The organism is Streptomyces sp. NPDC054932, assembly GCF_053610205.1.
Map to the genome: position 1 here is coordinate 1 of NZ_JBSGXU010000057.1, position 42,246 is coordinate 42,246.

The 42,246-nt window shown below is 74.1% G+C and carries 37 protein-coding genes; 20 read left to right on the forward strand and 17 right to left on the reverse strand.

Going from position 1 to position 42,246, the window contains the following annotated elements; translation table 11 throughout:
* The first annotated feature begins 172 nt into the window (after positions 1-172).
* The 4 genes from ACWGE1_RS17680 (at position 173) to ACWGE1_RS17695 (ending at position 4,221) form a co-directional block, all read left to right on the forward strand.
* A complete protein-coding gene (locus ACWGE1_RS17680) occupies positions 173-940 on the forward strand; it encodes a hypothetical protein (protein WP_453421404.1) in 768 nt (255 codons plus the stop codon).
* 52 nt (positions 941-992) lie between these two features.
* On the forward strand, positions 993-1,508 hold the full coding sequence (locus ACWGE1_RS17685; RefSeq protein ID WP_453421405.1) for a protein-tyrosine phosphatase family protein: 516 nt from the start codon (positions 993-995) through the stop codon (positions 1,506-1,508).
* An 82-nt stretch (positions 1,509-1,590) separates the two neighbouring features.
* Positions 1,591-3,069, forward strand: a complete 1,479-nt coding sequence (locus tag ACWGE1_RS17690; RefSeq protein WP_453421406.1) for a cytochrome P450 — start codon at positions 1,591-1,593, stop codon at positions 3,067-3,069.
* A 186-nt stretch (positions 3,070-3,255) separates the two neighbouring features.
* Positions 3,256-4,221 carry a hypothetical protein gene (locus ACWGE1_RS17695; protein WP_453421407.1) on the forward strand — a complete coding sequence of 322 codons (966 nt, stop codon included), beginning with the start codon at positions 3,256-3,258 and terminating at the stop codon, positions 4,219-4,221.
* Here ACWGE1_RS17695 and ACWGE1_RS17700 read toward each other — a convergent pair.
* Both ACWGE1_RS17700 and ACWGE1_RS17705 read right to left on the reverse strand, forming a co-directional pair.
* The gene (locus ACWGE1_RS17700) at positions 4,207-5,604 is read right to left on the reverse strand and encodes a GntT/GntP/DsdX family permease (protein WP_453421408.1); all 1,398 of its coding nucleotides are present in this window, start codon (positions 5,602-5,604) and stop codon (positions 4,207-4,209) included. The two genes, ACWGE1_RS17695 and ACWGE1_RS17700, sit on opposite strands and share 15 nt — an antisense overlap.
* Positions 5,605-5,616: 12 nt before the next feature.
* Positions 5,617-6,138, reverse strand: coding sequence for a gluconokinase (locus ACWGE1_RS17705; protein ID WP_453421440.1), 522 nt, complete (start codon positions 6,136-6,138; stop codon positions 5,617-5,619).
* Positions 6,139-6,270: 132 nt separating this feature from the next.
* Between ACWGE1_RS17705 and ACWGE1_RS17710 the strand changes: the two genes are divergently transcribed.
* The gene (locus ACWGE1_RS17710) at positions 6,271-6,981 is read left to right on the forward strand and encodes a FadR/GntR family transcriptional regulator (protein WP_453421409.1); all 711 of its coding nucleotides are present in this window, start codon (positions 6,271-6,273) and stop codon (positions 6,979-6,981) included.
* A gap of 68 nt (positions 6,982-7,049) precedes the next feature.
* On the opposite strand, the gene ACWGE1_RS17715 is transcribed toward ACWGE1_RS17710, so the two are convergent.
* The gene (locus ACWGE1_RS17715; protein ID WP_453421410.1) at positions 7,050-7,934 is read right to left on the reverse strand and encodes a sigma-70 family RNA polymerase sigma factor; all 885 of its coding nucleotides are present in this window, start codon (positions 7,932-7,934) and stop codon (positions 7,050-7,052) included.
* Between the two features lie 133 nt (positions 7,935-8,067).
* Between ACWGE1_RS17715 and ACWGE1_RS17720 the strand changes: the two genes are divergently transcribed.
* Positions 8,068-8,415, forward strand: coding sequence for a hypothetical protein (locus tag ACWGE1_RS17720; RefSeq protein WP_453421411.1), 348 nt, complete (start codon positions 8,068-8,070; stop codon positions 8,413-8,415).
* Positions 8,416-8,458: 43 nt separating this feature from the next.
* Here ACWGE1_RS17720 and ACWGE1_RS17725 read toward each other — a convergent pair whose 3' ends face one another.
* The 4 genes from ACWGE1_RS17725 to ACWGE1_RS17740 all read right to left on the reverse strand — a co-directional run bounded on the left by ACWGE1_RS17725 (position 8,459) and on the right by ACWGE1_RS17740 (position 12,846).
* Positions 8,459-8,971, reverse strand: coding sequence for an HIT family protein (locus ACWGE1_RS17725; RefSeq protein WP_453421412.1), 513 nt, complete (start codon positions 8,969-8,971; stop codon positions 8,459-8,461).
* 38 nt (positions 8,972-9,009) lie between these two features.
* Positions 9,010-10,374, reverse strand: a complete 1,365-nt coding sequence (locus tag ACWGE1_RS17730) for a (2,3-dihydroxybenzoyl)adenylate synthase (RefSeq protein ID WP_453421413.1) — start codon at positions 10,372-10,374, stop codon at positions 9,010-9,012.
* 191 nt (positions 10,375-10,565) lie between these two features.
* A complete protein-coding gene (locus tag ACWGE1_RS17735) occupies positions 10,566-10,949 on the reverse strand; it encodes a VOC family protein (protein ID WP_453421414.1) in 384 nt (127 codons plus the stop codon).
* Positions 10,950-10,956: 7 nt separating this feature from the next.
* Positions 10,957-12,846 (reverse strand): ABC transporter ATP-binding protein, encoded by a 1,890-nt coding sequence (locus ACWGE1_RS17740; protein ID WP_453421415.1) that lies wholly within the window; start codon positions 12,844-12,846, stop codon positions 10,957-10,959.
* A gap of 139 nt (positions 12,847-12,985) precedes the next feature.
* Here ACWGE1_RS17740 and ACWGE1_RS17745 point away from each other — a divergent pair, with 139 nt between their 5' ends.
* Positions 12,986-15,091 carry an AMP-binding protein gene (locus tag ACWGE1_RS17745; RefSeq protein ID WP_453421416.1) on the forward strand — a complete coding sequence of 702 codons (2,106 nt, stop codon included), beginning with the start codon at positions 12,986-12,988 and terminating at the stop codon, positions 15,089-15,091.
* A 36-nt stretch (positions 15,092-15,127) separates the two neighbouring features.
* On the opposite strand, the gene ACWGE1_RS17750 is transcribed toward ACWGE1_RS17745, so the two are convergent.
* Complete coding sequence (locus tag ACWGE1_RS17750) at positions 15,128-16,948, reverse strand: GNAT family N-acetyltransferase (RefSeq protein ID WP_453421417.1); 1,821 nt, start codon at positions 16,946-16,948, stop codon at positions 15,128-15,130.
* A 95-nt stretch (positions 16,949-17,043) separates the two neighbouring features.
* Between ACWGE1_RS17750 and ACWGE1_RS17755 the strand changes: the two genes are divergently transcribed.
* A complete protein-coding gene (locus tag ACWGE1_RS17755) occupies positions 17,044-17,466 on the forward strand; it encodes a DUF350 domain-containing protein (protein ID WP_453421418.1) in 423 nt (140 codons plus the stop codon).
* An 83-nt stretch (positions 17,467-17,549) separates the two neighbouring features.
* On the opposite strand, the gene ACWGE1_RS17760 is transcribed toward ACWGE1_RS17755, so the two are convergent.
* The gene (locus ACWGE1_RS17760; RefSeq protein ID WP_453421419.1) at positions 17,550-18,779 is read right to left on the reverse strand and encodes an acyltransferase family protein; all 1,230 of its coding nucleotides are present in this window, start codon (positions 18,777-18,779) and stop codon (positions 17,550-17,552) included.
* The gene (locus ACWGE1_RS17765) at positions 18,776-19,093 is read right to left on the reverse strand and encodes a hypothetical protein (protein ID WP_453421420.1); all 318 of its coding nucleotides are present in this window, start codon (positions 19,091-19,093) and stop codon (positions 18,776-18,778) included. The genes ACWGE1_RS17760 and ACWGE1_RS17765 overlap by 4 nt, the downstream gene beginning before the upstream one ends.
* 285 nt (positions 19,094-19,378) lie before the next feature.
* Here ACWGE1_RS17765 and ACWGE1_RS17770 point away from each other — a divergent pair, with 285 nt between their 5' ends.
* The gene (locus tag ACWGE1_RS17770; protein WP_453421421.1) at positions 19,379-20,536 is read left to right on the forward strand and encodes a calcium-binding protein; all 1,158 of its coding nucleotides are present in this window, start codon (positions 19,379-19,381) and stop codon (positions 20,534-20,536) included.
* Positions 20,537-20,593: 57 nt separating this feature from the next.
* Here the strand turns inward: ACWGE1_RS17770 and ACWGE1_RS17775 are convergent, their stop codons facing one another.
* Together ACWGE1_RS17775 and ACWGE1_RS17780 are read right to left on the reverse strand one after the other, a co-directional pair.
* The gene (locus tag ACWGE1_RS17775; RefSeq protein ID WP_453421422.1) at positions 20,594-21,274 is read right to left on the reverse strand and encodes a response regulator; all 681 of its coding nucleotides are present in this window, start codon (positions 21,272-21,274) and stop codon (positions 20,594-20,596) included.
* Positions 21,271-22,629 (reverse strand): sensor histidine kinase, encoded by a 1,359-nt coding sequence (locus tag ACWGE1_RS17780; RefSeq protein ID WP_453421423.1) that lies wholly within the window; start codon positions 22,627-22,629, stop codon positions 21,271-21,273. The genes ACWGE1_RS17775 and ACWGE1_RS17780 overlap by 4 nt, the downstream gene beginning before the upstream one ends.
* Positions 22,630-22,869: 240 nt before the next feature.
* Between ACWGE1_RS17780 and ACWGE1_RS17785 the strand changes: the two genes are divergently transcribed.
* The 3 genes from ACWGE1_RS17785 to ACWGE1_RS17795 all read left to right on the forward strand — a co-directional run bounded on the left by ACWGE1_RS17785 (position 22,870) and on the right by ACWGE1_RS17795 (position 24,879).
* Positions 22,870-23,817: an AEC family transporter gene (locus tag ACWGE1_RS17785; RefSeq protein ID WP_453421424.1), complete on the forward strand. Its 948-nt coding sequence runs from the start codon at positions 22,870-22,872 to the stop codon at positions 23,815-23,817.
* Positions 23,814-24,356 carry an HXXEE domain-containing protein gene (locus ACWGE1_RS17790; RefSeq protein WP_453421425.1) on the forward strand — a complete coding sequence of 181 codons (543 nt, stop codon included), beginning with the start codon at positions 23,814-23,816 and terminating at the stop codon, positions 24,354-24,356. The genes ACWGE1_RS17785 and ACWGE1_RS17790 overlap by 4 nt, the downstream gene beginning before the upstream one ends.
* Before the next feature lie 91 nt (positions 24,357-24,447).
* Positions 24,448-24,879: a hypothetical protein gene (locus ACWGE1_RS17795; protein WP_453421426.1), complete on the forward strand. Its 432-nt coding sequence runs from the start codon at positions 24,448-24,450 to the stop codon at positions 24,877-24,879.
* Here ACWGE1_RS17795 and ACWGE1_RS17800 read toward each other — a convergent pair.
* Positions 24,794-25,996, reverse strand: a complete 1,203-nt coding sequence (locus ACWGE1_RS17800) for a trypsin-like serine peptidase (protein ID WP_453421427.1) — start codon at positions 25,994-25,996, stop codon at positions 24,794-24,796. The genes ACWGE1_RS17795 and ACWGE1_RS17800 overlap by 86 nt on opposite strands.
* A gap of 12 nt (positions 25,997-26,008) precedes the next feature.
* Positions 26,009-27,526 carry an FAD-binding oxidoreductase gene (locus tag ACWGE1_RS17805; RefSeq protein WP_453421428.1) on the reverse strand — a complete coding sequence of 506 codons (1,518 nt, stop codon included), beginning with the start codon at positions 27,524-27,526 and terminating at the stop codon, positions 26,009-26,011.
* A 160-nt stretch (positions 27,527-27,686) separates the two neighbouring features.
* Between ACWGE1_RS17805 and ACWGE1_RS17810 the strand changes: the two genes are divergently transcribed.
* A complete protein-coding gene (locus ACWGE1_RS17810) occupies positions 27,687-28,880 on the forward strand; it encodes a cytochrome P450 family protein (RefSeq protein WP_453421429.1) in 1,194 nt (397 codons plus the stop codon).
* Positions 28,881-28,904: 24 nt separating this feature from the next.
* On the opposite strand, the gene ACWGE1_RS17815 is transcribed toward ACWGE1_RS17810, so the two are convergent.
* A complete protein-coding gene (locus ACWGE1_RS17815; protein WP_453421430.1) occupies positions 28,905-29,558 on the reverse strand; it encodes a class I SAM-dependent DNA methyltransferase in 654 nt (217 codons plus the stop codon).
* A gap of 58 nt (positions 29,559-29,616) precedes the next feature.
* Positions 29,617-31,131 (reverse strand): IucA/IucC family protein, encoded by a 1,515-nt coding sequence (locus ACWGE1_RS17820; RefSeq protein ID WP_453421431.1) that lies wholly within the window; start codon positions 31,129-31,131, stop codon positions 29,617-29,619.
* Positions 31,132-31,239: 108 nt separating this feature from the next.
* Here ACWGE1_RS17820 and ACWGE1_RS17825 point away from each other — a divergent pair, with 108 nt between their 5' ends.
* The 4 genes from ACWGE1_RS17825 to ACWGE1_RS17840 all read left to right on the forward strand — a co-directional run bounded on the left by ACWGE1_RS17825 (position 31,240) and on the right by ACWGE1_RS17840 (position 36,971).
* Positions 31,240-32,853 carry an IucA/IucC family protein gene (locus ACWGE1_RS17825; protein ID WP_453421432.1) on the forward strand — a complete coding sequence of 538 codons (1,614 nt, stop codon included), beginning with the start codon at positions 31,240-31,242 and terminating at the stop codon, positions 32,851-32,853.
* A gap of 135 nt (positions 32,854-32,988) precedes the next feature.
* The gene (locus ACWGE1_RS17830; RefSeq protein ID WP_453421433.1) at positions 32,989-33,753 is read left to right on the forward strand and encodes a GntR family transcriptional regulator; all 765 of its coding nucleotides are present in this window, start codon (positions 32,989-32,991) and stop codon (positions 33,751-33,753) included.
* 363 nt (positions 33,754-34,116) lie between these two features.
* Positions 34,117-35,178: a quaternary amine ABC transporter ATP-binding protein gene (locus ACWGE1_RS17835; RefSeq protein ID WP_453421434.1), complete on the forward strand. Its 1,062-nt coding sequence runs from the start codon at positions 34,117-34,119 to the stop codon at positions 35,176-35,178.
* Positions 35,178-36,971, forward strand: coding sequence for an ABC transporter permease/substrate binding protein (locus ACWGE1_RS17840; protein WP_453421435.1), 1,794 nt, complete (start codon positions 35,178-35,180; stop codon positions 36,969-36,971). Before ACWGE1_RS17835 ends, ACWGE1_RS17840 begins: the two co-directional genes overlap by 1 nt.
* 84 nt (positions 36,972-37,055) lie before the next feature.
* Here ACWGE1_RS17840 and ACWGE1_RS17845 read toward each other — a convergent pair whose 3' ends face one another.
* The gene (locus ACWGE1_RS17845) at positions 37,056-39,272 is read right to left on the reverse strand and encodes an MMPL family transporter (protein WP_453421436.1); all 2,217 of its coding nucleotides are present in this window, start codon (positions 39,270-39,272) and stop codon (positions 37,056-37,058) included.
* Between the two features lie 192 nt (positions 39,273-39,464).
* Here ACWGE1_RS17845 and ACWGE1_RS17850 point away from each other — a divergent pair, with 192 nt between their 5' ends.
* The 3 genes from ACWGE1_RS17850 to ACWGE1_RS17860 all read left to right on the forward strand — a co-directional run bounded on the left by ACWGE1_RS17850 (position 39,465) and on the right by ACWGE1_RS17860 (position 41,826).
* Positions 39,465-40,796, forward strand: a complete 1,332-nt coding sequence (locus ACWGE1_RS17850) for a sensor histidine kinase (protein ID WP_453421437.1) — start codon at positions 39,465-39,467, stop codon at positions 40,794-40,796.
* Positions 40,793-41,461, forward strand: a complete 669-nt coding sequence (locus ACWGE1_RS17855; RefSeq protein WP_453421438.1) for a response regulator — start codon at positions 40,793-40,795, stop codon at positions 41,459-41,461. Before ACWGE1_RS17850 ends, ACWGE1_RS17855 begins: the two co-directional genes overlap by 4 nt.
* 143 nt (positions 41,462-41,604) lie before the next feature.
* Positions 41,605-41,826, forward strand: a complete 222-nt coding sequence (locus tag ACWGE1_RS17860) for a hypothetical protein (protein WP_453421439.1) — start codon at positions 41,605-41,607, stop codon at positions 41,824-41,826.
* The last annotated feature ends 420 nt before the right edge of the window (positions 41,827-42,246 follow it).

The window sequence follows — 42,246 nt, forward strand, 5'->3', positions numbered from 1 at the left end:
GGGACAAGATCATGTCCGGCCGGGGCAACAGGGGGGGGGGGGCCCCGGCGGGCCCCCCGCCCCCTCGCCGTGGCGGGCGTGCGCGCAGGCGCGGGGCATTCGGGTGGCGGGAGCGCGGACTCCGCCACGACCTGCCGGGAGGCCGGTGCCCGGCTCGTTAACGTGGGCGACCATGACCCCCCTGTGCGACCAGGCCACCGCAGTCCGGGCCCTCGTGGAGTCCGCCGACCCCGGGGCGGTGTGGGCCGTCGGCGGACCCGAAGGCCCACAGGCCGGTTCGGAGGCCGGTCACCCCGCGGACGCCTCCTTCGACGTCGGCGGCCTCACCGCCGTCCTCGCGCTCTGGCCGGTCATCGGCAGCCTCGTCGACGAGGGCGTGCTGCGGCTCCACACGCCGCTCGCCGCCTACGGGGACGCGGCCGCCGCGGACACCCCCGCCGGGACCACCGCCCACCAGCTGCTCACGCACCCGGGCGGGAGCGCCGCCCTCACCCGACTCGCCGAACACCTCTCCGGCAGTCCGCTCGCCGAGCTCGCGACCGTCCGGGTCTGGCACCCCCTGGGCATGACCGGAACCCGGTTCGCCGACGGCACCCTCCGCGCGCCCCTCGCCGACCTCGTCCGCTTCCTGCGCCACCTCATCGCCCCGGCGGCCCCCGCGGACCCCACCGGCCCGGCCGTGGGTGCGCAGGGCATCACCCGCGCCTGGACCGCCGAGTCGCTGCGGATCCGCACCGGCGAACTCACCCCCGCCCGCGGCCTGCTCTGGCACCCCGCCCCGCACGGGGTCTGGACCCACCACGGCGCACAGGACGACGCCCCGGCCCTGTGGCTCTCCCCCCGCCACCACCGTTGGGCGGCCCTCATCCCGACCGCCCCCGCAGGCACGCTGCGCAACACCTTCCGTGAGGCGGTGTTCGCCCCAACTCCCGTGCTGTGAAGGCATGTTGCATGAGATCCTGGCGGCCTTCGCCACCAGGAGGTCACGCCGCATGAGCAAGACCCGCCGACCCGACCGGGGCGTACCCGGACCGGTCTCGCCATGGGACGAGATCGTGCCGGGCCTGTGGATGGGGGGCCACTACTGGACCGACCCGGCGGGAGAGCTCCAGCCGGCCGTCGTGGGGGACGAGTTCGACCTCGTCATCAGCCTCTTCACCAGCACCGGCCACGGCCCCGGACCGCGCGCCGAGCACGTCGTGGCGGAGATCCCGGACTCCGAGCTCGCCCCCCACCAGCTCCACACCGTCCTCCGCCTCGCCCGCACCGCCGGACTCGCCCTCGACTCGGGCCTCGTCACCCTTGTCCGCTGCCACTCGGGCTACAACAGATCCGGGCTCGTCGTCGCCCAGTGCCTCGTCGACCGCGGCCTCGCACCCGCCGAGGCCATCGCGTCCGTGCGCCGCGGGCGTTCCCCCCGGGCCCTGAACAACGAGGCCTTCACCTCCTACCTCTGCGCGGGGCTCGACATCGCGGCGCTGCTGCTCGGGCTGGACCCCCTGGCCTAGTCGGGGCGCGGAGTCCGCAGGTGGGACGTACGGTGATGCCGTTGTCGCCGAGCGTTGTCGCTCCCGCCGCGGAGGTGCACGGATGCGTACGGTCCAAGGGGCCGCCCTCGACGGGCTCCGAGCCCGGGTACGGGCCCTCGCCGCCCGGCGGCGCCCCGAGCGGGTCGGCCGGTCACCCCGCGGTGAGGCATCGTTCGCGGACCGCCGGCCCGCCGTGCCGCGGCTCGGCGCGGAAGCCGCCGGCCGGGGTGCCTCCGTAAGGGAATGGTTCCGGCACCCGGCCCCGCCCCCCGACACCACCGGGCCGGCGGCCCTCGCCGGTCTCGGCGCCCTGCTGCGGGGCCTCGCCCGACCGCGCCCCGGCGAGGTGCGGGCCTCCGCCGCCGCCCTGCGGGCCCTGCGTGCACGCCACGGGGACGCGCCCGCCCTCGTACGCACCCGGTCCGGCCGGACCGTCCTCGTCCTCCTCGATCCGCAGGACCTGCGCCGGTTCTACGCCGAACCCGTCAGCGTCCTCGCCGCGGACCCGCCCGACAAGTGCCGGGCGCTGAGCCTCGAGGAGCCGGACGGCACCGGGTGCTCCCGCGGCGACCGCGCGGAGCGGCGCCTGATCAGCGCCGAGGTCCTGGCCGCGGGCATGCCCGTGCACCCCTCCTGCGCGTCCTTCCTGACGGTCCTCGCCGAGGAGGCCCGGCACCTGACCGCAACCGGCACTCTCGACCTCGCCCGCGCCCGGTACGCCGTGCACCGGGCCGCCCGGCGGATCGTGCTCGGCGACGCGGCCGCCGCGGACGAGGAACTCACCGGATGGCTCACCCAACTGCGCGCCGAGGCCAAGGGCCTGCGCGGCGGCCGGGTGCGCACGGCCCGCTCCGTGCACGACAGGGCCCGCGCGCGCATCGAGGAGTACGCCGCCCGCGCCGACGGCGACACCCTGGCCGGGCGGGCCGCCCTCCACGCCGACCCCACCGGGACCCTCGACCCCGTCGGCCAGGCCCGGCACTGGCTGCTGGCCATGGACGCCGTCCCGGACACACTGCTGCGCACCCTGCTCCTCCTCGGGGCACACCCGGCGGAGCAGGACCTGGCCGCGGCCGAGGCGGCCGCCGAGATCGCCGCCGGAGGCGACCGGGGCGAGCTGCCCCGGCTGCGGGCCTGCGTCCGGGAATCGCTGCGGCTGTACCCGGTGGTGCCCGACCTGATCCGCGTCACCCGCGCCGAGACCGAATGGCGGGGCGTGCGCTACCCGGCGGGCACCTCGGTGCTGCTGCCCGCCGCGTTCCACCAGCGCGACCCCGAACGGGTGCCGGCCGCGCACGTGTTCGTGCCCGGCCGGTGGAAGAACCCCGGTGCGGACCAGGACATCCGGATGGCGCCCTTCAGTCACGGCGGCGGCCGCTGCCCGGGCGACCAGCTCGGCCTGATGATCACCGCCGCGCTCTGCGCCGAGGTGCTGAGGAGCCATCGGATCGGACGCACGCGGCCGGTGCTGGACCCGGTGGGGCCGCTGCCCGCGGCCCTCGACCGGCACGGCATCCGGCTCACGCTCGTCCGCCGCTGACGCCCCGGCACCCGGCCGCGCGGCGCTCACCACCGCGGGGCCCGACGCTCCCGGCCCGTCCGTGCCCGTGCCCGTCCGGGTCCGTGCCCGACCCGGTCCGTGCCCGACTTCCCGCCCGTGCCCGACTTTCCCGCCCGTGCCCGACCTCCCGCCCTCCGGACCCCTGCCGAACCCCACGAGGATCACATGCCCGACGCCGCGACCTCCGCGTCCACCGCCCCGGACGTCGACCCGCTCGACGCCCCGTGCCGCGCCCTTGCCGAGGCCGCCGACGCGGTCGGCCAGGCCGCCCGCCACGCCTCCGGCCTGGCCTTCGGCGCCCGGCTGCCCGCGGTCGCCCTCGCCAGGGGCGGCCGGACCCGGCTCGGCTGGCGCACCCTGCTGCGTACCCTCACCGACCCGGCGGGTCTCGGCTGGGCCCCGCGGGGCCGGGGAGTGGCCCGGGCCGGCCACCTCGCCGGAGTCCTGGCGGGCCGGGAGAGCCTCGCGATCAGCATCGCCGTCTGCGGACTGAAGGCCCGGATCCGGGCCGCGAGCGCGGACCGACCCGAACTGTTCGAGGATCCCGGCGCGGCCGCTGTCCTGGGCGCCGTCGGAGCGGGCCGTCAGGCCGAGGCCGCCCGGATGTTCCGAGCCATCATGCGCGAGCGGGGCGCCGAGCACGCCTTCTCGCTGCTCGCCCCGTCCTTCGCCGACATCCTCGCCTGGAACGCCCTCACCGACACGAACCCCTTCAACGACCACGCGGGCTGGCAGGTCGCCACCGGCCGGGCCGAGACCGCAGAACCGGTCCTCGGGCTCGGCGCCGCCTTCTGGGCCTTCTGCGACCGAGGCCCGGGTCTGCCCGAACGGCCCGCGACGGGACCCGTACCCGCCCGCGGCCCGGCCCGCCGCCGGGTCACGGACCGGCCGCCGCGGCCCGCGCCCCGACCGCCGGGCGGCGGCCTTACGGGTCACGCCGCCGCCCTGCGCACGCACGCGTTCCGGATGCACGGGGTGGCCGGAGCCCCGGGGTGGCAGGGCCCGGGGGCCGATGCCCTGCGCGCCGAGGTCTCCAGACTCGCCGCCCGGTGCGCGACGGCGGCGGGCGGCCTCGCCCTCGCCGCCGCCCAGTTGGAGGACCGGCTGGAGGACCGGCTAGAGGACCAGTGACAGCAGCAGGACCAGGCCCAGGCCGACCACCGAGATGATGGTCTCCATCACCGACCAGGTCTTCAGGGTCTGACCGACGGTCATCCCGAAGTACTCCTTGACCAGCCAGAAGCCGGCGTCGTTGACGTGACTGAAGAACAGCGAGCCGGCCCCGATGGCCAGGACCAGCAGCGCGGTTCCGGTGGTGGACATGTCCGCGGCGAGCGGGGCCACCAGTCCGGCCGCCGAGATGGTGGCCACCGTCGCCGAGCCGGTGGCCAGACGGATGGCCACGGCGATCAGCCAGGCCAGCAACAGGGTGGGAACGGCCCAGTCCTTCGACACGTCCAGGATCATCTGACCCACACCCACGTCGATCAGCGTCTGCTTGAAGCCGCCGCCGGCGCCCACGATCAGCAGGATGCCCGCGATCGGGGCAAGGGACTTCTCCACCGTGGTCGAGATCCTCGCGCGGGTGAAGCCGGCCGCCCGGCCGAGTGTGAACATGCCCACCAGTACCGCCGCGAGCAGCGCGATCATCGGGGAGCCGGCGACATCGGTCACGCGCTGCACCGGGTTCGCGGGGTCGTCGACCACGATGTCGACCAGGGCCTTGACGAGCATCAGGGCCACCGGAAGCAGCACGGTGAACACCGTGGCACCGAACCGGGGGCGGTGCTCCAGCTCCGCCGAGGGGCGCGGCGCGATCGTGTGCTCCGGCGCCGGTATGTCCACCCACCGCGCGGCGTACCGGGAGAACAGCGGCCCGGCGATGATCACGGTCGGGACGGCCACGAGCACGCCCAGCCCGAGGGTGACCCCCAGGTTCGCGTGGAGCGCGTCGATGGCGACGAGGGGTCCGGGGTGCGGCGGGACCAGACCGTGCATCACCGACAGACCGGCCAGCGCCGGGATGCCGATCCGCATCAGGGAGTAGTTGCCCCGCTTGGCCACCAGCAGGACCACCGGGATCAGCAGCACGATGCCGACCTCGAAGAAGAGCGGCAGTCCGATCACCGAGGCGATCAGCACCATGGCCCACGGCATGGCCCGGCCCTTGGCCCGGGCGAGGATCGTGTCCACGATCTCGTCCGCGCCGCCCGAGTCCGCCAGCAGTTTGCCGAGGATCGCACCGAGCGCGATCAGTACGCCGACACCCGCGACCGTGGCGCCGAGTCCGGCGGTGAAGCTGGAAACGGTCTTGGCCAACGGCGCGCCCGCGAAGACCCCGAGGGCCAGCGAGCCGACCGTCAGCGCCAGGAAGGCGTGCAGTTTGAATCGGGTGATGAGCAGGACGATGACGGCTATGCCCGCGAGGACGGCCAACCCCAGCCGGGCGTTCCCGGCCGAGGTGATGGGGCCGGTGGCGGCCGCTGCCAGAGTCTCGACGCTGAGACCGGTCACGGTGGGGTTCCCTCAGTTCTCGTGTATGGGGAGTCGGCGCAGCGCGGCCAGCGCGCGCCCGGTGATGTCTTCCGGGGTCCCGGACACGTCGACGACGACGCCGAGTTCGTCGTCCTCGAGCGGCTCCAGCGCGGCGAACTGCGAATCCAGCAGGGTGGTGGGCATGAAGTGGCCCTTGCGGGCCGCCATGCGCTCCTCGATCAGCGGGCGCTCACCGGTGAGGTGCACGAACACGGCCCGGGGCGCCGCGGCGCGCAGCCGGTCACGGTAGGCGCGCTTGAGCGAGGAGGCGGCGACCACGCCGCCGCACAGGCGGGCGCGGTTGCGGATCCACTCGCCGATGGCGTCCAGCCAGGGCCACCGGTCCGCGTCGTCGAGAGGGGTGCCGGCCGACATCTTGGCGACGTTGGCCGCGGGGTGGAACGCGTCGCCCTCCGCGTACGGAATGCCGAGAGCCTCGGCGAGCAGTCGGCCCACGGTCGTCTTGCCCGTGCCGGCCACGCCCATCACCACAATGACGCGCTGGGTGCTCACGCCTACCTCGCTGTCCTCGTCGACATCGGTTCGTGCGGGCACCACTGAAGCCTATTAAGTAGTACTTATTCAAGCCCCCGACCGGAAACATCACATCTTTGGTCGGCCGGGGCGTCACCGTACGCTTACGCCATGACCACCGAAGGCAGTTCCGGGCAGGGGCTCCACACCCACGTGCTGGACACCCTCGGCCTCGCGATCACGGCGGGGGAGCACCTGCCGGGCAGCGTCCTGCGCACGGACGAGATCGCCGAACGCTTCGGCGCCTCCCGGACCGTCGTACGGGAGGTCGTCCGCGTCCTGGAGTCGATGCACCTGGTCGAGTCCCGCCGCCGGGTCGGTGTCACGGTGCGCCCCACCGACGAGTGGAACGTCTACGACCCGCGCGTGATCCGCTGGCGGCTGGCCGGCAAGGACCGTCCCCGGCAGCTGCGTTCCCTCACCGTGCTGCGCTCCGCGATCGAACCGGTCGCTGCCGGACTGGCCGCGACCCTGGCGACCCCGGAGCAGTGCGCGGAACTCACCGAGGCGGCCCTCGGCATGGTCCGCACCTCGCGCGGCCACCAGCTCGAGGGCTACCTGCGGCACGACATCGCGTTCCACCGCATCGTGCTCAACGCCTCCGGCAACGAGATGTTCGCCCGCCTCGGGGACGTCGTCGCCGAAGTCCTGACCGGCCGCACCGAACACGCGGTGATGTTCCACGATCCCGATCCCGCCGCCGTCACCCTGCACGTCCAGGTGGCCGAGGCGGTACGGGAGGGCGATGCGGCGCGCGCCGAGGCACTGACCCGCCGGATCGCGGTGGGCGCGCTGGAGGAACTGGACGTGCTCGCGCCCTGACGGCGCGGCCGCGCCGCGGCCCGCAGGGAGGCGGCCGCGGCGCGAACCGCCGCGGCCGCCTCCCTGCGTCAGACGTCGAGCGCGGCGATCTCGAGCGCGCCGAGACGCTCCGGTTCCGCCACGATGTCGATCCCGGTGATCAGGCCGTCCTCGATCGTGAAACCGAGTACCAGGAACAGCCGTCCCAGCGGGGCCATCGCCAGGCCGACCACTCCGCCGACCAGGGCCGGTGCCGTGGACCTGGCCCGCTGCATGGCGGCCATCGCGCCCGTGGCGACGGTGACGGCGCCGCGGACGACGATCGGGGCGGGGGTGGGGCCGACGGCCCGGTCGGCACGCAGCACCACGTCGGGGTGGAGCAGGCTGACGAGCGCGTCGAAGTTCCCGCCGCGGGTGGCGGCGAGGAAGGCGTCCACGACATGGCGCTGGCGGGTCAGATCGGCCTCGGGCACCAGCGGGGCCCCCTTGACCCGGCGGCGGGCGCGGCTCGCGAGCTGCCGGGTAGCCGCCGGGGACTTCTCGATCATCGGGGCGATCTCGTCGAAGGGCACGGCGAACAGGTCGTGCAGCACGAACGCGAGCCGCTCGGCCGGAGCCAGTTGGTCGAGCACCACCAGCAGCGCCAGTCCGACCGTGTCGGCCAGCACGGCCTCCTGCTCGGGGTCGACGGTGTCCTCGCGGCTGACGACGGGGTCCGTGGGATACGCGTCCATCGAGGCCTCGCGCCGGGACTCGCGCGAGCGCAGCATGTTCAGGCACACGCGCGACACGACCGTCGTCAGCCAGCCGCCGAGGTTCTCGACATCATCGACGTCGGAACGGTTGAGGCGCAGCCAGGTCTCCTGAACGGCGTCATCGGCCTCGGAGAGGGAGCCGAGCATGCGGTAGGACACCGCTCTCAGGTGAGAGCGGTGCTCTTCGAAGCGTTCTGTCGGCCATGCGCTCTCGTCCACCGGTCCCCCATGTCGATCTCCCGCAGTGGATCATCAAAATAGACCACGTGGCTACCGGATAATGGCCCCTGCACAGCAGGAGCGAGTGGAGACGTCGGGGACACGTGGTGACCCGGCAGGAGAGGGAGCCCCGATGGACGCGCAGCACTTCGAGCGGATCACCGCATTCATCGAGGCGCGGCTGACCCCGCTGTTCGACGCGGAAACGGGCAGCGAGTACGGCTTCGCCATGGACGACACCTCCCGGGCGCTGCGCGCACTGCGCAACTCCGTCCTGGAGGCCTCGGCCGTCAAGGGCCTCATCGCGCAGCGCGACTCCGCCGAGCCGGCCACGCGCCGCGTCATCGACCAGTCGGTGGAGCACAACTGGGACGTGCTGCGCGGTATCGCCCGCCAGTGGGAGGACCACGCGGACTTCCGCCACGAGTTCAAGCACCACGCGTGGGAGCTCGACCACCACCACGCCGCCGCGCAGGCCTGAGCCCGAGGCGCGTTCGGCCGCGCCGCCCCACCGCCGCGGCATCTCACCGCGGCGGCTCGAGGGCGCCGCGCGCGGCGATGGCCGCGCGCAGCCGCGCCGCCGCGGCGGCCTGCTCCCCGGGCGACGGCGCCAGGACACCGTTCTCGGTCATCAGGGCGTGGAACTGCTGCTGCTCGTAGGGAACTCCGGGCGGCAGCGCCGCGATGTGCCAGTGCAGGTGGGCGTTCCCCTGCCGGCTCCCCAGCGAGTACAGGTAGGTCCGCTCGCAGTCGTAGACGGCCTCGACGGCCAGCGCGACCTCCCGTACGACGAGCATCAGCCGGGTGTAGGCCGCCGCGTCCAGATCGCGGACGGCATGCTCGATGTGTGCCCTGGGCGCCACCAGGACCTTACCGGGGAGGGTGGGCCAGCGGTCGAGGAAGGCCACATGGTGCTCGTCCTCGAACACCGTCTCGTGCGGATGGCCGGGGTGGCCGGCGAGAAAGGCGCAGACGAAGCACGGTCCGCTGCGGGTCCGTTCGACGTACGCCCCGAGATCCATGACTTCACGGTCCATCGGCATCCGTCCATCCTCCCCCCGGGCCGGCCCGAGCGTCACGCGCCGGACGCGGCGTCCGCCAGACGACCGGTCACCACCAGGTTGCCGTCCGGGGTGCGCCGCGCGAGGTCGCCGGTGCGCAGGAAGCCGTCGGCGGTGAACGCGCGCGCGTTGTGGGCGGGCGCCCGGTAGTGGCCCCGTGGGGTGTACGGGCCGCGGGCGAGGAGTTCACCCGGCTCCCCGTCGGGTACGTCCCTGCCGTCGGCGCCGACCACACGGATCTCGTCGTCGGGCGAGAGCGGGCGGCCCTGTGTGGTGAGCACGGTCTCGTCCGGATCTCCGGGCCGGGTGAGCGTGAGCAGCCCCTCGGCCCTGCCGAATACCTGCTGCAGGCGACAGCCCAGCTCGCGGCCCACCCGTTCGGCGGTCCCGCGACGCAGGGGGGCACCGCCGATCTGCACGAGGCGAAGACTGCTCACGTCGGCCCGGACCGCGGGAAGCGCGTCGAGCCACAGTTCGGCGTCGGCGGGCGCCACTGATGTGAGGGTGACCCGCTCCCGGCCGATGACCGCAAGACTTTCGGCGGGTTCCGCGTGCTCGGCCAGTACGACGGTGCCGCCGACCGACAGGGTGCCGACGATGCCCGGGCAGCCGAGGGCGAAGTTGTCCCCTGCGGGCAGCGCGGCGAGGTACACGTCGTCCTCGGCCAGCGACACCAGGTCGGCGGCGGCCCTCGCCTGGTAGGCGTAGTCGTTGTGGGTGCGCGGCACGAGCGTGGGCTCCGCGGTGCTCCCGCCGGACAGCAGGAAGAAGGCCACCTGTTCGGCGCTCTGCGCCAGCGGCCGCTCGGGCGGGGAGTCGACGGAGGCGAGCGGGTAGTAGTGGCAGCCCGCCGCGTCGATCGTGAAGCCGCCGTACGGGGAGGACTCGCCCGGCGCCTCGAAGGTGAACACGCGCCGCAGGAAAGGCCCTCGGGCCGCGATGTCCGCCGCCATCGCCGTGAGGTCGAAACCCCGGTGGGCCGGGGGAGCGACGTGGCCGACGGCCTGGCTGACCCGCACGAGGTGGGACACCTCGGCCGCGCGGTGCGTCACCGGGCACAGGACGGGGACCGCGCCGATGCGCATCAGCGCGAACACGGTGATGACGAACTCGGGAACGTTCGGCAGCTGGACGACGACCCGTTGCCCCGGTCGCAGGCCCCGCAGCCGGAAGCCGGCGGCCATCCGGTCCACGCGCCGGTTCAGGTTCGCGTACGTGATCCGGGTGGCGCCGTGCACGAGCGCGGTCCGCGGCCCGTAGTACCGGGCCCAGCCGCGGAGCAGGTTGTCCAGCGTATTGCCGCGCCAGTGGCCGGCCGCCCAGTAGCGGTCGACGAACGCCTCGGGCCAGGGCGTACAGCCTTCGAGCAGGGATGTCATGCGCTTCCTCGGGGGCGGTCTCGCCGTGTTGACCTTGGCAAGCCAAGCCTTCAACACACCGGTGCGCAATGCGCGTTCCGGACCACGGCCGCGAAACGCCCTCGGCGGAAGATCCAATGAGAGCCCCTGACCAGGAGGAACGGCCGGGCCCGGCCGGCCAGGCCGTTCCTCCTGCGATGCCGGGGACGTGCTCAGGCGGTCCCCGCCGTCTTGCGCGGGGTGGTCTGCTGGACCGCCCAGCCGTTTCCGTCGGGGTCGGAGAAGTAGACGAAGGAGCCCCACGGCAGATCCTGGATCTCCGTCACCTCCACCCCCCGGCCGCGCAGGTCCTCGTACGCCTCCTCGATGTCGGTGACGACGACCTGCATGTTGTCCAGCGCCCCCGGGGTCATCCGGGTCAGCCCCTTGCCGATCGCGATCGAGCAGGCCGAGCCCGGCGGCGTCAGCTGGACGAATCGGATGTCCTCGCTGACGGTCACGTCGTGGTCGGCGTTGAAGCCGAGCTTCTCGTAGAAGGCCTTGGCCCGGTCGACGTCGGTGACGGGGACGGCGACGAGTTCCAGTTTGATGTCCATCACAGCATCATGCTCCCGACACCGGTGCCTCGCCGTCCGACACCGCGAACTGGGTGCGGTACAGCTCCTCGTACCGGCCGCCCGACGCCAGCAGCTCGGTGTGCGTGCCCCGTTCCACGATCCGGCCGTCCTCGACCACCAGGATCAGATCCGCCGCCTGCACGGTCGACAGCCGGTGTGCGATCACCACCGCGGTCCGGCCCGCGAGTGCCTCGCCCAGGGCCTCCTGCACCGCGGCCTCCGAGGTCGAGTCCAGGTGCGCCGTGGCCTCGTCGAGGATCACCACCCGCTGCCGGGCCAGCAGCAGCCGCGCGATGGTCAGCCGCTGCCGCTCTCCGCCCGACAGCCGGTAGCCGCGCTCCCCGACCACCGTGTCCAGCCCGTCCGGCAGCGACGCGACGAGCCCGTCCAGCCGCGAGCGCCGCAGCGCCTCCCAGATCTCCTCCTCGGAGGCATCCGGGCGGGCCAGCAGCAGATTGGCCCGGACCGACTCGTGGAAGAGGTGCCCGTCCTGGGTGACCATGCCGAGCGTGTCGCGGATCGAGTCGGCGGTGAGGTCCCGTACGTCGATCCCGCCGAGGCGGACCGCGCCCGCATCGGCGTCGTACAGCCGGGGCAGCAGCTGCGCGATGGTCGACTTGCCGGCGCCGGACGAGCCGACCAGGGCGATCATCTGGCCCGGCTCGGCACGGAAGGACACCTCGTGCAGCACCGGCGTACCGCCCCGGGCGTCGAGTGCGGCCACCTCCTCCAGGGAGGCGAGCGAGACCTTGTCGGCGGCCGGGTAGCCGAAGGAGACGCGGTCGAACTCCACCGCCACCGGGCCCGGCGGGACCCTGCGGGCGTCCGGCTTCTGCGCGATGAGCGGCTTCAGGTCGAGGATCTCGAAGACCCGCTCGAAGCTCACCATCGCGCTCATCACCTCGACGCGGGCGCCCGCGAGCGCGGTCAGCGGGGCGTACAGCCGGGTCAGGAGGAGAGCGAGGGCGACGACGGAACCGGCGTCCAGGGAACCGCGCAGGGCGTAGTACCCGCCGAGCCCGTAGACGAGGGCGAGGGCCAGGGCCGAGACCAGGGTGAGGGCCGTGATGAAGGCCGACTGGGCCATCGCCGTACGGATCCCGATGTCCCGCACCCGCGCGGCCCGGGCCGCGAACTCCGCGGACTCGTCGGCCGGCCGCCCGAACAGCTTGACCAGCGTCGCGCCGGGGGCCGAGAAACGCTCGGTCATCTGGGTGCCCATCGCGGCGTTCAGCGTGGAGGCCTCCCGCTGCATCGCCGCCATCCGCGCGCCCATCCGGCGGGCCGGCAGCACGAACACCGGCAGCAGCACCAGCGCCAGCAGGGTGATCTGCCAGGAGATGCTCAGCATCACGGTGAGGGTCAGCAGCAGGGTGACCGTGTTGGCGACCACTCCCGACAAGGTGTTGCTGAAGGCCCGCTGGGCGCCGATCACATCGTTGTTGAGGCGGCTGACCAGGGCCCCCGTCCGGGTCCGGGTGAAGAAGGCGACCGGCATCCGCTGCACGTGGTCGAAGACCGCCGTCCGCAGATCCAGGATCAGCCCCTCGCCCAGGGTGGCGGAGAGCCTGCGGGTCAGCAGTCCGAGCCCCGCCTCCGCGACCGCGATCAGCGCGATGAGCAGGGCCAGCCGGGTGACCACGGAGCTGTCACCGCCGTCCACGATGGCGGTGACGACCCGGCTGGCGAGCACCGGCGTGGCCACCGCGAGCAGCGCGGTCACCACGCTCAGCAGAAGGAACAGGGTGAGCCCGCGGCGGTGCGGGCGGGCGAAGGCTGCGATGCGGCGCAGGCCGGCCCGGGAGAACGGGCGACGGTCCTGCTCGGCGTTGATCGCGCTGTGGAGCGACATCCAGGCGGTGACTTCCATGTCCATGACCCGAACGCTAGGACCTCAATCAAACTTGAGGTCAAGGCTTCGTTCCAGGACAACCCCAGGAGTTTCCAACTCCCGCCCGGACGGAGGATTTTGCCGACCCCGGTCCGTTGTCGGCACCCAGTGGCATCATCGGTTCATGACGCAGGGATCCGAGTCCGTACGCTTCGGCAAACGAACCACCGACACCGTCCTGCAGCGCTTCGAGCAGTGGGCGCGGGACACGTCCGAGGCCCCCGCCCTCATCACGGGCGCCAGGAGCATCCCCTACGGGGAACTCGACGGCCGGGCCAACCGGCTGGCGCACCAGCTGCTCGCCCACGGCCTGCCGCCCGGCGGCCTCGTCGCCATCGGCACCACCCGGCAGGACGAACTGATCGTCGGCATCCTTGCCGTCCTGAAAGCCGGCGGGGTCTACGCCGTGGTGGACGCCGAGACGCCCCGCACCGGCCGGCAACAGCTCTCCGCGCTCCGGCCCTTCGCCCCCTTCGCGCTGCTCACCAACGAGGCGCACGGAGCCGCCCTCGACACCGGTACGGGGCTGCGCGCGATCCTGCCCGACGCCGAGGCGGCCGCCATCGCCGCCCGGCCCGGCCGCGCACCCGACTCCGCGGGGACCGGCGACGGCGCCGTCGTCGACGGCGGCTCGGTGGCCGACGGCGGCGCGGTGGCCGACGGCGGCGCGGTGGCCGACGGCGGCGCGGCCGTGCTGTTCACCGCGAGCAACGAACCGCGCGCCGTGCCCGTCGACCAGGCCCTGCTGCTCGCCGCCCACCAGGGCTGGGCCGAGCTGGCCCGGCTGTCCCCGCAGGACCGCCACCTCATCACCGCCCGGCCGGACGTCACCGCCTTCTCCGCCGGCTGGACCAGGGCCCTGTGCACCGGCGGCAGCCTGGTCCTTCCCCCGGGGTACTCCTGGGCGTCCCGGTATCCGGACCAGGTCCGCTCGGCGATCGCGAGCCAGGAGGTCAGCGTCCTGCACACGGATCCGGCCGGCATCGGCCCGCTGGTGGTCGACGGCCCCAGACCGCATGCCGCGGCCCGCAGGACCGGCCCTCCGAGGCTGCGCCCGCTGCGCCTGGTCACCGTCACCGGGGACCGCCTGCACCTCGACGAACTGGACGCCCTGCACGTCCGGTTGCGGCCCGGCGTGCGGGTCCTGAACGTCTACGGGCTCACCGAGACCGCCGGGGTGGGCGCCGCCTTCGAACTCCCGCACCTGCCCGCCCCCGTCGCCGATCCGGAACGGCTCTCCGTGCTGGGCACCCCCTTTGCCGGCTGCCGGATCCACGTGCGGGGCGGCGAGCTGCACCTCACGCCGCCCGGCGGTGGTGACGCGATACCCACCGGTGACCTCGGTCTGCTCCGTCCCGACGGCCTGCTGGAGTACGCCGGCCGCATCCGGGACCGGATCCCGCTCCACGGGGGCTCCTTCGACCCCCACCCCGTCGAGGCCGCGATCCGCACCCACCCGGGCATCGGCGCGGCCCTCCTCGCCGGGGTCGACAAGGGCGGGGAGAGTCGGCTCGTCGCCTACGTGTCCCCGCCGCCCGGCAGCCCGGCCTGGGACGCCTCCGCCCCGCTGCCCGCGATCCACGGCCTGCGCAACCATCTGTCCGGCGTCGTCCTCAAGGAGGCGTCCCCGCAGATCCTCGTCCGGCTCAAGGCCCTGCCGCGCAATCGTGCCGGACAGGAGGACCGCTCGGCCCTGCCGCTGCCCACGCAGCCCGTCTCCGAACAACCAGCCCTGCACGGCAGCAAGTTCACCCCGCAACCCCCCACCGTCGTCGACTCCGACGGTGGCCGCGTCGTCGCCGCCGGGTGCATGACGATCGTCCTCTCCTTCGTCACCTGGCTGCTCACCCTCGTCGTGTGGCCCGGATCCACGGACCTCTCCGCCGTGCCCTACCCGTGGGCGGCCCTCTTCTTCCTCCTCTACGTGGCCGAATGCGTGTCCTTCGGCGCGGGCCTGGCGTTCCTGTTCACCGGGTACCGCATGCTGCAACACCGCAACCGCGGCCGCTCCGACCGCCGCACCAGGGTCGTCCACCTCGCGGCGAGCTACCTGCTGCTGGCCTGGTGGCCGCAGGACAACGCCTACCGGCTGGCGGCCAAGCAGGACTGGCCCCTGCAGGCCCTCCTCGTCTACACCTTCAACATCCCCCTGATGATCGCGGGCTTCATCCTGGCCGTCCACATAGCCCGGAGGCCCGACTCACCCTTCGACTACGAAGACAGGAGCTGACCTCCCGTCCACCCGCCGGGGCGTCGCGGACACGTCCTACGCGGTCTCCGGCGGGCCGAACATCGCCCCGACGGCGAGGGCCTCGGCCCGCACCAGTGCCTCGGCCGCGTCCAGCACCTCCTCGCTGCGCGCGGCCACCAGCACCCCCACCCAGGGCGCGGGGTCGAAGGCCCCCGTCGGGATCGCGGGGACGAACACCGCCCCGAGGTCCGCGCAGCCCCGTGCCAGCACCGCCCACAACTCGTCCAGCTGCGCCTCGGGCAGCCGCGCGCCCAGCTCCACCCGGTCGGCGATCCGTACGAGGTGGCCCGCGCCCCGCAGCACGTCGAGCCGGGCCGCCACCATGAAGGCGATCGCCGGCCCGGTCAGCCGCAGGTTCGTCTCGGTCGGCGCGAGCCGGCCCTCCCCGTCCGCGACGAAGTCCACGTCGAACCAGCCCCGGTAGCCCGAATCCGCGAGCTCCCGGCCCACCGCCGCCCCGAAGGCCATGAGGGGTTTCTCCGCCCACCCCGGCACCACCCCCGGCCCCACCGTGGCGCCCCGGTAACAGCCGTCCGCCACGTCCATCACCGCCCCGCCCACGTCGTGCACGCGGCCCGCATCGTCGACGAACCCGTCGTAGGTCAGATCCCGCGGGCCCCCGGCCTCGCCCACCCCCTCGTCCGTGCCCTCCTGCGCCGGACGGCCGACGAACTCCTCGACCAGCAGCGGCCCGCGCGGCAGCCGCCGCAGCACGGCCCGCGCTCCGCCCGCGGCGCGGACCTGTGCGGGGGTGACCACCGTGGTGCCCGAACCCCCGACACCATGCTCCGATTTCAGAACGGTGCTCTCGCCCGCCCTGGTCCGGGCCGCCAGCATCCGGGCCGCCGTCCACCGCCCGCCGGCCCGCCACTGCCCGGGGAGCCGGATGCCCGGATGACCGCCGTCCGCCAGGATCCGCCCGAAGAGCCCGTGCGCCGCGGACTTCGACTCGTATCGCAGCTCATCGGCCCGCCACGGCCGGCCCGCCAGCCGGGCGAACGACCGGGTGCGCCCCCACGGTACGAGCGGCAGCCCGGCCCCCGTCAGCAGCGCGGCCAGCGCCGGCCGGGCCCGTACGGCGTCGGCGAGGCCGGGACCCCGGTCCACCAGGCCGTCGTACACCTCGACGCCGGTCCAGCCCAGCCCGCGGCAGACCAGCTCGGTCCAGCCCCGCGGCACCGGCCGCGGCAGCACGAGCGCGGCGGGGTGGGGGCTGTAGAAGGCGGCCAGGCAGGCGTAGTGGTGTGCGGGCCGCTGCTCCTGGTCCAGGGTGGCATCGGCGAACTGCGCGTTGAACTCGCCGACATTGCCCAGGTGCACGGCCCGCCCGCCGCCGGTCCAGGCCCGCGCCCAGTCGGCGAGCGGGGCGGGAGCCACCTCGAAGCGGACCAGGGACGGGCCATCGCCGTCCCCGCCCCCTCTTCCGTGGCCGTCCGGCGCGGCCGGCACCGCCCCCATCGCCCGGTAGAACCCGGCCGCATGCGGATCGGAGTCGATCACCAGTCGGCGCACGCCCAGCTCCACGGCCCGCCGCAGCACCTCCCGGTACAGCAGCCGGCCCACGCCCTGCCCGATGGCCGACGGCTCCACGAACAGCAGCCCCAGCACCGCCGCCGGGCCGCCGGCCCCCTCCAGCGAGGCGACCCCGAGCACCTCCCCCCGCCCGTTCTCGGCCACGAGGACGCGGCGGGCCGTCACGTCCTCGGCCCGGATCCGCAGTTCCTCCGCGCACGCGGCCAGGAAGTTCGCGCCGTACCCCCAGTGCGCCTTGGACCGCATCACCAGCCCGGTCAGGTCCTCCGCCTCGGCCGGCCGCGCGGCCCTGACCTTTACCATCTGCTGACCTCCCCATGGTCCGCGTCAAGGCCGTGCGATAGATTCGGCCTCCCCACGGCACATACTTTCCCACCCACGCGGAGACAGGCTTCTCAATGAGCGACATCATCAACGGACTTGGCCGCACCAGCGCCTACGGCGCCCTCGGTCTGGTCCTGCTGATCCTCGGCATCGTCCTCGTGGACGTGCTGACGCCCGGGAAGCTTCCCAAGCAGATCTGGGAGGAGCGCAACCGCAACGCGGCCCTCTTCCTCAGCTCCGCGCTTCTCGGCATCGGCGGCATCGTCTTCACCTCGATCTGGACCACCTACGACGACTTCGGCAAGGGCCTGCTGTCGACCGCCGCCTTCGGCCTGCTCGGCCTGATCCTGATGGCGGTGGCCTTCCTGGTGCTCGACCTGGTCACCCCGGGCAAGCTCGGCGCCATCGTCGTCGACCCGCAGCCCCACCCGGCGGTCTGGGTCTCCTCCGCCTGCAACCTCGCCGTCGCCGCGATCGTCGCCGCCTCGATCGCCTGACGCGGGAGCACCCGTACGCGTCAAGAGCGCCGCTCCGTCAGGGGAGCGGCGCTCTCGTCGTACGCGGCGGCGGCCGGAGGCGCTCAGGCGAGACCCAGCGCGAACACCGCGAACCCCGCCGCCAGCAGCCCGGCCACGGTCCGGCGCAGTGCGCCCGCCCGGTGCCCTCGGGGCGGCGGGCTCTCGAACCGCCGCGCGTGGCGGGCGATGCCCACGAACAGCGCCGCGAACACGGGCATCCACGCCAGCCGCGCCGCCACCCAGCCCGGGCCGTCCGGCGCCGCCGTGAGGCCGGCCAGCTCACCCACGAACGAGCCGGGCACGGCCGCGGCCAGCATGGCCGTCTGGTGCCAGCACAGGATCGTCATCGCCGACAGGTTGATCACGACCACCGGAGCCCACAGGGCGGGCCGGGCCAGCAGCTTCGCCAGCCGGTCGCGCAGCAGCCTCCCCGCACCCGCCCGGGCCGCGGCCAGGGCCAGTACCAGCAGCGACGGCGGGTGCGAGTTGGTCCGGGACGCGCCCGGCACGCCCACCATCGACGCCGGGTAGTGGAAGACGGCGAGCAGCGCCGCGAACAGCAGCGCCCCGCCGGCCAGCAGCAGCCAGGCCCCGCGCCGCCCGATCCGCCGCTCGGCCCACGAGACACCGAGCTGGTACGCGAACAGCCAGCCCGGCAGGATGTTCACCAGGGACAGCCAGGAGGGCACGGAGTCGGCGAACGGCCCGTAGCGCAGGAAGTCCACCACGGCGACCGAGCCGAGCAGCGGGGCGGCCGCCCAGCCGCCGAGGCGCCGCGCCGCCCGCACGCAGTACGGGGTGAGCGCGGTGACCACCACGTACACCCCGACGAACCACAGCGGCTGGATCACCAGCTTCGCCCCGGTCCGCAGCGACGCCTCCGGCACCCCGGCCGCGTACAGCACGGGCGCGGCCAGGGCCCACACCGCGGTCACCCCCAGCACCGGCCGCCCCAGCCGGACGATCCGGCCCTTCAGCCAGGCGCCCGTCGAACCGGTGCGGCGCCCGAAGGAGAGCGCCGAGGCGTAACCGCCGACGAGGAAGAAGATGCCGAGCATCTGGAGCACCCAGCTCGCCGGGGCCAGTGCGCCGAGGGCCGTCAGCGGACTGGCGTTGTGCAGGCCGCCGTCGGGGTCGAGGGTGAAGCCGCCGAGCAGCCAGTGCCCGGTGGGCACGGCCAGCAGCGCCAGGGCGCGCAGCCCGTCGATCGCGCGGTCGCGGTCGGCGGGGGTCTGCCGGGCGATCCGCTCGGCGGCCCTCCGCAGCGGGGCCGGGGTGGTGAGGGCGCTCATCGGGCCTCTCCCTTCGCGATCGAGGCGAACGCCGTCAGGGAGTCCAGGTTTCCCACCACCAGCGGGTGGGACCGTACGAGCCTGCGGCGCGCCGCGTCGTCCGACCCGGCGAAGAAGGCGGCCACCTCGCGCGGCTCCGCGGTCGCCGGATCGGGCAGCGACCGGCCGGACGCCGAATCGGCCCGCCAGGCGTCGGTCCCCGGCGGCGGGCCGGTGACCGCCGTCCGGCTGTCGCCCGACGCCCATCCGGCGGTCCCCCCGACGACGGCCACCGCCAGTGCGGCCGCGGCCGGCGTCCTTCCGAAGCGGCGCATGCCCCTTCTCCTCTCCTCGTGACGAGGTGGAAGGTAGGTAGGGGGTACCGGCGTGTACGTCGGACCGTGGAGCCAAGTCGGATGTCATACCCCGGTAGGGGGTGGAGGAGACGGCGCCGTTCCGGGCCCTGCCCGCGCGCGCCGCCCGCAGGCCCCGTGCTTGCTCCATGGGTGCGATCCGCGTCAGCCGTCTGCCCGAGCGCTTCCGTGTGTCGGCGCGGCCGGGGCCCACCACGGCTCATTGTGGTGATGGTCCGACTAATTGCGGCAAAGGGAGTACCGACGATGCCCCACTGGGAACACCAGCGCGCCCCCGAACCGGGACGGCGCGCGCGCCGGGTCGCCGCCACCGGTTTCGCCTGCGCCCTGGCCGCCGGGTCCGTCGTCCTCCTCGGGACCACGAATGTCAGCGCACGGGCCGTGACCTGCTTCGGCGTCCCCGCCACCCTCGTCGTGGCGACCCCCGGCGCGACCACCGACGGCACCCCCGGCAATGATGTGATCGTCGGTACCGCAGGTCCGGACACGATCCACGGCGGGGGCGGCAACGACCTCATCTGCGGGCTGGCCGGCGACGACATCCTCATCGGCGGGCTCGGCAACGACCAGATCGACGCCTCCGCGGGCACCGACCAGCTGCGCGGCGACGGCTTCAGCCCGACCGGCGACGCCACGGGCGGCGGCAACGACCGGCTCCTCGGCGGTGACGGGGACGATCAGTTCACCGGCGACAGTTACGCACCCGGGGGCACCGCCACCGGTGGCGGGAACGACCAGATCGTCGGCGGCCCCGGCAACGACCGGATGACGGGCGACAGCCGGGGGCTGAGCGCGGTGGGCGGCGGCAACGACCGGATCGACGGCGGCCCCGGCGACGACTCCCTGCTCGGAGACTCCGGCGCGTTCTCCGGCAATGCCGCGGGAGCCGGGAGCGACGTACTGCTCGGAGGGCCCGGCGCCGAGTCCATGACCGGGGACAGCGAAGCCGCGCAGAACGCGATCGGCAACGGCGGCAACGACCTGCTGGACCTGGGACCGGACGGTGGGGTGTACGCCATCGGGGACCACGCCGTCACCAACCCGGCGGGAGGGCTCGCGATCGGCGCCGGGAACGACCGGATCATCGGCGGCGCCTCCGACGAGTTCCTCGTCGGGGACAGCGGCCCGGCCGACGCGACCCGGACCGCCGCGGGCGACGACACGATCACCGGCGGCGCCGGGAACGACCGCATCCTCGGCGACAACGTCGATGCCTCCGGCACGGCCAGCGCGGGAACCGCGGGAGGCAGCGACTTCCTCGACGGCGGCGACGGCATCGACACCCTCAAGGCGGGCCCCGCCACCGACTTCCTCAACGGCGGACCGGACGCCCCGGACGCCTGCGACGGCGAGGGCGGTACCGACTTCACCGCGGGATGCGAGACGCTGGCGAACGTGCCGTAGCCCAACCGGCCGGAAGCGGCCCGGAACCGGCGGGAACCGACGCGGAAGCGGCCCGGCTCAGCCGGAGTCGCCCGGCCGCACCAGACCCGCCTCGTACGCGAAGATCACGGCCTGGGCCCGGTCCCGCAGGTCGAGCTTGGCCAGCACCCGCCCGATGTGCGTCTTCACCGTCTGCTCCGCCAGCACCAGATGCCCCGCGATCTCCTGGTTCGACAGCCCGCGCGCGATCAGCTCCAACACCTCGGTCTCGCGCGGGGTGAGCCCCTTCAACCGCAGCGCGGGATCCCTGCGCGGTGCCCGGCGCTGCTGGACGAAGTCCGCGATCAGCCGCCGGGTCACCGAGGGCGCCAGCAGCGCCTCGCCCGAGGCGACGACCCGGACCGCCGCGATCAGATCGGCCGGCGGGGCGTCCTTGAGCAGGAAACCGGAGGCTCCGGCGCGCAGCGCCTCGTACACGTAGTCGTCGATGTCGAAGGTGGTCAGCATCAGCACCTTCGGCCGGTGCACCACGCCCGGCGGGGGATCGAGGATCTCCCGGGCAGCCGTGAGCCCGTCCATCTCCGGCATCCGTACGTCCATCAGCACCACGTCCGGGTGCGTGGAGCGGGACACCTGCACCCCCTGCCGTCCGTCGGGGGCCTCGCCCACCACATCGATGTCGGCCTGCGCCGACAGCAGGGCGGCGAACCCGGCCCGCACCATGGCCTGGTCGTCGACGATGATCACGCGGATGGTCAACCGGATTCCTCAGCAGGGTCGTTCAACGGCAGTCGGGCGGCGACCCGGAAGCCGCCGTCGGGCAGCGGGCCGGTGTCGAGCGTCCCGCCGGTCAACCGTACGCGCTCGCGCATCCCCACGAGACCGTGCCCCGTGCCCGAACCCTCCAGCTCCACCACGGCGTCCCGGGCCGGGCCGTTGACCACGAGGACGAGGACCTCGTCCTCGTCCACGGTCACCGAGACCCGGGTGGGCGCGCCGGGCGCGTGCCGGACCACATTGGCCAGGGCCTCCTGCACGATCCGGTACGCCGACAGGTCCACCGCGGGCGGCGCCGCACCGGCCGCCCCGGCCGCCAGCGACAACTCCACCGGCTGCCCGGCCCGTACGGTCGCCTCCACCAGCTGCTGGAGCCGGTCGATCCCCGGCTGCGGGGTCCGCTCGCCGTCGGCGCCGTTCGCCCCGCCCGCCCCGTCGCCGCGCAGCACGGTCAGCAGTCGCCGCATCTCGCCGAGCGACTCCCGCGCGCTCGCCGCGATCGCCGCGAACTCCTCCCGTACCGGCTCCGACATCCCCGGCACCCGGTACGGCGCCGAATCGGCCTGCACGGTGATCACCGACATGTGGTGGGCCACCACGTCGTGCAACTCGCGTGCGATCCGGGCCCGTTCCTCCAGCAGGGTCCGCCGGGCCCGCTCCGCCTCGCTGATGCTCTCCTGTTCGGCGACCCGCTGCTGCGCGTCGCCCAGCCCGCGCAGCGCGCCCGTCAGCACCAGCACCACCGCGCTCAGCACGAAGAGCAGAGCGGAGGTGTTGGTGACGCCCGCGGGCTGGGAGAAGCCGAGCACCATCCCGACGGCGCCGGTCGCCAGCCACACCCCGACCAGGGTCCGGATGGACTCGCGCAGTCCCAGGCAGGCCATCAGCAGCAGGTAGCCCACGATGGTCATCGGCGGCCACGGCCAGGCGTGCCCCGCCACGTCGTCGGCCCCCAGCAGCAACACCGCGCCGGCGGTGTGCGAGGCCAGGACGATGACCCAGGCGGGCAGCGGCCGGGTCACCGCGAGGAGCAGCGGGACGGTCTGCGCCACCCCCATCGCCCCCGCCCAGCCGCCGGGCATCCCGTAGTCCTCGGTCAGCACGGTGATGGTGACGGGCAGCAGCGTGATGACGAAGACACCGGCCACGACGAACGGCAGCGCCCGCTGCCACCGCTTGGGGGCCTGCCCGAGCAGCGGCTGCGCCGGCCCTGCGGGCGTGCGCAGCACCAGGGCGAGCTGACCCAGCGCGCCGGGCACCCGTGGACCGGCCTCCGGGGTGGTACGGACGCGTTCGCGGGTCCGGCTGCGCAGCCGGGTACGGGCTCTGTCGCTCATGATCGGACCACCCTATGCGCCGCCGGTCCCCGCGACGGCCCAGGGCCCGTCTTGCCGATCAGGCCGGGCCCGGCCTGCCCGGCACGGCACCTCTCCGCGTTGTCGAAACGCGCGAGTACGGCCAAGTACGAGCTGCGTTCCTCCGCCTTGCGATGCACCGCACCGGACAACCCGGGCCGACCGACCTGATCGACAGGACGGGCCCTAAGCTGCTGGCCTGTCGATCATGGGGGAGCAGGTATGGGTGGCGCGGCCGCACTGGAGAATCTGGTGCCGGTGCTGCTGGCGTTCGGCGGCGGGGTGCTGCTCGCCCGCCGGAAGATCGTTCCGGCCGAGGCATCCAAGGTCTTCTCCGACTACGCCTTCCTCTTCGCCGTCCCCTGCTACCTCTTCGGCAACATCTACGCCAGCGACCTCGGGGCGCTGTTCAACTGGCGGGCGATTGGCGGCTATGCCGGAGCCGCGGCCCTCGCCGTCCTGGCAGTGGCCGCGGCGGCGGTCGCCCACGGCCTGCGCGAGCCCCGCGAGGTGGCCCTGCGCGTGATGGCGGGAGTCCAGGTGAACACCGCGTACTTCGCGGTGCCCGTCTTCATCACCGTGTTCGGGACGGCGGCGCCGATCTTCCCGATCCTGCTGTTCCAGGTCTGCGTCCTGTCCCTGGTCGTCATCGCCCTCATGGAGCTGGGCCGTCCCGGGCCCGCGGCCGGCGGCCCGGGCCGCCGCCTCTCCCGCGCCGTCGGCGCCTCGCTCGCCACCCCACTGGTGCTCGCCTGCAATGCGGGGATCCTGCTCAACCTGCTCTCGGTACGGGTCCCGGCCGTGGTCCTGGACGGCGCCGCGTTCGTCGGGGACAGCGCCTCCCCGGTCGCCCTGTTCGCCCTCGGCCTCCACCTCGGCGGCCTCGGCCTCGACCTGCGGGGCACCACGCGCGAGGAACTCGCCCTCATCGGCTTCAAGTGCCTGGCCTTCCCGCTGCTCACCTGGGCGGTGTGCGGGCTGCTCGTCGGCGTACGGGGCGAGTGGCTGGCGTACCTCGTCCTGATCGCGGCGATGCCGACCCCGCAGAACCTGTTCATCTTCGCCCAGCGCTACGACGTGGGCGTCGACCTCTCCGCGTCGGTCGTGATCAAGAGTTCGCTCGTGTCGCTCCTGCTGCTGCCCCTGTGGCTGCAGACTGTTGCCTCATGAACGCATCTTCGATACCCGGCAGTTCCGTCACTCTCGGGCTGTTCGCCGCCTGGGCGTTGCACGACCTGGAGGAAGTGGCCACGGTGGAGCGCTGGTCCCGCACCCGGGTCCCCGTCCTGCGCGAGCGCCACCCCCGCGTGCCCGAACCGGTCTGGCGGCGCCTGGAAGGTGTGGACGGCCGCGAGTTCGTCGCCGCGGTCGGCGTGATGGCCCTCGTCGTCGGAGCCGCCGCCCTCGAGGGGCACCGCACCGGCGGACGCTCGGCCTTCTACCAGGCATCCCTGAACGGATTCGGCCTGCACGGACTCGTCCACATCGCGCAGGCCGCCTCGACCCGGGGCTACACCCCGGGGGTGGTCACCTCGCCGTTGCTCGTGGTCCCCTTCACCCTGTGGGCGCGCGGCCGGCTGCGGCGCGCCGGAGTGCTGCGGCCCACGCGCCCGCGCGACATCGTCCGGGGACTGGCACTGGCGGGGGCGGCCACCGTGGCCTCGCACGCCGTCGCCCGGCGGATCCGCCGGGCCGCGTCCGCGCGGTAGCGCCGGGCCATCGCCGCGTGGGGCCGGGGCTCGCCTCGTACCCCGGGGACGCCCGCTCGTACCCCGGGCGGCATCGGCTCGTTGACCCGGCATGGAACTGCCGACCATCGCGGCGCCGGGTGTCGGGGAACGGGCCGACGCCGTGGCCGATGCCGCCTGCCATCTCTACGACACCATCGCCCCCTGGGGCCCCGGCGCACCCGGGGGGTGGAGCCGGACCGCGGCGGAGGACGCCGCCGAGGCGATCGAGACCACCGCGCACGCCCTCGCATCCGTCGACCCGGGCGCCCAGGTCGTCCTCGCGCCCGTCCACGCGGCCCTCGCCGACCTGCGCCGCCGCCTCGGGCTCGCGCCCGCCGACGCGCTGACCGGCGACGGGGTGCCGGCGACCCCGCGTACGGTCGGCAATCCGCGCCGGACCCGCTGGGTGCGGGTGCTCACCGGGCCGCCTTCACCCCGGCAACCGCCCTCGTCCCGGCAACCGCTTTCGCCCCGGCAACCGCCTTCTCGTACAACTTCCTGATGTCCGCGCCGAAGTAGGAGCTGTAGGAGGTGTCGGTCTTGTCCCCGCCCGTCTTCCAGCCGCCGATCACCCCCACCACGTCACCGGTTCCGGTGCGCGCGTCGTAGCGGGTCAGGAACGGGCCGCCGCTGGTCCCGCCGGGATAGCCGGTGCAGTCGATCCGCAGGAACGACCCCGGGATCCGGGCGTCGGCACTGGTGAACTTCGTCGTCCGGTTGGCGCACAGGCGCGGCCGGGCGGCGGAGGCCGGATAGCCGATCAGGGTGACCCGGGCGTGCGCGTAACCGGCGCCGGTCACCAGCCGGTTCCCGCCGACCACCGCCTCCACCGGGAAGCCGCGGGCGTCCGGCCCCACCTGGGCGAAGGCCACGTCGAGGGTGGCCGCGCGGTCGACACCCTGGGACCGGTAGCGCGGGTCGATCCAGATCCTGGAGCGGCCGCCCGCGTCCCGCAGGACCGGGAACATGCCGTACGGCTGCGGTTTGGCCTTCGTGTACTTCGGCACGAAGGCCACTTGCTGTGTGTCGGAACCGAGCAGGCAGTGCGCCGCGGTGAGCACGAGATTGCGGCCGGGGGAGGAGACCACGCTCGCGGAGCAGAAGTAGGAGCCGCCGCCCTTGACGAGGAACATCCGGCCGGCGACCGGGACGCCGTCGAAGTTCTGCCCGATGCCGGGGGTGAGGGCCGGCAGCCGCGGAACGACCGGGGGCGCCGGGGCCGGAAGCGGCGCCGGAGCCGATGGCGTGCGCGTGGGCGCGGGAAGGGGCTTGGGCGTGGGAGTGGGCGTGGGCGTCGCACTCGGCAACGGCAACGGCGTCGGTGGCGGTGTGGTGGCCGGCACCGGCGGGGCCGGGGTCGAATCCGGCGTGGCGCCTTGAACCGGTTCGGGCAGCACGGGCGGCTGCGGCGGCACGGGATCCACGAGCTCGGGAGGCACGGGCGGCAACGGGGCGGCGGAGGCCATGCGTTCGGCGGTCCAGAAGGACTGGGCCTCGCGCGCCGACCAGCGGCCGACGGCCACCGGGGCGGCCGCGCTCCCGGCCTCGGCCACCGGCAGCGCCCCTCCGGGTACCAGCAGGGCGGCCGTCACCGCGGCCATCGTCAACGTACGTCGCATGCCGGACACTCCCTAAACGGCCTGGGGGAAACGGAAGAGCCGGTCCGGGTCGTAGGCACGCCGGACCTCCTGCAGGCGGGCGAGGTTCGGGCCGTAGTAGGCCTCGCGCCAGCCGGTGAGCTTCGGGTCGGTGTAGTTCTGGTAGGCGCGTCCGCTCGCCCAGGGGCGCAGGTCCTGCCAGAGCCCGTCGAGCCAGCCCTGGTGCCGGGCCACCTCGGCGGCCGGTGCGGAATCGGGCCAGTAGGCGAGGTACTGGGCGAGGAAGGCGCTGTCGCGGTGCACGAAGGCGGTGCTGCCGGGCGCCACCCGGTTCACGGCGCCGCCGCACACCCCGTCGAACTGCACCACGCCCAGACCTCCCCGGGCGACACTCGTCCCGTACCGCCGCACGGCGTCCAGGACCGCGCCGATCGCCGCGTCCGGCAGTCCGCCGCCCGCCCAGAAATCGGACCGGGCGGCATACGAGTCCCGGCCGAGCCGCCCCTGCGGATCCCGGCCGGGCAGGGCGCCCGGCAGCCGGCACTGTGCGGGGCTCAGCTCCGCGCAGCCGGACATGGCCCGGACGGTGTCCTCGTGGCTGCGTACGGTGATCCAGCTGTCCCGCGGCGCCCCGCCGACCAGGTCCGACAGCCGGGTGAGCTGCGCCTCCAGCTCGTGCCGCCCGTCGAGGCACACCACCCGCACCGCCGGCGCCCCGGCCCCCGCCCCGGATCCGGCCCCGACGGTGAATTCCACCTGGCTCCAGAACGGGTCCGGCAGCCCGGCCAGCCAGTGCTGCCAGCCGCGCAGCACCGCCGCGGAATCCCCGGCGGGCCAGTGGAGTTCGGCGAAGGCGCAGTCGCCGACCGGGTGCGCCGCGAAGCGGAACTCGGTGACGACGCCGAAGTTGCCGCCCCCACCGCCGCGCAGGGCCCAGAAGAGCTCCGGCTCCCGGTCGGCGGAGACCTCGCGGACGATCCCGTCGGGCGTGACCACCCGGGCCCCGGTGAGCCGGTCGGCGGTGGTGCCGTGGGCGCGGGAGGCCAGGCCGAGGCCGCCGCCGAGGGTGAGCCCGGCGATGCCGACGGAGGGACACAGCCCGGTCGGGACGGACCGCCCCCGCCCGGCGAGGGCCGCGTGCACGTTCCCGAGCCGGGCCCCCGCGCCGATCCGTACGCCGTCGCCCTCGACCGTCACCGCCGCCATGGCCGAGGTGTCGACGACCAGCCCGGCGGAGCGGGTGGACCAGCCGGCGTAGCTGTGCCCGCCGCCGCGCGGGACCACGGGCACGGCCGAGCGGCGGGCGAAGTCCAGGCAGACGGCCACGTCCGCAGCGTGCGCGGGATAGGCCACCGCGGCCGGGGCGACGGCGTCGTAGCGCGGCTGGAACAGCCGGCGGGCCTCGGCGTAGTCCCGGTCCCCGGGGAGCACCACGCGCCCGTCGATCCCGCGGCCCAGGGCGCCGTAGTCCGGGGTCCGGGACGCCGCTCCGACGCCGGTGAGGACCGCCGCGGCAGCGCTGCCGAGGAGTTGGCGGCGATTGAGGCTCATACCTCCTTCCTGCCACCGCCCGGGCCGATAGCCGTGCAGGCAGGTCCCACGCACACCGGGTTGCCCCCTGAACGGCGCACAGCGGAAACGGTTCCATTGGCGCGACATCCGTACCGGAAATCATCTCTCGACGGGTGAACGGCCGCCGTACGCTGCCCCCATGGCTCTCGTGGATCTCAGTACGCACGCCGACCGGTTCAATGCCGACCCGTACCCCTTCTACGACGCGCTGCGCACCGCCGGGCCCGTGCACCAACTGGTGCTGGGCGGCGAACGCACCTGGCTGGTCGTCGGCCACGAGGAGGCCCGGCAGGCCCTGACCCACCCGGCGCTGTCGAAGAACTGGCTCGGCTCCGAACTGTTCGCGGACACGCCCGCCCACGCCGTCGCCACCAGCATGCTGGACACGGATCCGCCCCACCACACCCGGCTGCGCCGCCTGGTGGCCCGCGAGTTCACCTCCCGCCGGGTGGAGTCCCTGCGCCCCCGTGTCCAGCGGATCACCGACGAGCTGCTCGACGAGATGGCGGCCCGGCCCGACCGCCGGGCCGACCTGATCGCCTCCTTCGCCGTACCGCTGCCGATGACCGTCATCTGTGAACTCCTCGGCGTGCCCGGCCTGGACCGGCACCGGTTCCGCTACTGGTCGGGCGAGATCGTCGCCCCGATGAACGGCGTCGGCGCGGAGCCCCGGGCCCTGGAGGAGATGACCGCGTACCTCTACGAACTCGTCGCGGCCAAGGCCGAGGACCCCGGCGAGGACCTGCTCAGCGCCCTGATCCGGACCCGGGACGAGGATGGCGGCCGGCTCTCCCCGGACGAACTGATCGGGATGGCCTTCCTGCTGCTGGTCGCGGGCCACGAGACCACCGTCAACCTGATCGGCAACGGCGTACGGGCCCTGCTCGCGCACCCCGGGCAGCTCGCCGCGCTGCGCGCCGATCCGGACGGGCTGATCGACGGCGCGGTGGAGGAGATGCTGCGCTACGACGGCCCGGTACAGCACGCCACGTACCGTTTCGCAGCCGCCGACCTGGAGCTGGGCGGCGCCGCCATAGCGGCCGGCTCCTCGGTCCTGGTCGCCCTCGCCGCGGCGGACCGCGATCCGGCACGCTTCGCGCAGCCCGGCCCGGACGTCTTCGACATCCGCCGCACCGGCCCGGGCCACCTCGCCTTCGGGCACGGCATCCACTTCTGCCTCGGCGCCCCGCTCGCCCGCGTGGAGGGCCGCATCGCGGTCCGGTCCCTGCTGGAGCGCTTCCCGGACCTCGCCGAGGACCCGGACGCGGGCCCGCCCGACTGGCTCCCGGGCAACCTGATGCGGGGCGTGACCCGGCTGCCGCTGCGCTGGTGAGCGCAGGAGCCCGGCGCGAACCATCTACTCCTTGCGGGCCAGCAGGAAGCCCTGGGGGGACTGTTCGTCGGGGCCCGCCCCGCGGACCAGCCGGGCGACCTCGGTCAGTCCGGCCCCGGCCAGCAGCCCGGCGATCAGCTCGGGCGGCGTCCGGTACACGTCGAGCTCGACCGGATGCCCGTACGCGTGGTCCAGCCGGATCCTCTCGTCGCCCGCCCTGAAGGCGATCAGGAGGTGGCCGCCAGGCGCCAGCACCCGGGCGGCCTCCGCGAACACCGCGGGCAGCCCCGAGGGCGGGGTGTGCACGGTCGAGTACCAGGCCAGTACCCCGCCGAGCACTCCGTCGGCCACGTCCAGGGCGGTCATCGACCCCACCTCGAACCGCAGCCCCGGATAGGTCCGGCGAGCCACCGCCACCATCGCCGGGGACAGGTCGACGCCGAAGGCCCGTACCCCGAGGCCGTCCAGATGCGCCGTCACCCGGCCGGGACCGCAGCCCAGGTCGGCCACCGCCCGGCCACCACCGCCCGCGTCGTCCCGCACGTACTCGGCGAAGGCGGCCAGCATGGCCCGGTCCAGCGGCTTCCCGGCCAGTTCGGAGCCGAGCAGCCGCGCGTAGTCGACGGCGACGGCGTCGTAGGACGCCCGTACGGAGCTGAGGTACGAGGTCTCTGTCATGCCCCTGAACAGTAGCCTCCAGAATCCCTCCGGGGGGAACCCGACAGGGTGCTCCCGCTCACCCTACGATCAGCGGATTGGGCAGTTCCGCCCACTGATCGCCCGCAACTCCGGGGCTCAGCCGCATCAGGGTGAGCGCCTTGGTGGGCAGAGTCCCGGCCAGCAGCGCCCCGGTGTCCGCGGTGGCCGGCAGGGCGGTCACCTCCGCGAGCGCCTCGGCGAAGGCCCCGGCCGAGCCCGCCGTGGCGCCGAGCGCCCCCGTCAGCAGGGACCCGAACAACTTGCGCCGCAGGACGGTCACGTCGTCGGTGACCAGCCTGCCGGACAGCGGCGGCACCGGCAGGCCGTGCCGGGCCAGCCGGGCCGGGCTGATCCGGATGTCGGCGAGGTCGCGGTAGACCAGGCGGAGCGGGGCGCCGGTGGGGGACAGGACGACGAGGAGGTTCTGGCCGTGGGCCTCCAGCGCCACCCCGAGCTCCAGCACCCGCAGGCACACCGAGAGCGCGAGCCGGGCGAACTCGGCACGCCAGGCCGCCGAGCGCGCGGGGGCGTACGAGGCCAGGGCCGCGACCGGCAGCACCCGCTCACCGGCAGCGGCGTCCGCGTACGCCTCCGGCGGCTCGCGCAGCACGGCCGCCAGGTCGGGGCTGTGCGCGGTCGCCGCGCCCAGCGTGCGGGTGATGTGCAGCCGGCCGTCGAGCCGCTCGGCCAGGCCCTGCGCGAAGGCGGACACGGCCGCCGCGGTCTCGATGGAGTAGACGGAGATGTCCCGCACGGACGAGGTCAGCCGCGCGCTCAGCGCGGTCTTCACGTGCGCCCCGCCGTCGGCGGGGGCCAGGGTGCGCAGGGCCATCAACGGGTGCGCCGCGAAGCCGGGCCGCACCCGCTCGTGCTTGAGGACGTGCGCCGCCTGCCACGGATGCACCGGAAGCAGGATCCGTCCCCGATCCCGCATCGCCTCCGGCCAGTCGCCGGTGACCAGGCACTCCTCGGCCCGTACGGCGACCAGCCCGAGCTCCACCACCGGCCGGTGCTCGGGCGCGTACGCCAGCTGCTCGGCCACCGAGAAGCCGGGCCGGGAACGGCAGTTCGGGTGGTAGGGGTGGCCGTCGACGACCCGCTGCTCCCACTCCCAAGTGCTCTGCGGGGCGGTGTCCTCGCCGGCGGGCGGCTGACCGGCCCGGGAGAGCGCGAGGGAGGCCGTGCAGGCGTCCAGCTCGGTGGCGAACTGCTCGCCGTGCGGCACCCCGAGGGCCGTCACCAGCCGCGCGGCCTGCCGGTAGGGCCTGCCGTCGAGCAGCAGTTCGTTCACGTACGTCCCGGTCGCGTACGGATCCGGCAGCGGACCCTCCAGCCGGCGGCCCCCGGACAGCAGCAGCGCCAGGCCGTCCGGCCCCTGCTCCCGGCCCGCGATCCAGGGCAGCGGTTCGAAGGCGAGGGCCCGCCAGAGCCGGGTCAGCACGGCCGCCCGGGCACCGTCGAGCGCGTCGGCGTACGAGGGTCCGAGCGACGGTCGTACGTCGGCCAGTTCGGCGGCGACGGCCTCTTCGGCCGCGGAGGGGGAAGGATGCATGCGCAGGCTCCGGCATCGGAATATCGCTTTACGGGATGATCAAGTAATGATTGCGGATACCGAAGATCACGGCTGGTGGTTACGCCCTGCGAACCTCCGGCGCACCGGATGGACCGAATGGAATCAGTGGACCTCAACGCCGCCGCCGACGCGTACGCCGCCGCCCCTCTCCTGAACTGCCTGCTCAGGGAGGCGGCCGACCCCGTCACCACGGGCGGGCCGCACGGGCAGGACGGCCGGGACCGGCCTGCGGACGGGCCCGGAGCGGACGCGGGAACCGGTGTGCGCGTCCACCGGCTGCGCGGCACCGGGCGGCTGCTCCGGGTGCGCGGCGGGCGCCGCCCCGCACTCCCGGAACTGCGCACGGCGGACGCCTGGCACCCGCTCAGCCACGCCGAACTGGCCAAACTCGTCTCCGACGAACTCGGCCGGTTCACCGGCGTCCCCAACGACGAACTCCCCGTCGAGATCACCGACAGCCGGGACGCGATCGCCGCGCTGCTGACCGCCCGGGCCGCCGCCGAACCTCCGGCCGACCCGTACCTGCTCTCCGAGCAGTCCCTGGTGATGGGCCACCCGCACCACCCCGCCCCCAAGGCCCGCGGCGGGGCGCCGGCCGGTACCTGGCTGCCGTACGCGCCCGAGGCCCATGCCCGATTCCCGCTCGTCTTCCTCGGGGTGCGCGAGGAAGAGACCGCCGAGGAGGGCGGCCCGGCAGCCTCCGACGCGATCGACTCGCTCGCCGACGCCCTCGACGGGCCGCGCGCTCCCGCCGGATACCGGCTGCTGCCCGCCCACCCCTGGCAGCTCGAGCTGATCGGCGACCGGCCCGCGGTGCGCGAGGCCTTCGCCGACGGGCGGCTGCTGCGACTGGGCGAGAGCCGCCGGCCGGTCTGGCCGACCGCCTCGATCCGGAGCCTCTACGTACCGCGGCCGGCGGCCGACCTCTTCGTGAAGTTCAGCCTCGACGTCCGGATCACCAACGACGTGCGCCGGCTGTGGCGCCACGACCTGCTGAAGCTGCGCCGCACGGACGCGGCCGTCGAGGCCGGTTTCGCCGCCCTGCGCCGGGCGGGCGGGACGGCGGCCTGGCTCGCCGACCGCGGCTACCGCACCGCCGCCTTCGCCTTCGAGGAGCTCGCGGTCCTGGTCCGCGACGGCCTGCACGCCCACACCGTCCCCGGGGCCACACCGCTGCTGGCGGCCGCGCTCGCCGAGGGCTATCCCGGAAGTCCGCCGGCCGGGGCCACCGACCCGGTCCGGTGGTGGCGGGCCTACCTGCGCCAGGTCGTGCCGCCGGTGCTGGAACTGTTCGCCCGGCACGGCATCGTGCTGGAGGCCCACCTCCAGAACACCCTGGTCGCCGTCGACGCCTCGGGCCTGCCGGTGCAGGCCCTCTTCCGGGACGCGGAGGGAGTCAAGCTGCTGCCGGACCTGCCGCGGGCGGATGCCTGGCAGCGCCTGGTCTACTGCCTGGTGGTCAACAACCTGATGGAGATCGCGGGGGCGCTGGCCGGACGGTATCCGGACATCTCGTCTCTCCTGTGGCCGGCCGCACGGGAGGAGTTCCTGCGCCACGGGGCCAGCTGCGGGCTCCCCGAGATCGCGGACCTGCTCGCCGCCGAGACCCTGCCGGGCAAGACCAACCTGCTGCTGCGCTGGACGAGGGCGGACGGCGCGGACGCCCGGTACCTGCCGCTGCCGAATCCGCTGCGCGGGTAGGTCCGGTGGGGCGTGGGTGGGGAATCGGCCAAGGCGGTCGGCGTCACCCGGTCACCCCTCACTGAAAGGTATAGACCAATGCTAGTTTGGTCGGGCAGACCGCGCAGTCCTTGACCACCCGTCAGAGGAGAAGCCATGCCCTCCCCTTCGCGGGGCGGCGGCCAGGCCGCCATGCCCAAGTACCAGTGGATCGCCGCAGCCCTGCGCCGCGATCTCGACCGCGCCGCGCACACCCCCGGCGGCAGACTGCCCTCCGAGCGCAGTCTCGCCGCCCGCTACCAGGTCAACCGGCAGACCATCAGGGCAGCCCTCCAGCACCTGCGCGAGGACGGCCTCGTCGTCACCGGCCGCCGCGGCACCCGCCCCGCCGCCTTCGCCGCCCCGGCCGCGGCACCCTCCGCCGCGGCCGAGCCGGTGGCCGCGTCCTCCTCGCCGGCCTCGACCCGGAGCCGGCTCACGCTCGTCACCGTCCCGCCCTCGCTCGCCGCGCTGCTCGGCATGGCCGGCGGGGACAGCACCCTGGTCCACCACCAACGCGAACGCGGCCCGGCCGGGGAGACCCTCCGGCACGCCGTCACCTACTTCAGTCCCGGAGCCGTCGCCCGGAGCCCCGAACTGGAGGCCTTCCGGAACCGGGCCGCGGCCGTCCGCGAACCGGAGCTGACCGCCCTGCACCGCTGGCTCGACCGCGCCGCGGCGGGCGGCAGGGTCACCGAGACCCTGACCGTGACCCGCGTCACCCGCCCGCACGCCGCGGCCCCCGCCTGCGGTCTGACCGTGCGCCGCACCCTGCACGACACCTCCGGCCGACTGCTGGCCGTCACCGACCTGGCCTTCCCCACCTGGGACCGCCTCACCTTCCACCGCGACCACGCGGCCACCGGCTTCCGCATCATCTAGGCCGGACGCGCGCTGTGGGCTCGGCCACACCCCGGGCGGCGGCGCGCCGGGCCCGGCCGGTGCGCAGGCCGCCGGGTTCCGGCCCCAACTCGCCACTGGGGGGCGGGCATACCCGCCCGGGGCCGCCCGCGGCCTCCGGGTCCGGCGCACGGACCCGCGTACGGGACTCCCGTACCCCGTACGTGAGGAGGATCACCCCGGCGTTTGCTCGGGTGAATGAGGGGCATCGGCGCTGCTGGAGCGGAACCACGTCCTCCGGTCGTTCGTGCCGGAGTCGGGGCGCACACGGGCAGATCCCGTCCCGCTCCACGGCCCGCCGGTCCGCCGGCGCGCGCCGTTCTTGGTACGACCCGTGAGGTGTATGTGTCCACGCTCCAGGCCGAGCACGTCTACAAGGTGTTCGGGAGGCGTCCCGCCGACAGCGCGGCAGCGGTCCGCGCGCTCGAAGGCGGCGCAGGCCGCGACGAGTTGCGCGCCGACGGGACCACTGCCGCCGTGATCGACGCCTCCTTCGACGTCCAGCCCGGCCAGATCTTCGTGATCATGGGCCTTTCGGGATCGGGCAAGTCCACGCTGCTGCGCATGCTGAACGGCCTGCTCGAGCCCACCGCGGGACGCATCCGCTTCGGCGGCCAGGACCTCACCGCGCTGAGCGCGCGCGAGCTGCGCCACGTACGGTCCACGAAGATCTCCATGGTCTTCCAGCACTTCGCGCTGTTCCCGCACCGCAACGTGCTGGAGAACGCCGGCTACGGCCTCGAGGTGCAGGGCGTGCCCCGCCCCGAGCGCGAGCGGCGCGCCGCCGAGGCCCTCGCCCTGTGCGGGCTGGAAGGCTGGGAGAAGTCCTGGCCCGACGAGCTCTCCGGCGGCATGCAGCAGCGGGTCGGCCTCGCCCGCGCCCTGGCCACCGACGCCGAGCTCCTGCTGATGGACGAGTCCTTCAGCGCCCTCGACCCGCTGATCCGCCGCGACATGCAGGACCAGCTGCTGGAGCTCCAGCGGCGCCTCAGGAAGACCATCGTCTTCATCACCCACGACCTCAACGAGGCCATGCGCCTCGGCGACGGCATCGCCGTCATGCGCGACGGCCGCATCGTCCAGCAGGGCACCGCCGAGGACATCCTCACCCGGCCCGCCGACGACTACGTCGCCTCCTTCGTCCAGGACGTCGACCGTTCGCGGGTGCTCACGGCCGACGCCGTCATGGACGTGCCCGACGCGGACGCCGACGCCTGCGGCTGCCCGACCGTCCACGGCGACACCCCGCTCGCCGACCTGTGCGCGGTCAGCGCCCGGGTCCCGCACGCGGTCGCCGTCACCGACGCGCAGGGCGCCGTCGTCGGCTCCGTTCCGCAGGACCGGCTCATCGCCTTCCTCGGTGACGAACAACGGCCCCCGATGGCCTGTGCGGAGGTGGCCGCCTGATGCCCCGCCTGCACCTCGGCGCCTGGGTCGACAGTGGTGTCGACTTCCTCCAGCGCCACCTGTCCTGGCTGTTCGACGCGATCACCGCACTCGTCACCGGTCTCTACGACGGCATCGACGCCGTCCTCTCCGCCCCCGCCCCGCTGCTGTTCGCGGGCATCCTCGCGCTCGGCGCCTGGTGGCTGCGCGGGCTCCTCGCCGGCCTGCTGGCCTTCGCCGGCCTCGCGCTCATCGACTCCGTCGGCCTGTGGTCCGACGCGATGTCCACGCTCTCCCTCGTCCTGGTCGCGACCCTCGTCACACTGGTCTTCGCGATCCCGCTCGGCATCCGGGCCTCCAGATCCGACCGGGTCAGCGCCGTCCTGCGGCCCGTCCTGGACTTCATGCAGACCATGCCGGCCATGGTCTACCTCATCCCCGGGATCATCTTCTTCGGGGTGGGCGTCGTGCCCGGCATCATCGCGACCATCATCTTCTCGCTGCCGCCGGGCGTACGGATGACCGAGCTCGGCATCCGCCAGGTCGACGCGGAACTGGTCGAGGCCGCCGATGCCTTCGGCACCACCCCGCGCGACACCCTCGTCCGCGTGCAGCTGCCGCTGGCCCTGCCGACGATCATGGCGGGCATCAACCAGGTCATCATGCTCGGCCTGTCCATGGTCGTCATCGCCGGCATGGTCGGCGGCGGCGGGCTCGGCGGCGCCGTGTACCGAGCCATCGGCAACGTGGACATCGGCCTCGGCTTCGAGGCGGGCATCTCCATCGTCATCCTGGCGATGTACCTCGACCGGATGACCGGCGCCCTCGGCCGCCAGGTCTCCCCGCTCGGCCGGCGCGCCCTCGCCAAGGCGCGGGCCGCGGCCACCGGCGCGGCCAAGGTGTGGAACCACCGCCCCCAGCCCGCCCATGCCCTCACCGGAGTCGTGGTGCTCGCCCTCACGGCGGGCGGTCTCAGCACCTTCGGGGGCTCGGCCTCCGGGGACGGACCGGCCGGTGCGGCGAACATCGGCAAGGGCCGCACGGTCTCCGTCGGATACATCCCCTGGGACGAGGGCATCGCCTCCACGTTCCTGTGGAAGGAGCTCCTGGAGCGGCGCGGCTTCAAGGTCGACGCCCGCCAGCTGGAGGCCGGAGCCCTCTACACCGGCCTGGCCGGCGGCCAGATCGACCTCCAGACCGACTCCTGGCTGCCCGTCACGCACGCGCAGTACTGGGAGAAGTACGGGAACAAGCTGGAGGACCTCGGCTCCTGGTACGGCCCCACTTCGCTGGAGCTGTCCGTGCCCGCCTACATGAAGGACATCCGCTCGCTCGCCGACCTCAAGGGCAGGGCCGACCGGTTCAAGGGCCGCATCATCGGCATCGAGCCGAGCGCCGGAGCCATGTCCATCCTCAAGGACAAAGTCCTGAAGGAGTACGGCCTCGAAGGCGAGTACCAGGTCGTCGACGGCTCCACCCCCGGCATGCTCGCCGAGCTCAAGCGGGCCTACGACAAGAAGGAGCCTGTCGTGGCCGTGCTGTGGTCCCCGCACTGGGCCTACTCCTCCTACGAGCTGACCAAGCTGGAGGACCCCGAGGGCGCCTGGGGCAAGGGCGACGGCATCCACACGCTGGCCCGCAAGGGCTTCGGCGACGACGAGCCCGAGATCGCCCGCTGGCTGCGCGACTTCAAGCTCACCGAGCAGCAGCTGACCGGCCTGGAGGCGAAGATCCAGGAGACCGGGAAGGGCAAGGAGCAGCAGGCCGTCCGCGCCTGGCTGGAGGACCACCCCGAGGTCGACCGGCTCGCCTGACACCGAAGGCGCCGCCGCATGCAGGGCCCCGTACCGTCGTACGGTCCTGCGCGCGGCGGCGCCTTCGCCGTGCTCAGGGGCGGCTCAGCCGGCCAGGACCCGCTGCGGGGTCCGCTGCGCACCGGCGTCGGCGTCGCCGTCGCGGTCCGCGCCGGAGCGGCGCGGGCGCACCGGCCACCACAGGGAGCGGCCCAGCAGGGTGGCCAGGGCGGGCACCAGCACGATCGACAGGACGAAGGCGGAGAGCATGATGCCGAGGGCCGTCGCGAAGCCGATCTGCTGAGTGGACGGGGCCGGGGTGACGGCCAGGCTCCCGAAGGAAGCGGCCAGCACCAGGCCCGCCGTGGCGATGGCGGGCGCCGTGTGGCGCACGGCGCGGCCCACCGCGGCGCGGGCCGGACCGGGCCGTGCCATCTCCTCCCGGATCCGGTCGCTCATCAGGATGTTGTAGTCGGTGCCCAGCGCGACCACGAACAGGAACAGCACGAGCGGCAGCGTGAAGTCCACCCCGGGCCGGTCCAGGGCGTGCTGGAACACCAGGGTCGAGGCGCCGAGGGTGGCGGCGAAGCCGAGCCCGACCGAGGCCAGCAGGATCACCGGCGCGAGCAGACTGCGCAGCAGTGCCAGCAGGATCAGTCCGATCAGAGCCGCCGCCACCGGGAAGACCACCTCCAGGTCCTTGTCCACGGCGGTCGCGATGTCGGCGAAGATCGCCGCCGTGCCGCCCACGTGTGCCTCCGTACCGGCGGGTGTGTGTTCCGCGACCGTGGCCCTGACCGGGCCCGTCACCAGATCGCGCGCCTCCTGGCGCTGGGGGTCGGCCGTCAGGAACAGGTCGATCCGCGCGGCCCGCCGGTCCCCGGTCAGCACGGTGTCCGCGACCTGGCCCACGCCGTTGACCCGGGCGAGCGCCGTGGACAGCCCGCCGAGCCGTTCGGCGGTCAGGGCGGCGCCGTCGGAGGCGGTGACGAAGACGCTGGTCGGATCCGACACGCCGGCCGGCATCGCGCCGGATATCTCGGCCGCGGTGGCCACGGCGGCGGTGTGCTCCCCGCCCCCACCGCTCTGCCCGTAGTCCATGCGGATCCCCACGACCCCGGCCGCCAGGGCGCCGAGCAGGGCCACCGAGGCCAGGACCAGTGCGACCGGCCGGCGTGCCACACGGTCGCCCATCCTCGCGGCGGAACCGGCGCGGGGCGCGCTCTTCAGGTCCCGGGAGGGCCAGAACATCCTGCGGCCGGTGACCGCCAGCAGGGCCGGCATCAGGGTCAGGCTGCCCAGCAGCATCACCAGGACGGACAGCGCGATGGCCGGCCCGAGGACCCTGAACTGGCCGAAGGAGGCGACCCCGAGCGTGGCGAACGCGGCGACGATGGTCAGGGCCGCGGAGGTGATGGCCGTACCCACCCGTCCGGCGACCAGGGCGGCGGCCTCGCGCCCGGACTGCTCGGGGTGTTCGCGCAGCTGCTCCCGGAAGCGGAAGAGGAGGAAAAGGAAGTAGTCGATTCCAATGCCCATCAGCACCACACTGATCAGACTCGGCGTGGATTCGGACAGACCGGTCCCGGTCAGCAGCGCGGCGCCGACCACCACGCCCGCCGCGGCGCCGCCGATGACGGTGACCGCGAGCAGCGGCAGCAGGGCCGCCAGGGCGCTGCGGAAGACGAGTACGTGCAGCAGGACGATGACCCCGAGCATGATGATGCCGACGACCACCGACCTGGTCTTCTCGGCGTCCGCGGTGTCCACGCGGTCGGCGATGCCGCCCGTGAAGCCGGTGCGCAGGCCCTCATCGGCGAGAGCGTCCCGGGCGGAGTCCCGGAAGGTCCGGTAGGTGTCCTGCACGCCGGGATCGGCGGCGTTCCCGGTCAGTTCGACGGACAGCAGCCGGAAGGAACGGTCGGGCGCGGTCATCGCCGGGCTGACCCGGGGGATCTGCGAGTGGTCCTGAGCCAGGGGCGGAGTCTCCTCGGTCCTGGGCATGACCACCCGCTGCCGGGACAACCGGGCGGCCTGCGCGTCGATGCGCTGCTCGTCGGCGGCCGTGAGCGGCGCGCCGTCCGACCGGGCCACCAGCACGGTCAGGAGGTTGGCGTCCGGCTTCGCCCCGAACCGCTCCTCGGCGATCTTCAGAGCGGCCGCCGAGTCGTAGTGCGCCGGCAGGAACCCGCCGCTGCCGGTCTGAATGGCGCGGAAGACGAACGCCTGGCCGAGGACGGCCGCGGCCAGTCCCAGGACCGCCCACAGGGCGATCACCTTCCACGGACTTCTCGTCGAGAATCCGGTCAGGGCGCGGATCACTGGTTTCCTCCGGTCTGTGCGGTGCGGGTCGGGGGTTCCCGGCCCGACTCCAGACCATCAGGAGCGAACGGGCGAAGCGTCAGGTCGGGGGAGGATCCGCACCCCGGGACCAGGGTCCGGGCGCCCGCGCCGACCAGGACCGTGGTCCTGGTACGGGTCCCGACCTCGGTCGGGTGGCACGGGAGACGGCCGGTGCCAGAATGGATCACCTCGGAGGAGGACCGGCGGCATCGGCCGGGCATCGGGCCGGGCATCGGGGCGGGCATGGGGGCGGGCATGGGGGCGGGCATGGGGGCGGGCATGGGTGTGGGCACGAACACGGCTGCGGACACGGACACGGATGCGGATGCGGACCGGGGTCCGTGGACGCGCAACGACGCACTCGTGGCGGTGGCGGCCGGCGCCACCGACCTCGTCGGCTTCTCCCTCGGGACCCTCACCGAGGGCGGCAGTCTGAGCGTGACCGCGGCCGCCCTGCTGGTGGTCTCGGCGATGGCCCTGCTCGCCCGGCGCGTCAGCCCCGTTCCGGTACTCGCCGTCGTGCTGGCCCTCGGCACCCTGGTGAACATGGCCGCTCCGCTGGCCCCCCACTTCACCCTCAGCCTGACGATCGCCCTCTACTCGGTGGCCCGGACGAGCCGCCCCGCCGTGGTCGCCGTGACGGTGGCCGCCGCCGTACCGCTCGTCTCCGCCGGCCAGAGCGGCTGGCCGCTGCCCTTCGGCTGGTGGGGCCTGGCCGGAAACGCGACCGCCGCTCTCATCTGCGTCACCGCGGCCTGCGTCGTCAAGCACCGGCAGCGGGAGGCGGAGACCCGGCGGCTGCTGCTCGCCGACCGGGCGGTGGCCGAGGAACGCCGCCGGATCGCCCGCGAACTGCACGACATCGTCGCCCACCACATCACCACCATGCAGCTGATGGCCGGCGGGGCGCGGGCCAACCTGGCCTACGACCCGGAGGCGTCCCGGGAGGCCCTCGTCACCCTGGAGGACTCCGGGCGGATGGCGCTGCGCGAGATGCGCCAACTCCTCGACGTGCTGCGGGCCGGGGAGGAACCGGAAGAGACCCCGCCCGCGCCGCAGCCCGGAGCCGATGACCTCGCGCGGATCATCACCGAGTCCCGGCTGGCCGGGACGGAGACCGAGTTCACCGTGGACGGCCCGGTCCGCCCGCTGCCGCCGACCGTGGGCCTCACCGTCTTCCGGATCGTCCAGGAGGCCCTGACCAACACCCGCAAGCACGCGGGCGGGGCGCGGGCCCGCGTACGCCTCACGTACGACCGGGACGAGGTGGGCGTGGAGGTGCGGGACGACGGACCGGGAGCGCAGGCACCGGCCGTCCGCCCCGCGGCGCGCTCCGGGTACGGTCTGATCGGTATGCACGAGCGGGTCGCCCTGCAGGGCGGAACCCTGGAGGCCGCCGCCCTCGACGGCGGCGGATTCCGGGTGGCGGCCCGTATCCCGGTCCCTGTCCCGGCACCCCTCCCGGGCCCGGGCGAGGGCGAGAGAGAGGAACGGCACGGATGATCCGTGTACTCATCGCCGACGACCAGCCGCTGGTACGGCGCGGCCTGGCCCTGATCCTGGGTCCCGACCCGGAGTTCGAGGTCGTGGGCGAGGCCGAGGACGGAGCCCGGGCCGTGGCCCTCGCCCAGCAGGTGCGGCCCGACGTGGTCGTGATGGACATCCGCATGCCGGTCCTCGACGGGGTCCAGGCCACCGCGGAACTCGCGCGCACGCTCCCCGAGGCCCGTGTCCTGGCGCTCAGCACCTTCGACATGGACGAGTACGTGGTCGCCGCCCTGCGCGCCGGCGCGTACGGCTTCCTGCCCAAGGACATATCCCCGGAGGAGCTGATCGCCGCGGTCCGCATCGTGCATTCCGGCGAGGCCGCCGTCGCACCGCGGCTGCTCAGCAGGCTGCTCTCCGCCTACGTACGGACCACCGCGCGGCCGCGATCGTGGACGGCCGAGTACCCGGTCGAACTCACCCCGCGCGAGCTGGAGATCTGGCGGCTGATGGCCACCGGCCGGGGCAACGCCGAGATCGCCACGGAACTGGACATCAGCGTCTCCACGGTCAAGAACCACATCACCGGCATCTTCGGCAAGCTGGGCGTCCGCGACCGCGCGCAGGCCGTGATCGCGGCGTACGAATCGGGCCTGGTGGAGGCCGGCAGCGGGAGCGGTTGATCACCAAGTGCCCGCAAGAGGACCGGATTCCTCCTGCGGACCACACCTCTGACCAGCCGGAACACTGGACGATTCGCCCGTGCGCACAGTGGCCCGTCCGTGGCACAGTGCGATCAGTCCAACCGCACGACCAGGGAGCCTCCATGCGCGATCCGCACGCCACGCCGCTCACGGCCGCCCCCGAGTGCCTGCCGGAACCCCGCCCGCTGCCCTGCTGCCCGGTGTGCGACGGCGCGCCGGAACGCATCTCCTGGCGCCAGCGCCCGGGGCGGCCGGTGGTCCTGGTCTTCGACCCCTGCGGCCACCGCTGGTCCTCCCCGGCCCCACCGGTCCTGGCGGTCACCCCACCGCTCCCGCCGGGGTGACCGGCTGATCACGACAGCACCCGACTCCGGTCCTGCCCACGCCTGTTCGGCCGGGCCCGCCCCGGGCGAACTGCCGCGCGGCGCTCAGTCCGACCGGACGCCGTCGGCAGCTGCCGGATGCTCAAATATGCGTGATGGAAGCCGACTTCGAGCATCATCTTTCACTGAGGCCCGCCGGAGCGCTATCTTGCCGGGAGCATGCCAAGGAGCTGTGTCCGTGTTCCGGACCGCACGAGGAGCTGCCCCATGAGACTGCCAAGCATCCGCAGGAGCCAGGGTCGGCAAGGCCCGTCAGGCAGCAGGGTCCACGCGGCGCGGCGGGGGGGCAGGCGGCGCGCCCCCGCCGCCGCCCAGCGCCCCGCCGCCCCCACCCGCGGGGGGCGGGCCCCCCCCCGGCCCCGCCCCCTAACCCCCCCCGCC

Bases quoted from the DNA above. Each gene is read 5' to 3' on its own strand.
- ACWGE1_RS17680 (WP_453421404.1), top strand. From the start codon at position 173: ATGACCCCCCTGTGCGACCAGGCCACCGCAGTCCGGGCCCTCGTGGAG.
- ACWGE1_RS17685 (WP_453421405.1), top strand. From the start codon at position 993: ATGAGCAAGACCCGCCGACCCGACCGGGGCGTACCCGGACCGGTCTCG.
- ACWGE1_RS17690 (WP_453421406.1), top strand. From the start codon at position 1,591: ATGCGTACGGTCCAAGGGGCCGCCCTCGACGGGCTCCGAGCCCGGGTA.
- ACWGE1_RS17695 (WP_453421407.1), top strand. From the start codon at position 3,256: ATGCCCGACGCCGCGACCTCCGCGTCCACCGCCCCGGACGTCGACCCG.
- ACWGE1_RS17710 (WP_453421409.1), top strand. From the start codon at position 6,271: ATGACCACCGAAGGCAGTTCCGGGCAGGGGCTCCACACCCACGTGCTG.
- ACWGE1_RS17720 (WP_453421411.1), top strand. From the start codon at position 8,068: ATGGACGCGCAGCACTTCGAGCGGATCACCGCATTCATCGAGGCGCGG.
- ACWGE1_RS17725 (WP_453421412.1), bottom strand. From the start codon at position 8,971: ATGGACCGTGAAGTCATGGATCTCGGGGCGTACGTCGAACGGACCCGC.
- ACWGE1_RS17730 (WP_453421413.1), bottom strand. From the start codon at position 10,374: ATGACATCCCTGCTCGAAGGCTGTACGCCCTGGCCCGAGGCGTTCGTC.
- ACWGE1_RS17735 (WP_453421414.1), bottom strand. From the start codon at position 10,949: ATGGACATCAAACTGGAACTCGTCGCCGTCCCCGTCACCGACGTCGAC.
- ACWGE1_RS17740 (WP_453421415.1), bottom strand. From the start codon at position 12,846: ATGGACATGGAAGTCACCGCCTGGATGTCGCTCCACAGCGCGATCAAC.
- ACWGE1_RS17745 (WP_453421416.1), top strand. From the start codon at position 12,986: ATGACGCAGGGATCCGAGTCCGTACGCTTCGGCAAACGAACCACCGAC.
- ACWGE1_RS17750 (WP_453421417.1), bottom strand. From the start codon at position 16,948: ATGGTAAAGGTCAGGGCCGCGCGGCCGGCCGAGGCGGAGGACCTGACC.
- ACWGE1_RS17755 (WP_453421418.1), top strand. From the start codon at position 17,044: ATGAGCGACATCATCAACGGACTTGGCCGCACCAGCGCCTACGGCGCC.
- ACWGE1_RS17760 (WP_453421419.1), bottom strand. From the start codon at position 18,779: ATGAGCGCCCTCACCACCCCGGCCCCGCTGCGGAGGGCCGCCGAGCGG.
- ACWGE1_RS17765 (WP_453421420.1), bottom strand. From the start codon at position 19,093: ATGCGCCGCTTCGGAAGGACGCCGGCCGCGGCCGCACTGGCGGTGGCC.
- ACWGE1_RS17770 (WP_453421421.1), top strand. From the start codon at position 19,379: ATGCCCCACTGGGAACACCAGCGCGCCCCCGAACCGGGACGGCGCGCG.
- ACWGE1_RS17780 (WP_453421423.1), bottom strand. From the start codon at position 22,629: ATGAGCGACAGAGCCCGTACCCGGCTGCGCAGCCGGACCCGCGAACGC.
- ACWGE1_RS17785 (WP_453421424.1), top strand. From the start codon at position 22,870: ATGGGTGGCGCGGCCGCACTGGAGAATCTGGTGCCGGTGCTGCTGGCG.
- ACWGE1_RS17790 (WP_453421425.1), top strand. From the start codon at position 23,814: ATGAACGCATCTTCGATACCCGGCAGTTCCGTCACTCTCGGGCTGTTC.
- ACWGE1_RS17795 (WP_453421426.1), top strand. From the start codon at position 24,448: ATGGAACTGCCGACCATCGCGGCGCCGGGTGTCGGGGAACGGGCCGAC.
- ACWGE1_RS17800 (WP_453421427.1), bottom strand. From the start codon at position 25,996: ATGCGACGTACGTTGACGATGGCCGCGGTGACGGCCGCCCTGCTGGTA.
- ACWGE1_RS17805 (WP_453421428.1), bottom strand. From the start codon at position 27,526: ATGAGCCTCAATCGCCGCCAACTCCTCGGCAGCGCTGCCGCGGCGGTC.
- ACWGE1_RS17810 (WP_453421429.1), top strand. From the start codon at position 27,687: ATGGCTCTCGTGGATCTCAGTACGCACGCCGACCGGTTCAATGCCGAC.
- ACWGE1_RS17815 (WP_453421430.1), bottom strand. From the start codon at position 29,558: ATGACAGAGACCTCGTACCTCAGCTCCGTACGGGCGTCCTACGACGCC.
- ACWGE1_RS17820 (WP_453421431.1), bottom strand. From the start codon at position 31,131: ATGCATCCTTCCCCCTCCGCGGCCGAAGAGGCCGTCGCCGCCGAACTG.
- ACWGE1_RS17825 (WP_453421432.1), top strand. From the start codon at position 31,240: ATGGACCGAATGGAATCAGTGGACCTCAACGCCGCCGCCGACGCGTAC.
- ACWGE1_RS17830 (WP_453421433.1), top strand. From the start codon at position 32,989: ATGCCCTCCCCTTCGCGGGGCGGCGGCCAGGCCGCCATGCCCAAGTAC.
- ACWGE1_RS17840 (WP_453421435.1), top strand. From the start codon at position 35,178: ATGCCCCGCCTGCACCTCGGCGCCTGGGTCGACAGTGGTGTCGACTTC.
- ACWGE1_RS17855 (WP_453421438.1), top strand. From the start codon at position 40,793: ATGATCCGTGTACTCATCGCCGACGACCAGCCGCTGGTACGGCGCGGC.
- ACWGE1_RS17860 (WP_453421439.1), top strand. From the start codon at position 41,605: ATGCGCGATCCGCACGCCACGCCGCTCACGGCCGCCCCCGAGTGCCTG.